Raw genomic sequence first — 57,671 nt, 5'->3', positions numbered from 1 at the left:
AGTGGTTTTCGTCGACCAGCTCAACATTGTATGGAGGGTAGCCGTTGCTCTGGCTTTGGTTATTTTCTAAATGGTTAAACAGACGGTCAAAACCAATTGCAGAACGGTATAGCGGAGAAAGATCGAAGTTACGCATAAATAAAACTCCTGAAATCAGCGAGAAGTTGAAGCCTTCCACCATGGACAGGCCTTTGCGCCCCCGAACACCCATCAGGCGAGTTCGTTATCGGGCCACATCATTAAAATGGGTCTGCAATCGGCCTTTTCAAGAACGACACCTGCACTTTTTTTTGCACTTTCCTGCATCTCGCTTAGACTGGGACAACAGCACAAAGGGTTAAATTGCGATGGCTGCCACAGTGCGGGGTTATCGGGCTATCCATTTTGGATAAGGCTCGCTATAACCCTGAGTTGAAGGTCTATGCAGTGCCATTAACGATGACTGAGTGATGATGAAAAATGTTCTGATAAAGCTGACGACGTTCAGCGGGGTTGTTTTACTTTGCGGGTGTTCGAGCGTGATGTCTCACACCGGCGGTAAAGAAGGAACATATCCGGGGACGCGAGCCAGCGCGACGATGCTCTCCGATGACGATACAAACTGGGGCACAAAATCCCTGGTAATCCTCGATATGCCGTTTACGGCCGTGGCGGATACGCTTCTGCTGCCGTGGGATATGTTTCGTAAGGACAACTCCGTACGCTCACGGGTAGAAAAAAGCGAGCAGGAGAATCTGGCGACAAACGCCGTCATCCCGCCCGCTGACATGCCTCCACGCTAGCGCTGCGCGGTTTCCGTTACCCAAAGCTGACGGAAACCGGCTGTCTCTTCCATCCATGCAATAACGCGCCCGTCCGGAGAAAACACGACCGCATCAGCAGATGGCGGATTGCCGTGATCGGACGTCAAAAACGTCACCTCTCCGGTCTGTGCGTCGCAGCACGCGATCCTATTTTCGAGCACAAACCCCAAACGATCGCCGGAAGGATGCCAGTTAAATGCAGACTGGATATCGCTTCCGTTTCGCGTCAACTGGCGCGGCTCGCCGCCCTCCGGCGAGATCAGCCACAGCTGCACAATGCCGTTATCATCCCGCATCAGAAACGCAATCTGTGTCCCCTGCGGATTACTGCGAACCCAGTGACGCGGCACGTTTACCAGACCCGGATACGCCCTCTGATGCGTAAAGGTTAAACGACGCTGTTCTACTCCCGCTGGCGGCGCTGGCAGGGTATCCGTCGTGCCCTGTAGCGGCGCATCGCCCGCACGCTTCCAGCCCTGCTCGTCTTCGGGCAGATTAACAATAAAAAGTTCAGGCACTTTCTCGCCGGTTGCAGACAGGGTATCGCCGATAAACGCCAGCCTGTCGTTGCCCACCCAGCCCTCTTCGTAAGCGCGGTTAATCTCGTCGCTGCCCGGCTGCGGATTGGGCGTCGTGCGGCTGACCAGCACGCTCCAGTAAGCGCCCGGGTATTCACGGGGATGGTTCCCCTGCGGGTTTACCGGACCGAAAGGCGCCGCCACGCCGACGTTGCGTAAATCAAGTTTAGGATCGCGCTCGTGGAGCACGTGGTCGTTATAGGTAAAGCTGACGAGCAGGCCGTTCGGGCTGAAGACATGGACGTGGCTTCCGCCGCGCAGCGCGCCAGGAGTGTACGGCGAAGTGATATCCATCGCGTCCAGGTTGCTCAACTGGCCGTGATGCGCAATCACCCCCTGACGATGATGAAAATCGTAGTGCCAGTCTGCATCCGGGTTTTTCGGACCGTGGATAAACACGTATTTTTCCTGCGTGGGATGAACGGTCACCACGCCGACGTGCGCGCCGTCAGTGGCGCGATAAACCACCTCCACCTCACCCGTGCCGACGTTGACCCGCTCGATGGTTTCACCGGTGAACGACGCACCTGACGGGCGCACGTCATAGACCAGCCACTGGCTGTCCGGCGTCCAGGTATTGATGTTGGTCAGCTGGTGGTTGCGGGAAGCGAAGGTGATTTGTTTCATGAGGATACCCTGATGCACAGTTATCGCATCAGGGTATAGCAAGCGGGTGTTTAGTTCAGCACAAACTTCTCAATCGCGTAGGCAACGCCGTCTTCCAGGTTGGATTTGGTGACAAAATTAGCCACTTCTTTCACCGACGGAATAGCGTTTTCCATCGCCACGCCCATGCCCGCGTATTCAATCATCGCGATGTCGTTTTCCTGATCGCCCAGAGCCATGATTTCATCCGGCTTAATGCCCAGCGCGTCAGCCAGCGATTTAACGCCGGTGCCTTTATTGACGCGTTTATCGAGTATTTCGAGGAAGTACGGCGCACTTTTCAGCACGGTGTATTTCTCTTTCACCTCGGCCGGAATGCGTGCAATCGCCTTATCCAGGATCTCCGGCTCGTCGATCATCATCACTTTCAGGAACTGGGTCGCCGGATCCATTTTCTCGGCTTCACAGAACACCAGCGGAATGGTCGCAACGTAGGATTCATGTACCGTGTAGTAGCTGATATCACGGTTGGCGGTGTAAAGCGTATTGCGATCGAGGGCGTGGAAGTGGGAACCCACCTCACGGGACAGTTTTTCCAGGAACCGGTAGTCGTCATAGTTCAGCGCGGTTTGCGCAACCGTACTGCCATCTGCGGCTTTCTGCACCAGCGCGCCGTTATAGGTGATGCAGTAATCACCCGGCTGATTCATGTGCAGCTCTTTCAGGTAGCTGTGCACGCCAGCATACGGACGCCCCGTGGTCAGAACCACATTCACGCCCTTTGCGCGCGCCGCGGCGATCGCGTTTTTAACAGCTGGAGAGATGGTGTGGTCCGGCAACAGCAGCGTGCCGTCCATATCGATTGCAATGAGTTTGATAGCCATGAGTTCCCCGGAATAAATGAGTGCTGCCTCATGCTAACGCGATTAAACACACAAAAATAGAGCTACATTGCGCAACAGGAACACCCCTTTTACGTTTATCCCGGGGAACAAAGGCTTACTCGCGGGTGAGAACGATTTTACCAAACGCGCCGCGATCCAGATGTTCAAGTGCCTGTTCAAGCTCGTTAAAGCGGTAGCGATGCTCAATCACCGGCTTCAGTCCCGTGACGTCAACAGCGCGAACGAAATCTTCCAGCGCCCTGCGGTGTCCTACGCCGATCCCCTGAATGACGGGAGATTTCAGCAACAGTTCGCCAGCAGAGAGTGAAATGTCAGTTCCGGCCAGCACGCCAATGACCGATATGCGTCCATGAACGGCAACGGCGCGCAGGGAATGCTTCAGGTTCTCGCCCCCCACGGTTTCAATAATATGGTCAATGCCGCGATCCTGAGTCAGCGCCAGCGCCTCTTCAGCCCAGTCGCCTTTCAGGCGGTTGATGCCCTGGCTGGCCCCCAGCGTTTTGGCCAGCGCCAGCTTTTCATCGCTCCCGGACGTAACAATGACCTCTGCGCCGTGCGCTTTGGCAATTTGCAGGGCGAAAATCGCCACGCCGCCCGTCCCCTGTACCAGCACCGATTGCCCGGCGCGCAGCTGGCCGCGTTCCACCAGCGCGAACCAGGCGGTAAGCCCTGCACAGGGTAAGGTGCTGGCCTCTGCGTCATCCAGGGTTTCCGGCGATACCGCCAGCGCGTCTTCCTTCACAATCACATATTCGGCCAGCATTCCCTGGAAGTATCCGCCGGACGTTCTATAGGGCAAATTGCGCGCGTCCGCCTGCGGTTTACCGTCGATCCACTCCGGGAAAAAGGTTGAGATAACGCGAGCGCCAGGCTGGAAACGCGTGACGCCTTCACCAACGCTGTCTACGACGCCCGCCATGTCAGACGCCGGGGTAAACGGGAAGGAGAGCGGAATCGGCATCGTGCCTTCAATCACCATTTTATCGCGATAGTTGAGCGCAACGGCATTCACCCGCACGCGTACTTCACCCGGGCCTGGCTGTGGAATGGGCTCCTGAGTGAGTGTGAGGCTCTCGCGCCCGAGGGCGTTCATCGTCCAGCGTTGCATTGTCTCTGTCATTTTTCTCTCCTGCGATCAAATAAGCTTCAGTACCGACAGTCTAGCGTTGACTCTTCGTCACCAGTGGCGATAAGTTTTCTCTTTATTGATGCCTGAATGGATACAATCCATGACCGATACGCTGAAAGATATTCCTGTTTTTGTCGCTGCCGTGGAGGCAGGAAGCTTTGCACAGGCCGCAGTTCGCCTGCACCTGTCGCGCTCGGCGGTGGGAAAAAGCATTGCTCGCCTTGAGGAACGCCTGGGAGTACGGCTCTTTCAGCGCACCACCCGCAGCCAGAGGCTGACCGATAACGGCGCCCTTTTTTATGAACGCTGCCTGCGCGCGCTGGAGGAGATTCGGGGCGCAGAGTCGCTGCTTGAAACGGGGAAACAGCAGGTCAGCGGCCGCCTGCGCGTTGCCATGCCGGTACTCTTTGGCCGCCAGTGCGTCGCGCCGCTGTTGATTGAACTGGCGCAGGAACACCCCGGGCTTGAGCTTGAAATGTCGTTCAGCGACCGCGTGGTGGATCTGGTGGAGGAAGGGTTTGATATGGCGGTGCGTAACGGCACGCTTCAGGACAGCAGCGTGCTGGTCGCCAGAAAGCTGGGAGAACACCGCATGGTGCTGTGCGCCACGCCGGAGTATCTGCTGAAGAAAGGCCAGCCACAAAGCGTTAATGATTTATCCCAGCATACGGCCATCAACTATTTGAGCGCAGGCAGAGTGTTGTCCTGGCAGCTGATGGATAACGAAGGAACGTCGCACACCTTTACACCCCGGTCATCACTCAATATGGATGATTTGCAGGCGATCTGCGACGCTGCGCTGGCCGGACACGGCATTGCATGGCTGCCCTGCTGGATGGTCGTTAAAGAAATCCATCAGGGTAAACTCGTCCCGCTCCTGAAGCAGGCACCGGATGTGCATTTCAACGTTCATGCCGTGTGGCAGCAGACGCCGCATCTGCCGCTAAGGGTAAGAATTGCGATCGATACGCTGGCGAGCCGTTTACCTTCCGTGATGTCGCTGGATATGCCTGCGCCCACAAAAAAGCCGCGCTAAACGCGCGGCCAGTTATCGTGCGGTATCACGTCGATTAAATATCGATATTTGCCGCTTTCAGGGCGTTCTCTTCGATGAAGGCACGACGTGGTTCAACCGCATCGCCCATCAGGGTGGTGAACAGCTGGTCTGCAGCAATCGCGTCCTTAACGGTAACGCGCAGCATGCGGCGGCTTTCCGGATCCATGGTGGTTTCCCACAGCTGCTCCGGGTTCATTTCGCCCAGACCTTTATAGCGCTGGATCGCGAGGCCGCGACGGGACTCTTTCACCAGCCAGTCCAGCGCCTGCTCGAAGCTGGCTACCGGCTGACGACGTTCGCCACGTTCGATGAACGCATCGTCTTCGATCAGGCCGCGCAGCTTCTCGCCGAGCGTGCAGATACGACGGTATTCCGGACCGGTCACAAATTCGTGCTCCAGCGGGTAGTCGGTGTCGACGCCGTGGGTACGCACGCGAACGATCGGCTCGAACTGCTGATCGGCATTCTGCTGAACATCGCATTTCCACTGGCTGCCGTGCTGCTCTTTTTCGTTCAGATCGGTCACCAGGGCGTTCACCCAGCGGGTGACGGTCTGCTCGTCGCTCAGATCGGCTTCGGTCAGGGTTGGCTGATAAACCAGTTCCTTCAGCAGCGTTTTCGGATAACGGCGTTCCATACGCGTGATCATTTTCTGTGTGGCGTTGAACTCGGATACCAGACGCTCCAGCGGCTCACCGGCCAGTGCAGGGGCGTGCGAGTTCGCGTGCAGGGTCGCACCATCAAGGGCGATCGCGATTTGGTACTGATCCATCGCTTCGTCGTCTTTAATGTACTGTTCCTGCTTGCCTTTTTTCACCTTGTACAGCGGCGGCTGTGCAATGTAGACGTGGCCACGCTCAACGATTTCAGGCATCTGACGATAGAAGAAGGTCAACAGCAGCGTACGAATGTGCGAGCCGTCGACGTCCGCATCGGTCATGATGATGATGCTGTGGTAGCGCAGTTTGTCCGGGTTGTACTCGTCACGGCCAATGCCGCAGCCCAGCGCGGTGATGAGGGTCGCCACTTCCTGTGAAGAGAGCATCTTGTCGAAGCGCGCCTTCTCAACGTTGAGGATTTTACCCTTCAGCGGCAGGATAGCCTGGTTCTTACGGTTACGGCCCTGCTTCGCAGAGCCGCCCGCGGAGTCCCCTTCCACGAGGTACAGTTCGGACAATGCCGGGTCGCGTTCCTGACAGTCAGCAAGTTTGCCCGGCAGGCCTGCCAGGTCCAGCGCGCCTTTACGACGGGTCATTTCACGCGCTTTACGCGCCGCTTCACGGGCACGCGCCGCATCGATAATTTTGCCCACCACGATTTTCGCGTCGGACGGGTTTTCCAGCAGGTATTCGCTCAGCAGTTCGTTCATCTGCTGCTCAACCGCCGATTTCACCTCAGAAGAGACCAGCTTATCTTTGGTCTGTGAGGAGAACTTCGGATCCGGCACCTTCACGGAAACCACGGCAATCAGGCCTTCACGGGCATCGTCACCGGTGGCGCTGACTTTCGCTTTCTTGCTGTAGCCTTCTTTGTCCATGTAGGCGTTCAGGGTACGGGTCATCGCCGCACGGAAGCCGGCAAGGTGAGTACCACCGTCACGCTGTGGAATGTTGTTGGTAAAGCAGTAGATGTTTTCCTGGAAACCATCGTTCCACTGCAGCGCCACTTCCACGCCGATACCGTCTTTTTCGGTGGAGAAGTAGAAGATATTCGGGTGAATAGGCGTTTTGTTCTTGTTCAGATACTCAACGAACGCCTTGATACCGCCTTCGTAGTGGAAGTGGTCTTCTTTGTTATCACGCTTGTCGCGCAGGCGAATCGAGACGCCGGAGTTCAGGAACGACAGTTCACGCAGGCGTTTCGCCAGGATGTCGTACTCGAACTCGGTGACGTTGGTGAAGGTTTCGAGGCTCGGCCAGAAACGCACCATGGTACCGGTTTTGTCGGTGTCGCCCGTAACGGCCAGCGGTGCCTGCGGCACGCCGTGCGTATAAAGCTGACGGTGGATTTTGCCTTCGCGCTGGATAACCAGCTCCAGCTTCTGCGACAGGGCGTTTACTACCGAAACACCTACGCCGTGCAGGCCGCCGGAAACTTTATAGGAGTTATCGTCGAACTTACCGCCTGCGTGCAGGACGGTCATGATCACTTCCGCTGCAGAGACGCCCTCTTCCGGGTGAATACCGGTTGGGATGCCACGACCGTCATCGGTGACGGAGACGGAGTTGTCCGCATGGATGGTGACCACGATGTCTTTACAGTGACCCGCGAGCGCTTCGTCGATAGCGTTATCTACCACCTCGAATACCATGTGGTGCAGACCGGTGCCGTCATCCGTGTCGCCGATATACATACCCGGGCGCTTACGCACCGCATCCAGCCCTTTCAGGACTTTGATACTGGAGGAGTCATAAGAATTCGACATCAACGTTTCTCGCTCATTTCAACTTGGGTTAATCCGTTATTTTACCCTTTTCCACGGTAAACATCTTCGAATTTTCGTCCGACATGTCTATAACGTGTTCAGCGCTTATCGCGCTAACGAAAACCTGCGACTGCGTGGCTTTTAAGCGGCTGGCAAGCAGCCCGCGCCGCGCGTCGTCAAGTTCCGAGGCAAAATCATCTATCAGGTACAGGCAGCGTCTTCCGCTCTCGCGGGTGAGAAACTCTCCCTGTGCCAGGCGCAGCGCACACATCAGGAGCTTGAGCTGCCCGCGCGACAGCGTGTCTTCCACCGGCGCACCGTCAGCACGAATGCGGAAATCCGCCTTGTGCGGGCCGTGCGCGGTATAGGTCAACATGCGGTCGCGCTCGAAGTTTCTCTCTAACACCTCGGCATAGTCCGTCTCTTTTTCCCAGCCGCGCTGGAAGGAGAAGGTGAGAGAGAATTCAGGTAAAAACTGTTTGCAGGTGTCGGCCATGTCTTCGGCGATACCAGCGCTGTATTCGGCACGCCAGCGGCTGATCTGTTCCGCGAGAGGGATTAACTCCATGTCCCACGGACGCAGCTGGGGGTAGCGCGTCACCTGGCGCAGCGCGGCGTTACGCTGCTTGAGCAGACGCTTCAGGTTGCTCCAGGCGTTAAAGAATCCGGCTTCGTTGTGAAAGCATCCCCAGTCGAGGAACGCTCTTCTGTATTTGGGGCCGCCGTTGAGTAAAGTAAACCCCTCGGGCGTTATCAGCTGCATCGGCATCAGCAGCGCAAGCTCCGCCACTTTATGGCCGTCAGTGCCGTCGATGCGCACCTTGCTGTCGCCCTGCTTGTCTTTGGTCAGGCCGATGGCGGTCTCCCGCTCCGTACCCTGCAAACGCCCGTGCAGAACAAAGGATTCCTGCTCGTGGCGAATAACGCGACCAATCTGCAAACTGCGAAACGCCCGACCGTGGCCGAGCGTATAGATGGCCTCAAGCACGCTGGTTTTGCCGCTGCCGTTTGCGCCAACCAGGAAGTTAAAGCCAGGGGATAAAGCGAGATCCGCGCTTTCGATATTGCGAAAGTCGCGGATCAACAGACGGGTGAGCGACATTACAGTCTCATTGGCATGACAACATAGGCAGCCGACTGTGATGCGGCATCTTCAATCTGTACGCTTGAAACGGAGTCGGTCAGCAGAATGCGCACGTTTTCGCATTTCAGCGCATTCAGCACATCCAGTACGTAGCTGACGTTAAAGCCGATTTCCATCTCAGCCCCGGCGTAGGTGACGTCCAGAATCTCTTCTGCCTCTTCCTGCTCCGGGTTGTTAGCGGTGATTTTGATCTGGTTTTCACTCACGTACAGGCGCACGCCGCGGAATTTCTCGTTAGAGAGGATGGCGGCACGGGCAAAGGCCTGCTTGAGGCTGTCGCAGCCTGCTTCCAGCGTTTTGTCCGGATTCTTCGGCAATACGCGGCGATAATCCGGGAAACGACCGTCAACCAGCTTAGACGTGAAGACAAAATCACCCACGTGTGCACGGATGTTGTTGCTGCCGATCTGCACGCGCAGCGGCGTGTCGCCACCGTCGAGCATACGCATCAGCTCAATCACCCCTTTACGCGGCACGATCACCGAATGGTTTGGCAGTGAGTCGCCAATCGGCATAGAACAGACCGCCAGACGGTGGCCGTCGGTTGCCACGGTACGCAGCTCTTCACCTTCGGTTTCGAACAGCATGCCGTTTAAGTAGTAACGAACGTCCTGATGCGCCATGGAAAACTGCGTGGCTTCAATCAGACGCTTCATCGTCGCCTGAGGCAGGGTGAATTCAACTTCGCTCTGCCAGTCGTCCAGGTTCGGGAAGTCCGCTGCTGGCAGCGTGGAGAGCGAGAAACGGCTGCGGCCAGAACGCACCAGCATACGGTCGCCTTCCAGCTGCACGGCGATTTCAGCGCCTTCCGGCAGCCCGCGGCAGATATCAAAGAATTTACGTGCCGGAACCGTGGTCGCGCCCGCGTCGTGCGGCTGCGTCAGCGTAACGCGCGCGATCATTTCCATTTCCAGATCTGTACCGGTCAGCGACAGCGTACCGTCCGCGACCTGAAGCAGCAGGTTTCCGAGAATAGGCAGCGTTGGGCGACCGCCTAATGGGCCACTCACCTGTTGCAGCGGTTTTAATAAATGTTCACGTTCAACGGTAAATTTCATAGCGTCACGATGATAATGTTCTGATTAGATTGGAAAAATCTTCTTTTATGTCGTGGCTTTCTTCGCGTAACTGCTCAATCTTGCGACAAGCGTGCAGTACGGTCGTATGGTCACGGCCACCAAACGCATCCCCGATTTCCGGCAGACTGTGGTTGGTTAACTCCTTTGCCAGCGCCATCGCCATCTGACGCGGACGCGCCACCGAGCGGGAACGACGTTTAGACAGTAAATCTGCCACTTTGATCTTGTAGTACTCAGCCACCGTCTTTTGAATATTGTCGATAGTGACCAGTTTTTCCTGCAATGCCAGCAAATCGCGCAGCGCTTCACGCACAAAATCGATGGTGATCGCACGACCGGTGAAGTTGGCATTGGCGATAACGCGGTTCAGTGCCCCCTCCAGCTCACGGACGTTGGAGCGCAGACGCTTGGCAATGAAGAACGCCACTTCACCCGGCAGGCGAATGTCATTTTCATCGGCTTTCTTCATCAGGATCGCGACGCGGGTTTCCAGCTCCGGTGGCTCGATCGCCACGGTCAGGCCCCAGCCGAAGCGGGATTTCAGACGATCTTCAACGCCGTTGATCTCTTTTGGGTAACGATCCGAGGTCAAAATGATCTGCTGATTGCCTTCCAGCAGGGCATTGAAGGTGTGGAAAAACTCTTCCTGCGATCGTTCTTTATTGGCAAAGAACTGGATGTCATCGATCAGCAGCGCGTCAACGGAACGATAGTAGCGTTTAAACTCTTCGATCGCATTGTTTTGCAGGGCTTTTACCATGTCCTGAACGAAGCGTTCGGAGTGCATATACACCACTTTGGCATTGGGCTTGCGCGCCATGATGCCGTTGCCCACCGCATGCAGCAGGTGCGTTTTACCCAGACCCGTGCCGCCATAAAGGAACAGCGGGTTGTAGGCTCCACCGGGATTATCAGCAACCTGACGAGCCGCCGCGCGCGCCAGCTGGTTCGATTTACCTTCAACGAAGTTATCGAACGTGTGTTTCACGTTAACGTTAGAGCGGTAGGTTGGCTCAGCCGGTGCAGGGACATTATCCCAGCCCTGACGAGCGGGTGCGACGCGAGGGGCCGGAGCAGGAGCGGCCTGAGCAGGCGCTGCGACGTTCACGGTTTCACGTACGGTTTGGGTGACCGGCTTTGTGCCCACTTCAAAGCGCAGCTGCGGGGCATCTGACCCACAGAAATCGTTCAGCAGTCCATTGATGTTATTAAGGTACTTGTCCCTTACCCAATCGAGCACAAAACGGTTTGGCGCATACAAAGCCAGCGTGTTATCGCTCAGTTCCGCCTGCAACGGGCGGATCCACATACTGAATTCTGTGGCTGGTAACTCATCCTGCAATCGGGCAAGACACTGCTGCCAAAGCGAAAGTGACACGGCGGACTCCACTCGAACAATAAAAGAAAACTATTGAATATTCATGATTGTTGGCGCACATCGACATGACCCTGTGTAAAGGGGGACGTGCGAATTGCTATCTGCAATTTATCCTGACCAGGATCCTGGGATCCCGATCGGGACCGCGGATCATAGCCTAAACTGAGCCAGAGATCTTCTGTTTCTCACAGATTCTTCCCGATTTATCCACAGGAAGATCCAGAACCGGGTAAGTGTAAACGATCCTGGCGCGAGTGCCCCGCGATTTAGTCCGCATATTGGAAAAATTAATGAGCACAGACAATTTATTGCTTAAATGATCTAACGAAGATCCGGGACGATCCTTGCGCTTTGTCGGTGAGCCCGTATAATCCTCGACCCGGCGCGTGATGCTCATCTTCCTGCGTCGTCCGTTGCTCATTTTCCACGCGAAAACGTGCGGAAATACGCGGGAAATAAGGAAAGAGAATTGACTCCGGAGTGTACAATTATTACAATCCGGCCTCTTTAATCACCCACGCTGAGGCGTTAGTCGTTCGAAACTCGTTCGGGTATACGCAAAAGTCAGTGAATTTATTCAAGTTTAGGTAGAAATCGCCATGAAACGCACTTTTCAACCGTCTGTACTGAAGCGCAACCGTTCTCACGGCTTCCGTGCTCGTATGGCTACTAAAAATGGTCGTCAGGTTCTGGCACGTCGTCGTGCTAAAGGCCGCGCTCGTCTGACCGTTTCCAAGTAATAAAGCTAACCCCTGAGTGGTTAAGCTAGCATTTCCCAGGGAGTTACGTTTGTTAACTCCCGCTCATTTCACTTTCGTCTTCCAGCAGCCACTACGGGCTGGCACGCCGCAAATCACCATCCTCGGCCGCCAAAATTCGCTGGGGCATCCCCGCATCGGTCTCACAGTCGCCAAGAAAAATGTTAAGCGTGCGCATGAACGCAATCGGATTAAACGTCTGACGCGTGAAAGCTTCCGTTTACGTCAGCACGAACTGCCTTCAATGGATTTCGTGGTGGTGGCTAAAAAGGGGGTTGCCGACCTCGATAACCGTGCTCTCTCGGAAGCGTTGGAAAAATTATGGCGCCGCCACTGTCGCCTGGCTCACGGGTCCTGATAGCCCTCATTCGGGTCTATCAACGCCTGATTAGTCCGCTACTCGGGCCGCACTGCCGTTTCACACCAACATGCTCAAGCTACGGAATTGAGGCATTGCGCAGGTTTGGAGTGATAAAAGGCAGTTGGTTGACGGTGAAACGCGTATTAAAATGCCACCCTTTACACCCCGGTGGAGACGACCCCGTCCCTCCAGGACCCTTTGATACCAGAGAACACTAACGATGGATTCGCAACGCAATCTTCTTATCATCGCTTTGTTGTTCGTGTCTTTCATGATCTGGCAGGCATGGGAGCAGGATAAAAATCCTCAACCCCAGCAGCAGACCACGCAGACTACGACCACCGCAGCGGGTAGCGCCGCCGACCAGGGCGTACCGGCCAGTGGCCAGGGGAAACAGATTACGGTTAAGACCGATGTGCTTGAGCTGACAATCAACACCCGTGGTGGTGATGTTGAGCAGGCGCTGCTGTTGACCTACCCGAAAGAGCTGAAGTCTAACGAACCGTTCCAGTTACTGGAAACCACGCCTGAGTTTATCTACCAGGCGCAGAGCGGCCTGACCGGTCGTGATGGCCCGGATAACCCGGCTAACGGTGCGCGTCCACTGTATACCGTCGAGAATGACACCTTTGTGCTGGCTGATGGCCAGAACGAACTCGTTATCCCGATGACCTATACCGACGCCGCAGGCAACACCTTCACCAAAACCTTCACCCTGAAACGCGGTGAGTATGCGGTGAACGTGGGCTACAGCGTACAGAACACCAGTGCGAAACCGCTGGAACTGTCCACCTTTGGCCAGCTGAAGCAGTCCATCAATCTGCCGTCTCACCGTGACACCGGAAGCAGCAACTTTGCGCTGCATACCTTCCGTGGCGCGGCGTACTCCACGCCAGACGCGAAGTATGAGAAATACAAATTCGACACCATTGCCGATAACGAAAACCTGAACGTCAGCGCTAAAGGCGGTTGGGTGGCAATGCTGCAGCAGTATTTCGCCACTGCGTGGGTGCCAAATAACGACGGTACCAACAACTTCTATACCGCGAACCTGGGCAACGGTATTGCAGCCATCGGCTACAAATCTCAGCCGGTTCTGGTACAGCCGGGTCAAACCGGTAAGCTAGCAAGCACCCTGTGGGTCGGCCCGGAAATTCAGGACAAAATGGCCGCTGTTGCGCCGCACCTGGATCTGACCGTGGATTACGGTTGGTTGTGGTTCATCTCTCAGCCGCTGTTTAAGCTGCTGAAGTTCATCCACAGCTTCCTGGGTAACTGGGGCTTCTCCATCATCGTTATCACCTTCATCGTTCGTGGCATCATGTACCCGCTGACTAAAGCGCAGTACACCTCCATGGCGAAGATGCGCATGCTGCAGCCGAAGATTCAGGCAATGCGTGAGCGTCTGGGCGATGACAAACAGCGCCAGAGCCAGGAAATGATGGCCCTGTACAAAGCAGAGAAAGTGAACCCACTGGGCGGCTGCTTCCCGCTGCTGATTCAGATGCCAATCTTCCTTGCGCTGTATTACATGCTGATGGGTTCCGTTGAGCTGCGCCACGCGCCGTTCGCCCTGTGGATCCATGACCTGTCCGCACAGGACCCGTACTACATCCTGCCGATCCTGATGGGCGTGACGATGTTCTTCATCCAGAAGATGTCGCCGACCACCGTGACCGACCCGATGCAGCAGAAGATCATGACCTTTATGCCGGTCATCTTCACCGTGTTCTTCCTGTGGTTCCCGTCAGGTCTGGTGCTGTACTATATCGTCAGCAACCTGGTGACCATCATCCAGCAGCAGCTGATTTACCGTGGTCTGGAAAAACGTGGCCTGCATAGCCGCGAAAAGAAAAAGTCCTGATTCGGTAAGTTAACGCTAAAATAAGGGCGGTCGATTGACCGCCTTTTTTATTTGTATTGAACGAGACCAACCATGAGCCATAACGACACTATCGTCGCCCAGGCAACCCCACCGGGACGCGGTGGTGTAGGCATTCTGCGCATCTCCGGCCTGAAGGCGCGCGAGGTGGCCGAAGCGGTGCTGGGTAAACTGCCAAAGCCGCGCTACGCTGATTACCTGCCGTTTAAAGATACCGACGGCACGCCGCTGGACCAGGGCATTGCGCTGTGGTTCCCCGGCCCTAACTCCTTCACCGGCGAAGACGTGCTCGAGCTTCAAGGCCACGGCGGCCCGGTTATCCTCGACCTGCTGTTAAAACGTATCCTGACCCTGCCGGGCCTGCGCATTGCCAAGCCGGGCGAGTTCTCCGAACGTGCCTTCCTCAACGACAAGCTCGACCTGGCGCAGGCTGAGGCCATTGCTGACCTGATCGACGCCAGTTCTGAACAGGCGGCCCGCTCCGCCCTGAACTCGCTGCAGGGGGCATTCTCCGCGCGTGTGAATCACCTTGTGGAAGCACTTACTCACCTGCGCATCTACGTGGAAGCGGCTATCGACTTCCCTGATGAGGAGATCGACTTCCTCTCTGACGGTAAAATCGAAGCCCAGCTCAACCAGGTGATGAGCGATCTCGACGCCGTTCGCGCCGAAGCGCGCCAGGGCAGCCTGCTGCGCGAAGGGATGAAGGTGGTGATTGCCGGACGTCCTAACGCCGGCAAATCGAGCCTGCTGAACGCCCTGGCGGGCCGTGAAGCGGCAATCGTGACCGACATTGCCGGTACCACTCGCGACGTGCTGCGCGAGCATATCCACATCGACGGCATGCCGCTGCACATCATCGACACCGCCGGTCTGCGCGATGCCAGCGACGAGGTTGAGCGCATCGGTATCGAACGCGCCTGGCAGGAGATCGAGCAGGCCGACCGCGTGCTGTTTATGGTGGACGGCACCACGACCGACGCCGTTGACCCGGCAGAGATCTGGCCGGACTTTATTGCCCGCCTGCCTGCCAAACTGCCGATCACCGTGGTACGTAATAAGGCAGACGTGACAGGCGAAACGCTGGGCATCAGCGATGTGAATGGTCACTCACTAATCCGCCTGTCGGCGCGTACCGGTGAAGGCGTGGACGACCTGCGTAACCATCTCAAGCAGAGCATGGGCTTTGATACCAGCATGGAAGGCGGCTTCCTGGCGCGTCGCCGTCACCTGCAGGCGCTGGAAGAGGCGGCTAACCACCTTGTCCAGGGTAAAGCGCAGCTGATCGGCGCGTGGGCGGGTGAACTGCTGGCGGAAGAGCTGCGTCTGGCGCAGCAGAATCTGAGCGAGATCACCGGGGAGTTTACCTCGGACGATTTGTTGGGACGGATCTTCTCAAGCTTTTGTATTGGTAAATAATTCCCGCTAATCTATGGTGATTTCCTCCTGGGAAATCACCATTGTCCAAATGGCAACTCGCCTAATCCCTTTTCACCCCCTATCCTGCATGCCTGCATCTATGGGGGGTTTATGGCGCGTTTTCTGTTTTGTAGTTTCGCTTTAGTTCTGCTTTATCCGTCAGGCATTGATATGTATCTGGTGGGATTACCGCATATCGCCCGCGATCTGGGCGCCAGCGAAGCGCAGCTGCACATCGCGTTTTCGGCCTACCTCGCGGGGATGGCGTCGTCGATGGTGTTTGCGGGGAAGATCGCGGATAAGGCAGGCCGTCAGCCTGTCGCTATCTCCGGTGCCATCGTTTTTGCCCTGGCGTCCCTTCTATGCTCACAGGCGCAAAACAGCACCGTGTTTCTGACCGGGCGCTTTATCCAGGGCATCGGGGCGGGCGGTTGCTACGTGGTGGCGTTTGCCATTTTACGCGACACCTTAAGCGCCCAGCGTCGCGCCAAAGTGCTGTCGATGCTGAACGGCATTACCTGCATCATCCCGGTGCTGGCCCCGGTTGTGGGCTATCTCATCATGCTGAAATTCCCCTGGCAGAGCCTGTTCTGGACCATGGCGGCGATGGGCGTGCTGGTGTTTGTCCTGTCAATTGCCGTGCTGAAAGAGACCCACCCGGGCTCGCAGAATACCGGCCATACCGCAACCATTCACCCGGCAGAGAAGCTCCTCAACCGCTTTTTCCTCAGTCGTCTGGCCGTGACCACGTTAAGCGTGGCGGTGATCCTGACCTATGTAAACGTTTCCCCGGTTTTGCTGATGGAGACTATGGGCTTCGATCGCGGTCAGTATTCAACGGTGATGGCATTAACCGCGATGGTCAGTATGGCCGTTTCTTTTTCGACGCCGTTTGCGCTAAATGTTTTCAGCCAGCGCACATTGATGCTGACCTCACAGGTTTTATTCCTCGCCGCCGGCGCGATCCTGGCGACCACCAGCTCACATGCGGTCATGCTGGCGGGTATTACGCTGATTTGTGCCGGGTTCTCGGTTGGCTTTGGCGTAGCGATGAGCCAGGCGCTTGGCCCATTTTCGCTGCGGGCAGGCGTGGCAAGCTCGGTACTGGGGATCGCGCAGGTCTGCGGCTCGTCGCTGTGGATTTGGCTGGCGGCGGTCATCGGGCTTAACGCGCTGAATATGCTGATCGGGGTTCTGATTGGCTGTAGCATACTCTGCATTACCTTACTTATGGTCATCCAGCCCGCGGCGCACTATGAAGAAGCCCATCAGCAGTCTCGATCTTAACCTGTTGCTGTGCCTGCAGCTTTTGCTGCAGGAGCGCAGCGTCACCAAAGCGGCAAAGCGGATGAACGTGACGCCGTCTGCGGTGAGCAAATCGCTGGCCAAGCTGCGCGACTGGTTCGAAGACCCGCTGTTTGTTAAAACTCCGCTAGGGCTGCTGCCGACGCCGCTGACGGTGAGTCTTGAGCAGGATCTGGCTGACTGGATGCAAATCGGCAACCAGATCCTCGATAAATTTCACCATGATTCTCCGGGCGGGCTGACGTTCGTGCTGGCCGCGGAAACGCCGTTGATGCTGATCCGCTTCAATGCTCTACTGGAGCAGGTGAACCAGCGCTATCCGCAGGCTACGGTGAAAATGCGCCACTGGGATTACGACTCTCTGGACGCCATTACGCGTGGAGAGGTAGATCTGGGATTCACCGGACGCGAAACGCACCCGCGATCGCGTGAATTGCTGAAGCTAATGCCGTGGTTCATCGACTATGAGATCCTGTTCAGCGACCGTCCGTGCGTGTATCTGCGTGAGGATCACCCCGCGCTACAGGATGAATGGAACCTCGAGACCTTTCTGCGCTACCCTCACATCAGCATCTTCTGGGAACGCAGCGACACCTGGGCACTGGACGAAGTGCTAAAGGAGATGGGTCGGGAAAGAAACATTGCCATGAGCGTGCCGGGCTTTGAGCAGTCGATGTTTATGGCAGCGCAGCCCGGTCATAACTATATAGCCACGGCTCCGCATTACTGCCATCACTACAATGAACTCCACCAGCGGAAGCTGATCGCGCTTCCTATTCCCATTGACGAAGCGCAGGCTGAAAAGCTCACCGTTCCCTTCACGTTGATCTGGCATAAACGGAACAGCCATAATCCGAAAATTCTATGGTTGCGGGAAACCATCAAGGCGCTGTACGGTGCGAGCGATCCAATTTTTGCCTAAGAAAATGTAAAGTTCGGTCCCAAGGCTTCTCTTACTCCCATTTACTGATTAAAACAGGAGTCAAGTTAAGCGATAATCATGTAACCGTTTAACCGATTACGACCATTATCAAGGAGCGAAAAATGGCTACGCACTTTGCAAGAGGGATACTTACGGAAGGACGTCTCGTATCGGCAAGAATTTCTTCAGTCTGTCACCGTGAAGCACTCGCTCTCCCGGAACACCGGAGGACGCGGTTTTTAGCGTCCAGAGCACTTCTCGCAGAACTGCTGTTTATGCTGTACGGCACCAGCGAGCTGCCGGACATCATTACCCAACCCGAAGGCCGCCCGGTCTTTGTCGACCCGGATCTCCCTCGTTTTTCGATTGCCTACGCGGGCAATATCATTGGCGTCGCGCTGACCACCGAAGGGGATTGTGGGCTCGATATGGAACTTCAGCGCGCAACGCGCAGCTTCCATGGCGGTAATGCACATGAAGACTATCCGCTCTCCAGCAATGAGAAGCTGTGGGTACGCAACCAGAACGATCCTGTCGAAGCCCGAGCCCAGCTCATTACCCTGCGCCAGAGCATTCGTAAGCTCTGCGGATGCGCCTCAGACGACGCCAGCCTGCTGCAGCTGTTGCCTGGCTCCGGACGTCTGCGTGCCGCCCAGGCCACGCTGGTGGAGGCACTCAGTGACGCAGAGGATGTGCTCATTTGGTCCATTGCGGTTACCCCTGCCATCGAACGCATGAAAATCTGGGAATTTGACAGTCAACAGGGATGGCGTAGCCTTCCTGATGTGCCCGAGCGCGCCAACGAGCCCGCCGCACGCCTGATGCGTTTAACCAGTTTACCGACAGAAAAAGCATTCACCCTTAGCTGATCCAATCAGGGTCATCATGATGAAACAGGAGTAATCATGTCTGATACGTTGAAAGTAGTTACGTTACTGGGAAGCCTGCGCAAAGGTTCATTTAACGGGATGGTTGCCCGCACGCTGCCACAGCTGGCACCGGCAGGTATGGAAATTAGCGCCCTGCCGTCTATTGGCGATATTCCGCTGTATGATGCGGACGTCCAGCAGGAAGAAGGGTTCCCGCAGAGCGTCGAGGCGCTGGCAGAGCAGATCCGCCAGGCTGACGGCGTGGTCATCGTCACGCCGGAATATAACTACTCGGTTCCGGGTGGCCTGAAGAATGCCATCGACTGGCTGTCCCGTTTACCTGAACAGCCTCTGTCAGGCAAACCTGTGCTGATCCAGACCAGCTCAATGGGCGCGATTGGCGGCGCTCGCTGCCAGTATCATCTGCGTCAGATCCTGGTATTCCTGGATGCGATGGTGATGAACAAGCCGGAATTTATGGGCGGTGTGATTCAGAACAAAGTCGACCCGCAAACGGGTGAAGTGGTGGATCAGAGCACGCGCGACCATCTCTCTGGCCAGCTGACGGCGTTCGGGGATTATATTAAGCGGGTGAAGGCGTAAGATCATCGCGGCCTGATACCCTCACCCTGGCCCTCTCCCACGGGGAGAGGGAACAAACACTAAAGCCCTTTTCGAAGAAAAGGGCTTGCTGTTTATTTGGCGTCGATGAACACAATCTTCAGCACAAACAGCAGCGCCACAATGATGACGCAAGGGCTGAGATCGCGGAAGCGGCCGGTACCGATCTTCATTACGCAGTAAGAGATAAAGCCCAGCGCGATACCTTCGGTAATCGAGAAGCTGAACGGCATCATCACGGCGGTAATAAACGCCGGCACCGCTTCGGTTAAATCATCCCACTTCACGCGAGACAGGCTGGAGGTCATCAGCACACCCACATAGATCAGCGCGCCGGCCGCCGCGTACGGAGGCACCATGCCCGCCAGTGGCGAGAGGAAGATCACCAGCAGGAACAGAATACCCACCACAACCGCCGTCAGGCCGGTACGGCCGCCCACGGACACGCCGGAAGAGGATTCAATGTAAGCGGTAACAGACGAGGTCCCGATAAATGAGCCGGTCACTGAGGAGATACTGTCCACAAACAGCGCCTGCTTCATGCGCGGGAATTTGCCTTTCTCATCTGCCAGACCCGCTTTGTCGGTCACGCCGATCAGCGTACCGGAGGAGTCGAACAGGTTCACCAGCATGAAGGAGAAAATCACGCCCGCCAGGCCCAGGTTCAGGGAACCCGCCAGATCAACATGACCAATAACGGTAGAAACGCTCGGTGGCGCGGAAACGATGCCGTTATAGTGAACGTCGCCCAGCATCCAGCCCAGCAGCGTGGTCACCACGATGGATACCAGCACTGCCGCGTGAATATTGCGGGAAGCGAGGATCGCGATGATAAAGAAGCCCAGCACGCCCAGCAGCACATTATGCGAGGTCAGGTGACCGATGCTCACCAGCGTATCCGGGTTCGCCACGATAACGCCGGCGTTTTTCAGCCCCATCATACCGATGAACAGACCGATACCGCTGGTAATGCCCACGCGCAGGCTCACGGGAATGTTTGCAATCATCCAGTAACGTACGCGGAAAATGGTCAGCAGCAGCAGGCCAACCGCGCCCCAGAAGATTGCGCCCATGCCCACCTGCCAAGGCAGACCCATCGCCTGAACAACCACGAACGCGAAGAACGCATTCAGGCCCATCGCCGGTGCCAATGCAACTGGCAGGTTAGCGAATACACCCATCAGAATGCTGCCAAGGGCGGCGATCAGGCAGGTGGTTACAAAGACGGCGCTGGTATCCATGCCAGCAACGCCCAGAATTTGTGGGTTCACAAAAACGATATAGACCATCGTCAGGAAGGTGGTGAAACCAGCGATCACTTCGGTGCGTGCCGTTGTGCCGTGCTCGCGCAGTTTAAAAACGCGCTCAAGCAGACCCTGACCAGATGTCTGGGTAGTGTGTTGTTGACTCATCATCAATTTCCGAACAAGGAGGGAAAATTCGTCGCTATCCTATACCAAAATGCGACAATAGTGGCAGTTACGTGATACTTTTTTCATTGATTTTGCTTATACGGCAACGATTGCGTCCCGGTGAACTGCCGTACGTAAACGTTAAACTTGTTAAAAGGGAAAGGCATGTCCGGAATTGAAGCGGTATTTTTCGACTGCGACGGTACGCTGGTCGACAGTGAGGTCATTTGTTCCCGCGCGTATGTCACCATGTTCCAGGAATTTGGCATTACTCTGGAACTCGAAGAGGTGTTTAAACGCTTTAAGGGCGTGAAGCTCTACGAGATCATCGACATCATTAACGAAGAACACGGCGTCGTTCTTGAGAAGGCGGCTCTGGAACCGGTGTACCGCGCCGAGGTTGCACGCCTGTTCGATTCGGAGCTGGAGGTGATTCCGGGCGCAAACGCGCTGCTGGATGCCATGACGGTGCCGATCTGCGTGGTCTCCAACGGTCCGGTCAGCAAAATGCAGCACTCGCTGGGCAAGCTTGAGATGCTGCACCACTTCCCGGAAAAACTGTTCAGCGGCTACGATATCCAGCGCTGGAAGCCGGACCCGGCGCTGATGTTCCATGCGGCAAAAGCGATGAACGTTAACGTAGAGAACTGCATTCTGGTGGATGACTCGTCTGCGGGGGCGCAGTCGGGGATTGATGCGGGAATGGAGGTGTTTTACTTCTGCGCCGATCCGCACAACAAGCCGATCGATCATCCAAAAGTCACGACCTTCACCGATCTGGCGCAGTTGCCTGAATTGTGGAAGACGCGCGGGTGGGATATTACGCGCTAAGCCGCCCCTCCCTTCAGGGAGGGCGACAGGTTTATCTGAAGAGCTTTTGAACAAACTCTGCATAGGCCGGACGCCAGACGTCCATTTCGTGATTCAGACCAGGGTACATTTTATAGTCGAATTTGATGCCCTGTTTTTCCAGCTCCGCTTTCAGACCGGCGATATCTTTGCCGGTCACCGAATCGCGCTCTCCCACAACGACGGTGAAGTTATGCAGCTGCCGATTAATGGCCTCAGGCTGCTTAAAGCGTGCGGCCACGCCTTCGTCAGGCACGGTTGTCGTGGTAACGCCGCTGAACGTTCCCAGCCAGCCGAAGCTCTCCAGATGATTCATCCCGGAGACCAGCGCCTGATAACCGCCCTGTGACAACCCCGCCAGCGCCCGGCCGTCAGCATCTTTACGCACGTTGAAGCGTGTATCCACCAGAGGAATAATTTCGCTCATCAGTTCACGGTCTGCGGCTTTCGCATTAAGCGGGTAGAAAGACTTCCGTCGTTCTGCCGGTGGGAAGTTCTCGGGGATGGCCTCAGCGCTCTCCGTCTCGGTGTCGGGTACCACCACCAGCATCGGTTTGATTTTCCCCTCGGCCATCAGGTTATCCATGATTTGAGGCAGACGACCCTGGTCGATGGCCGAGAGCCCGGTATCCCCAAAACCATGGTAGAAGTAGAGAACCGGTAAGGGTTCCCCTGTGCCGTTGTAGCCAGGGGGAGTCCATACATAGACGCGGCGCTCTGACTTGAGCGACGGCGAGTGCCAGGTCAGGGTGGTGAGATCGCCATGCGGTACGGCGCGATCGTCGAGAATACTGCCCGGAACCAGAATCAGGCTGGTGTTCACCTGCCGCTGAGGTTTTTGATAGCGGCTTCCCGTGTCGACTGAACGGAAACCATCGATGTCGAAATAATATTCGTAGAGATTCGGGGCCATCGGCTCGCTTTTCCATGACCAGACGCCATTTTTCTCTTTCGTCATATCATGGGAAACCTGGCTTTCAGGCATTGACCCCGTCACCACGGAGACTCGCGTTGCGCCGGGTGCAAACAGGCGAAACGTAATGCTTTTATCCGCATTAACCTGGGTCACATAGTGGCTGACCGGGGTAGTCTGGTCAGGTGTGACCGGCAACGGTGCGGCAATAACGTCTGTTCCAGTACCGATCCCGATGCTGATGGCCATCGCCAGGCACGCTAATGAATTTTTCATATCCCATCCTTTGCTGTTTTTTTCGTCTCACGTTAGCGCGTTTCGAACGTCAGGCAACGGATGAAGGGGAAAATTGTGATTACACTAGAAATAACAACGCCGGTGAGTACCGGCGTTGTTATCAGATGACAGGATTACTCTTTCGGATCTTTACCCGCCAGCAGCTTGTCCAGCTCGTCGCCGCCCACGTGACGGAAGTCCTGACCTTTCACGAAGTAGAAAATGTATTCGCAAATGTTCTGGCAGCGGTCGCCGATACGCTCGATGGAGCGCGCGCAGAACAGGGCGGTCAGTACGCTTGGGATCGTACGGGAATCTTCCATCATGTAGGTCATCAGCTGACGCACGATGCCTTCATACTCCTGATCGACCTTTTTGTCTTCACGGTAGATACGCACCGCTTCGTCAAGATCCATTCGCGCAAAGGCATCCAGTACGTCGTGAAGCATCTGCACGGTGTGGCGGCCCAGCGACTCCAGGCTCACCAGCAGCGGCTGGTGCTGCTGAGAGAACTTCTCCAGCGCGGTGCGGCAGATTTTATCCGCAACGTCGCCAATACGTTCCAGCTCGGCGATGGTTTTGATAATGGCCATCACCAGACGCAGGTCGCTCGCCGTCGGCTGACGTTTCGCGATAATGCGCACGCAGGCCTCGTCGATAGCGACTTCCATCATGTTGACGTTTTTGTCGCCTTCAATGACGCGTTTCGCCAGCTCGCTGTCCTGGTTGTGCATCGCCGTAATCGCATCAGAAAGCTGCTGCTCGACCATACCGCCCATGGTCATCACCTGGGTGCGAATGCTTTCCAGCTCTGCGTTGAACTGGCCGGAAATGTGTTTATTAAGATTGAGGTTGTCCATGGTTTCTCCACATGCACTAAGGCAAATCAACCGTAGCGGCCAGTAATATAATCTTCGGTTTGTTTCTTCGCGGGCTTAGTGAAGAGATCGTCCGTGTTGCTGAACTCAATCAATTCACCCAGGTACATAAACGCCGTGTGATCGGAGCAACGTGCAGCCTGCTGCATGTTATGGGTCACGATAACCACGGTGTAATCCTGCTTCAGCTCGGTGATCAGTTCTTCAATACGACCGGTTGAGATCGGGTCCAGCGCTGAACACGGCTCATCCAGCAGCAACACTTCCGGGCGAATCGCAATACCGCGCGCAATGCACAGACGCTGCTGCTGACCACCGGAGAGAGAGTAACCGCTCTGGTGCAACTTATCTTTGGTTTCGTTCCATAATGCGGCCTTGGTCAAAGCCCACTGCACGCGCTCGTCCATATCGGCGCGGGAGAGCTTTTCAAACAGGCGAACGCCAAAGGCGATGTTGTCATAAATGGACATCGGGAACGGCGTGGGTTTCTGGAACACCATCCCCACTTTGGCGCGCAGCAGGGCGATATCCTGAGCCTGGGTCAGAATATTTTCGCCATCGAGGATGATTTCCCCTTCAGCGCGCTGCTCCGGATAGAGCGAATACATTTTGTTAAAGGTACGCAGCAGCGTGGATTTCCCACAGCCGGACGGACCGATAAATGCCGTGACCTGGTTCTTCGCGATATCCAGGTTGATGTTCTTCAGGGCATGGAATTTGCCGTAGTAGAAGTTCAAATCACGAACCTGAATCTTACCCGGGGCAGTATCAACCATACTCATTGACTCATTTCCTCATTCGGCGCCGCGAGCTGCCGCGCCGTAAAAAATTAACCGTGTTTCTTCTTCGCGAAAATGACGCGCGCCAGAATGTTCAGCAACAGTACGCAAAGGGTAATGATCAGCACCCCGGCCCAGGCCAGCTGCTGCCATTCCGCGAATGGGCTCATCGCAAATTTAAAGATCGTCACCGGCAGGTTGGCGATCGGCTGCATCATGTCCGTGCTCCAGAACTGGTTGGAGAGGGACGTAAACAGCAGCGGCGCCGTTTCACCCGCGATACGCGCAACCGCCAGCAGGATACCGGTCATGATCCCGGATACGGACGCCTTCAGCGTAATTGCAGAGATCATCTTCCATTTCGGCGTACCCAGTGCATAAGCCGCTTCACGCAGGCTGTCCGGCACCAGTTTCAGCATGTTCTCGGTGGTTCGAATCACAATCGGCACCTGCAGCAGCGCCAGGGCAATCACACCCGCCCAGCCGGAGAAGTGTTCCATCTGCGCTACAACAACGGTGTAAACGAACAGGCCCACCACGATAGACGGGGCTGACAGCAAAATATCGTTAATGAAGCGAATCACTTCCGCCAGCCAGGATTTACGACCGTATTCTGCCAGGTAAATGCCCGCCATGATGCCCAGCGGCGTGCCGAAGACCGTCGCCCAGAGGATCAGCAACCCGCTGCCGGCCAGCGCATTCGCCAGGCCACCGCCCGCCGTGTTCGGCGGCGGCGTCATTTCGGTGAACAGCGAGAGTGACATTCCGTCAATCCCACGAACGATTGTCGAGAAGAGGATCCAGACCAGCCAGAACAGGCCGAATGCCATCGTCGCCATTGAGAGCGTCAGGGCAATGCGGTTTTTCATGCGGCGTCTGGCCTGCATCTTGCGGCGGGATTCCGCCAGTTCAGCGGTAGCTTGCATTTCGAGAGTAGCCATTAGCGTGCTCCCTCATTTTTAGCGAGGCGCATAATCATCAGCTTGGAAATCGCCAGAACAATGAAGGTAATAACGAACAGAATCAGACCCAGCTCCATCAGCGCCGCCACGTGCAGCCCGGATTCCGCTTCCGCAAATTCATTCGCCAGCGCCGAGGTAATACTGTTACCCGGCATATAGAGCGACGCGCTGTCGAGCTGGTAGGTGTTACCGATGATAAAGGTGACCGCCATGGTTTCACCCAGCGCACGACCTAAGCCCAGCATCACGCCCCCGATCACCCCATTTTTGGTGAACGGAAGGACAATGCGCCAGATTACTTCCCAGGTGGTGCAGCCGATGCCGTAGGCCGACTCTTTCATCATCACCGGCGTTTGTTCGAACACATCACGCATGACCGCCGCAATGTACGGAATTATCATGATGGCGAGGATCACACCTGCCGCCAGAATGCCGATACCGAAAGCCGGGCCAGAGAACAGGGCCCCCACAAACGGAATGGCAGAAAGGACATTACCCACCGGTTCCTGGAAATATGTAGCGAACAGCGGGGCAAAGATGAACAGGCCCCACATGCCGTAGACGATACTCGGAATAGCTGCCAGCAGTTCGATGGCAATACCCAGTGGACGACGCAGCCAGCCTGGCGCCAGCTCCGTCAGGAACAGGGCAATACCAAAGCTTACCGGAACCGCAATCAGCAGGGCGATGAACGAGGTTACCAGCGTGCCGTAAATCGGCACCAGAGCACCGTAGATGTCGTTCGGCGCGTCCCACTCTTTGGTCCACAGGAAGGAGAAACCGAATTTCTGGATGCTCGGCCATGAGGAGAAAATCAGAGACACGATAATGCCGCCCAGCAGCAATAGCACAATCAGCGCAGCCAGTTTGACCAGCGCGCTGAAAATCATGTCACCTTTTTTACCCGGAGGGTTAAATGCAGGCTTGGTTGCAGCCATAAATTACTCTTCTGTTTGAGACGTTTTTACGAATATGCCCGGTGGCGCTGACGCTTACCGGGCCTACAGCCTAAACCGTAGGGCGGGTAAGCGCAGCGCCACCCGCCATCTTCGTTAAATATATCCTGTTAGTACAGCGCTTTACCGCTGCTGTCTTTCACGTTGGTTTTCCATGCAGCACGAATCTGCTCAACCACGTTGTCCGGCAGGGTGGCGTAATCCAGAGCGTTAGCCTGTTTGCCGCCGTTTTTGTATGCCCAGTCGAAGAACTTCAGCACTTCAGCGCCCTGCTCAGGTTTCTTCTGCTCTTTGTGCACCAGGATGAAGGTGGTAGAGGTGATTGGCCATGCACCTTCGCCCTTCTGGTTAGTCAGATCCTGAGCGAAGGATTTGCTCCAGTCAGCGCCTTTGGCAGCGTTAGCAAAGTTCTCTTCGGTCGGGCTAACCGGTTTGCCGTCGGCAGAAACCAGTTTGGTGTAGGACAGGTTATTCTGCTTCGCGTACGCATACTCTACGTAGCCGATGGAGCCAGGCAGACGCTGTACGAACGCGGCGATACCGTCGTTACCTTTACCACCCAGACCGGTAGGCCAGTTAACGGTAGAGCCGGAGCCGACTTTAGATTTCCACTCTTCGTTCACTTTTGCCAGGTAGCTGGTGAACACGAAAGAGGTGCCGGAACCATCCGCGCGGCGAACCACGGCGATGTTCTGAGAAGGCAGCTTCAGGCCTGGGTTGAGTTTGGCGATCGCTTCGTCATCCCATTTTTTGATTTTGCCCAGGTAGATGTCACCCAGCGTTTTGCCGTCCAGCACCAGCTCGCCCGACTTCACGCCCGGCAGGTTGATGGCCAGGACCACGCCACCGATCACGGTAGGGAACTGGAACAGGCCTTCCTGAGCCAGCTTATCATCAGACAGCGGAGCGTCAGACGCGCCGAAATCAACCGTGTTCGCGGTAATTTGTTTCACGCCACCGGAGGAGCCGATACCCTGATAGTTAACCTTGTTACCGGTTTCTTTCTGGTAGGTATCCGCCCATTTGGCATACACCGGCGCAGGGAAGGTTGCACCAGCGCCAGTCAGGCTTGCTTCTGCAAATACAGAGAACGCGCTCAGAGATAAGGTCGCGGCGACAACAGTTGCGACAGTGGTACGCATAACTTTCATAATGTCTCCTGCAAGATTTTCGTAAATCGTTGTTTAGTGGCTACGATGAGCAAAATAGGACAAACAGGTGACAGATAAATGTACGAATTATGACAGTTTTATGACAATGAAAATTTCACTTAAAATACCGCACAATAAAGCTTAATTTTCATCGTGTTAGCCACTTTTATGACAATACGTTTTCAGAAATATTTTCTTTATGTGACACTGAAAAAAGTAGCTGAAGATGACAAATTGTCATTATTAAAAACGAGACAGGATTGATTAAAAACAAACCGGGCGGGATAAAAAAGCTCCACCCGAGGGTGGAGCCTGAAGGGATTATTCTACGGTAACTGATTTCGCCAGGTTACGCGGCTGGTCAACGTCGGTGCCTTTGATCAGCGCCACATGGTAAGCCAGCAGCTGCAGCGGAACGGTATAGAAGATCGGTGCAATCACCTCTTCCACATGCGGCATCTCGATGATGTGCATGTTGTCGTTGCTGACAAAACCGGCATCTTTGTCGGCGAAGACGTACAGAACACCGCCACGGGCACGCACTTCTTCGATGTTAGACTTCAGTTTTTCCAGCAGTTCGTTGTTTGGTGCCACAACTATGACCGGCATATCCGCGTCAATCAGCGCCAGCGGGCCGTGTTTCAGCTCGCCTGCCGCATAGGCTTCAGCGTGAATGTAGGAGATCTCTTTCAGCTTCAGTGCGCCTTCAAGCGCAATCGGATACTGATCGCCACGACCCAGGAACAGGGCGTGATGTTTGTCAGAGAAATCTTCCGCCAGCGCTTCGATGCGTTTGTCCTGAGACAGCATCTGCTCAATACGGCTTGGCAGCGCCTGCAGACCATGAACGATGTCATGCTCAACGGACGCATCTTCGCCTTTCAGGCGCGCCAGCTTCGCCACCAGCATCAGCAGAACGGTCAGCTGCGTGGTAAACGCTTTGGTTGAAGCCACGCCGATTTCGGTGCCCGCTTTAGTCATCAGCGCCAGATCGGATTCACGCACCAGCGAGGAGCCCGGGACGTTACAGATGGCCAGAGAGCCCAGGTAACCCAGCTCTTTAGACAGACGCAGCGCTGCGAGCGTATCCGCCGTTTCGCCGGACTGGGAAAGGGTGATCATCAGGCTGTTACGACGTACCGCAGATTTGCGATAGCGGAATTCAGACGCGATTTCCACATCGCACGGCACGCCCGCCAGGGATTCAAACCAGTAGCGAGAAACCATACCGGAGTTGTAGGAGGTGCCGCAGGCCACGATCTGAATATGCTCGACCTTGCTTAGCAGTTCGTTCGCGTTTGCGCCCAGCTCGCTCAGATCCACTTCACCGTGGCTAATGCGCCCGGTCAGGGTGTTTTTGATGGCGTTTGGCTGCTCGTAAATCTCTTTCTGCATGTAGTGACGGTAAGCGCCTTTGTCGCCCGCGTCGTACTGCAGATTCGATTCGATCTCCTGACGCTTCACCTGCTCGCCTTTAGTATCGAAGACGGTCACGCTGCGACGGGTCACTTCCGCAATATCACCCTCTTCGAGGAAGATAAAGCGACGGGTAACCGGCAGGAGTGCCAGCTGGTCAGAGGCGATAAAGTTTTCACCCATGCCCAGACCGATAACCATCGGGCTACCGGAACGCGCGGCCAGAAGCGTTGACGGATCGCGGGAATCCATGATCACCGTACCGTACGCACCGCGCAGCTGAGGGATAGCACGGAGCACCGCATCACGCAGTGTACCGCCCTGCTCCAGCTCCCAGTGCACCAGGTGAGCAATCACTTCGGTGTCAGTTTCAGAGACGAAGGTGTAGCCGCGCGCTTTCAGTTCTTCGCGCAGCGGTTCGTGGTTTTCGATAATGCCGTTGTGCACAACCACGATGTGTTCAGACACATGCGGGTGCGCGTTACCTTCAGACGGTTCGCCGTGCGTCGCCCAGCGGGTGTGCGCAATCCCGGTTCCCCCGTGCAGCGGATGTTCTTCCGCGGCCAGGGCCAGCATCTGCACTTTACCAAGACGACGCAGACGGGTCATATGACCTTCTGCATCCACGACAGCCAGACCGGCAGAGTCGTAACCACGGTATTCCAGACGACGTAAACCTTCGAGAAGGATTTCAGCAATATCACGCTGCGCAACTGCGCCAACAATTCCACACATAATTTATATTCCGAATTTAGGCATTATGCCTGCGTTGTCGCTGACCTGTATTTGCCCTTTCCGGGCGCCCCGAGCCTTGTAGAGAGTGGGGTTATTTTTATGGGTACTGCTTGTGGGGGGAGGATTATATTATCCCCTCACCCCAGCCCTCTTCCCAAAGGGGCGAGGGAGAAAAACACTGCACCGAACGATCCCCTCTCTCCTTTGGGGAGAGGGGTAAATCCATTACTTTTTCTTCACCGGGCGTTGCCAGCCCTGCTTGCTAATCTGCGGAACGCGGCTTAACACCAGCTCGTTCTCGGCCACATCGCGCGTTACGGTTGTTCCGGCTGCAATGGTCACCCCGTTACCCACGGTAACAGGTGCCACCAGCTGCGTATCGGAGCCAACGAACACATCATCACCGATGATGGTTTTAAATTTATTCGCGCCGTCATAGTTACAGGTAATGGTCCCTGCACCAATATTCACGTTATTGCCAATTTCCGCGTCGCCCAGATAGGTCAGATGACCGGCTTTCGAGCCTTTACCCAGACGCGCTTTTTTCATTTCCACGAAGTTACCCACGTGAGCGCCTTCCAGCAGCTCTGCGCCCGGGCGCAGGCGCGCAAACGGGCCGATGGTACAGGCCACGTCCAGACGGGCATCTTCCACCACGCTGTACGGGCTGATTTCGCAGTCGTCACCGATAATGCTGTTTTTAATCACGCAGCCGGCACCGATTTTGACGCGGTTGCCCAGCGTCACATTACCCTCGAGGATAACGTTAGTATCAATTTCAACGTCACGACCGTGAGATAACGAACCACGCAGATCGAAACGCGCCGGATCGCGCAGCATCACACCTGCCAGAAGCAGTTTTTCAGCCTGCTCGGACTGATAAACACGCTCCAGACGGGAAAGCTGAAGGCGGTTATTCACCCCTTCGGTTTCGCTAATACGCGCCGGATGAACCGCCGCAATCTCACGTCCTTCCTGATACGCCATCGCAATGATGTCGGTGATGTAGAATTCACCCTGCGCGTTGTTGTTGTCGAGTCTGGACAGCCAGCGCTTCATATCCGCGCCATTGGCAATCAGGATACCGGTGTTGATCTCCTGAATCTGGCGCTGTTCATCGCTGGCATCTTTGTGCTCAACAATACCCGTGACGTTACCGTTTTCACGGGTGATACGGCCATAACCGGTTGGATCGTCCAGCACGACGGTTAATAAACCGATGCCGCCCTGCGGTTTGGCTTCACGCAGGCGAGTCAGGGTTTCAACGGAGATCAGCGGGACATCGCCGTAGAGCATCAAAATGTCTTCGTCATCCGCAAAGAACGGTGCTGCCTGCTGCATCGCATGACCTGTGCCCAGCTGTTCGGCCTGAAGCACCCAGTTGAGCTTGTCGTCGCTCAGCGTCTTTTTAAGAAGATCGCCGCCGTGGCCGTAGACCAGGTGGACCTGATTGGCACCCAGTTCATTCGCTGCATCAATGACATGCTGCACCATTGGCTTTCCAGCAAGCGTGTGAAGCACTTTAGGCAGATCGGAATACATGCGGGTCCCTTTGCCTGCGGCAAGGATCACCACGCTCATCGCACTGTTTGACATACGCATCCTGACGGTAGTTTGAGTGTGAAGTAAAAACGTTTGATGCTTAAAATTCTACATCTTTTTCATCATGAATTAAGGCCGAAAAAAAAAGCCAGCCTGGTATCCAGACTGGCTTTTGTGCTTTTCAAGCCGGTGTTACATCGCTTTTTTGGTCAACTCGATAACGCGCAGTTTCGCGATCGCTTTGGCCAGCTCCGCAGACGCCTGAGCGTAATCCACGTCACCATGAGAGCTGTTAATGTGCTCTTCAGCCTTACGCTTCGACTCCAGGGCTCGCGCTTCGTCGAGATCCTGGCCACGAATAGCGGTATCGGCCAGAACGGTCACACTGCCAGGCTGCACTTCAAGAATGCCGCCGGACAGATAGATAAACTCTTCGTGACCGAACTGTTTAACGATGCGGATCATACCAGGCTTAATGGCGGTGAGCAGCGGTGCGTGACCCGGGAAAATACCCAGTTCACCTTCACTACCCGTTACCTGGATTTTCTCGACCAGACCAGAGAACATTTGTTGCTCTGCGCTGACGACGTCCAGGTGGTAAGTCATTGCCATATCACCCTCCGATTAAGGCGTTAAAGTTTTTTGGCTTTTTCCACAGCTTCTTCGATGGAACCAACCATGTAGAACGCCTGCTCTGGCAGGTGATCGTATTCGCCTTCCATGATGCCTTTAAAGCCACGGATGGTGTCTTTCAGGGAAACGTATTTACCTGGAGAACCGGTGAATACTTCCGCAACGAAGAACGGCTGGGACAGGAAGCGCTGGATCTTACGCGCACGTGCTACCACCAGTTTGTCTTCTTCAGACAGTTCATCCATACCCAGGATGGCGATGATGTCTTTCAGTTCCTGGTAACGCTGCAGAAGAGACTGTACGCCACGCGCGGTGTCGTAGTGCTCCTGACCAACAACCAGTGGATCCAGCTGACGGCTGGTGGAGTCCAGCGGGTCAACGGCCGGGTAGATACCCAGAGACGCGATCTGACGGCTCAGTACCACGGTTGCATCTAAGTGCGCAAAGGTGGTTGCTGGAGATGGGTCAGTCAAGTCATCCGCAGGTACGTATACCGCCTGAACGGAGGTGATAGAACCGGTTTTGGTAGAGGTGATACGTTCCTGAAGAACACCCATCTCTTCCGCCAGCGTAGGCTGGTAGCCTACCGCTGAAGGCATACGACCCAGCAGTGCAGATACTTCCGTACCGGCCAGGGTGTAACGATAGATGTTATCAACGAACAGCAGAACGTCACGGCCTTCGTCACGGAACTTCTCAGCCATTGTCAGGCCGGTCAGCGCAACGCGCAGACGGTTTCCAGGTGGCTCGTTCATCTGGCCGTAAACCAGGGATACTTTGTCCAGAACGTTGGAGTCGGTCATTTCGTGGTAGAAGTCGTTACCCTCACGAGTACGTTCACCTACACCCGCAAACACAGAGTAACCGGAGTGCTCGATTGCGATGTTACGGATCAGCTCCATCATGTTTACGGTTTTACCTACACCCGCACCACCGAACAGACCAACTTTACCGCCCTTCGCAAATGGACACATCAGGTCGATAACTTTGATACCGGTTTCCAGCAGTTCCTGAGAGCTGGACAGCTCTTCGTAGGAAGGTGCCGCGCGGTGGATAGCCCAACGCTCTTCTTCACCGATGTCGCCTTTCATGTCGATTGGCTGACCCAATACGTTCATGATACGACCCAGTGTTGCTTTACCTACCGGGACTTCGATCGGGTGCTCAAGGTCTTTTACTTCCAGACCACGACGCAGACCGTCGGAAGAACCCATCGCGATGGTACGCACGATACCGCCGCCGAGCTGCTGCTGAACTTCCAGCACCAGGCTCTCGTTACCATTCTGTACCTCAAGCGCGTCGTACACGCGTGGTACGGCGTCCTGAGGGAACTCGACGTCCACCACGGCGCCGATTACCTGGACAATCTTTCCAGTAGCCATCTTGAATCCTCTACGTAATTCGTAAACCTGGTTAAACCGCGGCGGCCCCCGAGACGATCTCGGTGAGTTCCTGAGTAATGCTGGCCTGACGAGCTTTGTTGTAAACCAACTGCAGCTCTTTAATCAGGCTGCCGCCATTATCGGTCGCGGCTTTCATCGCCACCATTCGTGCGGCCTGCTCGCTGGCCAGGTTTTCTACAACGCCCTGATAAACCTGAGATTCAACGTAACGACGCAGCAGGGTATCCAGCAGCGGTTTCGGATCGGGTTCATACAGGTAATCCCAGGTTTTTTGCTTCAGCTCGCCATCTTCTGATGCCGGTAACGGCAGCATCTGAGTGAGCGTTGGAACCTGAGACATGGTGTTAATGAATTTGTTGCTGACAACGTACAGTCTGTCCAGACGGCCTTCATCATAAGCCTGCAACATCACTTTAACCGGGCCGATCAGTTCGGACAGGGACGGGTTATCACCCATACCGGTCACCTGAGCGACAATGTTGCCACCAACGGAGTTAAAGAAAGAGACGCCTTTAGAGCCGATCATTGCGATATCGCACTGAACGCCTTTTTCAGACCATGCTTTCATATCCGCCAGCAGTTTTTTGAACAGGTTAATGTTCAAGCCGCCACACAGACCACGGTCGGTCGACACCACCAGGTAGCCCACGCGCTTAACGTCGCGTTCTTCCAGGTAAGGGTGCTTATATTCCAGATTACCGTTTGCAAGGTGACCAATCACTTTGCGCATGGTTTCTGCATAAGGACGGCTGGCCGCCATGCGATCCTGCGATTTACGCATTTTGGAAGCGGCGACCATCTCCATCGCTTTAGTGATCTTTTGCGTGTTCTGGACGCTTGCGATCTTACTACGTATCTCTTTTGCGCCGGCCATGAGCTTCTCCTCAATGCCAGGCGGCTTGTCCTGAGACAAGCCGCCGGACGATTACCAGGATTGGGTTGCTTTGAAGGAATCGAGGATAGCTTTCAGCTTGCCTTCGATTTCGTCGTTATAGCCACCGGTCTGGTTGATCTCTTGCATCAGCGGAGCGTGATCACGGTCGACGTAAGCCAGCAGAGCGGCTTCGAAGCTACCGATTTTCGCCAGTTCCACATCTTCGAGGTAACCGCGTTCAGCCGCGAACAGTACCAGGCCCTGCTGAGCAACAGACATTGGTGCGTACTGTTTTTGCTTCAGCAGCTCGGTCACTTTCTGACCGTGGCTCAGCTGTTTACGGGTTGCTTCGTCCAGATCGGATGCGAACTGAGAGAACGCAGCCAGTTCACGATACTGTGCCAGCGCGGTACGGATACCACCGGACAGTTTCTTGATGATCTTGGTCTGAGCAGCACCACCAACACGGGATACGGAGATACCCGGGTTAACTGCCGGACGAATACCGGAGTTAAACAGGTTGGTTTCCAGGAAGATCTGACCATCGGTAATAGAGATTACGTTGGTCGGAACGAACGCAGAAACGTCACCCGCCTGGGTTTCAATGATCGGCAGAGCGGTCAGAGAGCCCGTTTTACCCTTCACTTCACCTTTGGTGAAGTTCTCGACGTATTCCGCGTTAACGCGGGAAGCACGCTCCAGCAGACGAGAGTGGAGGTAGAATACGTCGCCAGGGAACGCTTCACGTCCAGGTGGACGACGGAGCAGCAGGGAAACCTGACGATAAGCAACAGCCTGTTTAGACAGGTCATCGTATACGATCAGCGCATCTTCACCGCGGTCACGGAAGTATTCGCCCATTGCGCAACCGGCGTATGGCGCCAGGTATTGCAGTGCAGCAGATTCAGACGCGGTCGCTACCACAACGATGGTGTTAGACAGTGCGCCATGCTCTTCCAGTTTACGAACCACGTTAGAAATGGTGGACGCTTTCTGGCCGATGGCCACGTACACGCATTTGATGCCGGAGTCACGCTGGTTGATGATGGCGTCGATAGCCATCGCGGTTTTACCGGTCTGACGGTCACCGATGATCAGTTCACGCTGACCACGACCGATTGGGATCATGGCATCAACGGACTTATAGCCTGTCTGAACAGGCTGATCTACGGACTGACGGTCGATAACACCTGGTGCGATAACTTCGATTGGAGAGAAGCCATCGTGCTCAACCGGACCTTTACCGTCGATTGGCGCACCCAGGGTGTTAACAACGCGACCCAGCAGGCCACGGCCAACCGGCACTTCCAGAATACGGCCAGTACACTTAACCTTCATGCCTTCGGCGAGGTCAGCGTATGGACCCATCACAACTGCACCTACGGAGTCGCGCTCCAGGTTCAGTGCGATAGCGTAACGGTTACCCGGCAGGGAAATCATCTCACCCTGCATACAATCGGCCAGGCCGTGGATGCGGATAACACCGTCACTTACAGAAACAATAGTACCTTCGTTGTGAGCTTCACTCACAACACTGAACTGAGCAATGCGCTGCTTGATCAGTTCGCTGATTTCGGTGGAATTCAGTTGCATGCTCCAGTCCCCTTAAGACTGCAAGACGTCTGCAAGGCGTTCAAGACGGCCGCGTACGCTGCCATCAATGACCATATCACCCGAACGGATGATTACGCCTGCCATTACAGACTTATCGATTTTGCAATTCAGCTTAACTTTGCGTGACAGACGTTTTTCCATCGCGGCGGTGATTTTCGCAAGCTGTTCATTACTCAGTTCAGTCGCAGAAGTCACTTCGACTTCAGCGGTTGCTTCACTAAGGGCACGTAAGTGCTCAAACTGCTCGAGAACATCCGGGAGCACACGGAGACGACCATTTTCTGCCATCACCTTAATCAGGTTCTGGCCGTTGGCATCCAGTTGCTCTCCGCACACGGCGATAAACGACGCGGCGAGAGTTTCAGGTGCTAACGCACCGGAAAGCAACTCAGCCATTTGTTCGTTTTTCGTCACCTCAGCGGCAAACGCCAGCATATCCTGCCAGCGATCGACATTTTGGTGTTCGACAGCAAAGTCAAAAGCTGCTTTGGCGTAGGGGCGAGCTACCGTAACAAATTCAGACATCAGCCCCTCCCTCCTTACAGTTCAGCGACAAGTTTGTCCACGATGTCGCTGTTAGCAGCTTCATCCACGGAACGTTCGATGATCTTCTCGGCGCCAGCAACAGCCAGAATCGCAACCTGCTTACGCAGTTCTTCACGAGCACGTTTACGCTCAGCATCAATTTCTGCCTGAGCCTGTGTCACGATCTTAGTACGTTCCTGTTCTGCTTCAGCTTTGGCTTCGTCCAGGATCTGCGAACGGCGTTTGTTAGCCTGTTCGATGATAACCTGAGCTTCCGCTTTCGCTTTTTTCAGCTGGTCTGTCGCGTTGGCCTGTGCAAGGTCCAAATCTTTCTTAGCGCGTTCTGCAGAAGCCAGACCGTCAGCAATTTCTTTCTGACGTTTTTCGATGGCAGCCATTAAAGGCGGCCATACATACTTCATGCAGAACCAGACAAAGAGAATAAACGCGATGGCCTGGCCGAGGATTGTTGCGTTCATGTTCACAGCACAATACCTCTTTAATATCTGTGGCTTAGGGTTTTAAAACTACTACTACGCGACAGCAAACATCACGTACAGACCCAGACCTACAGCGATCATTGGGATAGCATCCACCAGACCCATAACGATAAAGAACTGAGTACGCAGCAGAGGAATCAGATCAGGTTGACGCGCTGCGCCTTCCAGGAATTTGCCCCCGAGGATGCCGATACCGATCGCAGCACCGATAGCCGCCAGACCCATCATCACAGCGGCAGCCATGTACAGCAGATCCATATTCAGGTTTTCCATGACAGTCTCCAGTTTGTTTCAATTAAAACGTAGTAGTGTTGGTAAAAAATCAGTGCTCTTCAGACGCCATCGACAGATAGACGATCGTCAGAACCATGAAGATAAAGGCTTGCAGCGTAATGATCAGGATGTGGAAAATGGCCCACGGCACATTCAGAACCCACTGTGACCACCACGGCAGAAGACCCGCGATCAGAATGAAAATCAGCTCACCCGCATACATGTTGCCGAACAGTCGCAGACCCAGTGAAACAGGTTTGGACAGCAGGCTAACGCCTTCCAGGATCAGGTTGACCGGAATAAACGCCCAGTGGTTGAACGGCTGCAAGGTAAGCTCTTTCACAAAGCCGCTTACGCCTTTCATTTTGATGCTGTAGAAAAGAATCAGGATAAATACGCCCAGCGCCATCGACAGGGTGATGTTCACGTCCGCAGACGGTACAACACGCAGCGCTGGCAGGCCGAAAATGTGCTCACCGATAAACGGCAGCAGATCGATTGGCAGCAGGTCCATCAGGTTCATCAGGAAGACCCAAACGAACACGGTCAGGGCCAGCGGAGCAATCAGCTTGCTCTTGCCATGGTACATGTCTTTGACGCTGCCATGGACGAAGCCGATGATCATTTCGATGAAGGTCTGGAATTTCCCTGGTACACCGCTGGTCGCTCGTTTAGCAACACCGCGGAACATGGCCAGGAACAGAAGACCCAAAACCACCGAGAAGAACATGGAGTCGATGTTGATCGTCCAGAAGGTGACCGGGGGGTTATGTGGATCCACCAGCGAGAATGTACGCAGGTCCAACTGAAGGTTATTCAGATGGTGACCTATGTAATCCTGCGGCGTCATATTTTCTGAAGCCATGATGCCTTTTACCCTTTGTTATTGATTACAGCTGGAGCCAGAACTTGTACCACCAGCACCAAAACCCACGTTGCTATCAGCGGCATGAAGACCACTTTCAAAACCGCCAGCGCCATCACCAGTAGAGCAAAGGTCAGCAACACCTTACACACTTCGCCGAGAGCGAAGGACCAGGCCACGCGGCCTTTGGCGGGTGTATGCGCCTGATGACGCCAGGCAAAAATCATAAACAACACGTTTGGCAGCACAACCGCCAAACCCCCGCACACGGCGGAGATGCCCCAGAAGGGGTCTTTGAGGCTAAACAGCAGTCCACTTGCTATCACAGCCAGAAACTGAATGAACAGAAGCTTACGAGCAACGTTTCTACTCAAGAGCGACACAGACATCACGTTTTTACTCCTGCTCCCTTCGAGGTATGCCGCGTGTCGTATAAAACGTCCTTTAAGGCTCAGAGTCAAGCATCAAAAAGCGGTCAAATTATACGGTGCGCACCCGTGATTTCAAACATTAAGTAGCGAAAAGGTGAATAAATGTTTAAATATTTTTCCCCACCGCTATTTTTTAACTTTCGAGCAAAGCACCAACCTTCGACCAAAACTGCAAACAGCGCGAAAACGTTGTCGATAAAGCGTGCACGAGATCACAAAACACACATTTGCGATAAGGTTGTATTTATCAAAGGCGCAAATCGCAGAAATTTATCTTTATGAAATTAAAAGCAAAATGTCGCAACTATTTTCAAAACAGCCCGGTACACAATAAAAACGTTTTATTGACATTCTTAATAAATAATTAACATTGCGTTCTGGTTACTGCTTTCCACTTTTAGCAGACTTATATTTTCACAGATGACTATCTTCCAAGGGAAGAATAGTCGCCAGGTTAACCAGAAGAAAAACCTTAGTGAAAACGAGGTTAAAAGCTCACCAGTAAATCCCCTGTAGTTGTGCTGCTTTTTAACATGCGAAGAACAGCACAAATTCCACATTTTTTATTAATTTTTTAAAAATTGTTTGGCTTAATTATCACCAGATGACGTTCGCCATCGAGCTGAGGAATGTTTAATTTCTCGATGGATTCAACAGCAAAACCGTCCGGAATCTGTTCAATCTCATCGCCTGGCAACTGCCCTTTTAGCGCATAAAAGCGACCATTCTCAGCAGGTAAGTGCTTGCACCAGCTCACCATATCATTGAGCGACGCAAATGCGCGGCTGATAACCCCGTCAAACGGCGGCTCTGCCGGGAACGCCTCTACCCTGCTCTGCACGGGCGTAATATTTTCAAGCTTCAGCTCATGCTGTACCTGACGTAAAAAGCGCACACGCTTGCCAAGACTGTCCAGAAGCGTGAAATGGCTCTCAGGGCGAACAATCGACAGCGGAATGCCCGGCAGACCAGGGCCCGTCCCCACGTCGATAAAACGCTCACCTTTCAGATAAGGGGCAACCACGATGCTGTCGAGAATGTGGCGAACGAGCATCTCGTTGGGGTCGCGAACAGACGTCAGGTTGTACGCTTTATTCCATTTGTTCAGCATATCGACATAGGCCACCAGCTGATTTTTCTGGTGATCGGTGAGCGAAATACCTGCCTGATCCAGCAGACGAGAGAGTTTGTTGAGCACGGTGAATACCTGTTGGAAAACTTAGGTGGCGGGTGGCACTTGGCTTACCCGCCCTACGGGTTCAGTAGGCCCGGTAAGCGCTGCGCCACCGGGCAATATTCCGGGCCTTACGCGCTACGGCGCAGCATGCCCTGCTTTTTCAGCCACACCAGCAGAATGGAAATCGCTGCAGGCGTGACGCCGGAGATACGTGAGGCTTGGCCGATCGAGACCGGTTTGTGATCGTTCAGCTTGGCGATCACTTCGTTGGAAAGGCCAGTCACCTGGCGGTAGTCCAGCATTTCCGGCAGCAGCGTGTTTTCGTTACGCTGCTGTTTTTCGATCTCATCCTGCTGACGCGCGATGTAACCTTCGTACTTAACCTGGATCTCAACCTGCTCTGCCGCTTCAGCATCTTCCAGGCCCGGCGCGAACGCAGTCAGTTTGACCAGGTTCTCGTAGGTGACTTCAGGACGGCGCAACAAATCTTCACCGCTGGCCTCGCGCGACAGCGGCGCGGTTAAGTGAGCGTTTACTTCGGCAGCGGTTTCCGCCTGCGGATTCACCCAGGTGGTTTTCAGGCGCTGACGTTCCTGTTCAATGCGCTCCAGCTTCTCGTTAAAGCGCGCCCAGCGTTCGTCATCGACCAGACCCAGCTCGCGGCCGATTTCGGTCAAACGCAGGTCGGCGTTATCTTCACGCAGCATCAGGCGATATTCCGCGCGAGAGGTAAACATACGGTACGGTTCTTTGGTACCCAGCGTGCAGAGATCGTCAACCAGCACGCCCAGATACGCCTGAGAACGGCCGGGTGCCCAGCCCTCTTTCTCAGCAGAGAAGCGCGCGGCGTTCAGACCGGCAAGCAGGCCCTGCGCAGCCGCTTCTTCGTAGCCGGTGGTGCCGTTAATCTGACCCGCAAAGAACAGACCGTGGACGAATTTGCTCTCCAGGGTTGGCTTCAGGTCACGCGGATCGAAGAAATCGTACTCAATAGCGTAGCCAGGGCGAACGATTTTTGCGTTCTCCATGCCCTGCATTGAGCGAACAATTTGCATCTGCACGTCAAACGGCAGGCTGGTGGAGATGCCGTTCGGGTAAATTTCGTTCGAGGTCAGCCCTTCCGGCTCCAGGAAGATCTGGTGCTGGTTGCGATCGGCGAAGCGCATCACTTTGTCCTCGATCGACGGGCAGTAGCGCGGACCGATCCCTTCGATCACGCCGGCGTACATGGGGCTGCGATCGAGGTTATTGCGGATCACGTCGTGGGTTTTCTCGTTGGTATGCGTGATATAGCACGGCACCTGCTGCGGATGCTGTGCCGCATTGCCCATGAACGAGAAGACCGGCATTGGGTTATCACCGTGCTGTTGCGCCAGCACGCTGAAATCAATGGTGCGCGCATCAATACGCGGCGGCGTACCGGTTTTCAGGCGGCTAACGCGCAGCGGCAGTTCTCGCAGACGGCGAGACAATGGTATAGACGGCGGATCGCCAGCACGGCCGCCGCTGTAGTTATCCAGACCGATATGAATTTTACCGTCAAGGAATGTACCCACGGTCAGCACCACTGCTTTGGCGCGGAATTTGAGGCCCATCTGAGTCACGGCACCCACGACGCGATCGTTCTCAACGATTAGATCTTCAACCGCCTGCTGGAAGATCATCAGGTTCGGCTGATTCTCCAGGGCGGTACGCACCGCCTGACGGTAAAGTACGCGGTCTGCCTGAGCACGGGTCGCACGCACAGCGGGACCTTTACTCGCGTTTAGTATCCTAAACTGGATGCCGGCCCGATCGATCGCTTTCGCCATCAGGCCGCCAAGTGCATCCACTTCTTTTACCAGGTGTCCTTTCCCAATGCCGCCAATCGCCGGATTACAGGACATTTGTCCCAGCGTGTCGATATTGTGTGTCAAAAGCAGGGTCTGCTGACCCATTCGCGCTGCGGCCATTGCGGCCTCAGTGCCTGCGTGACCCCCGCCAATGATGATGACGTCAAAAGGATCCTGATAAAACATGGTGGTCTGCCTCGCGTAAAGCGGTATGAAAATGGATTGAAGCCCGGGCCGTGGATTCTACTCAACTTTAGTCTTTCGAGAAAGCATTGGGATCCTGGGCTATTAAAAAGAAGATCTTTTTATTTAGAGATCTGTTCTATTGTGATCTCTTATTAGGATCGCGAACCTGTGTGGATAAGTCCGATCTCATAAAGAAGATCATGCAGTTAGAAAGGATCGTTTGCTGTGAATGATCGGTGATCCTGGACCGTATAAGCTGGGATCAGATCGCGACTTTATACACAGGCCAAAAACTGCGCTACGGTTGTTATTTGGATAACTACGGGTTAATACGAGCTTTTAACCAGAGTTATCCACATCTGTTCGCGCGATCTTTAATCATTTTTGAGTAAATTTTTCCATTCCGCGAGCCAGATCTCGGCTGGATCCTCCGGAATGTCATGATCGAGGATGTTGATCTTGAGCGTTTCACCCAGCTGTTTTGCTCCGCAGGAGGTCACAGCGGCTTCGACTTTCTCTATTGCCCCGCAAAAGGTGTCATATTCACGACTGCCGATCCCCACTGCGCCAAAACGGACGTTTGACAGGTCGGGCTGCTGTTCCAGCAGTTCGTCATATAAAGGTTGCAGATTATCCGGCAGATCCCCCGCGCCGTGCGTGGAGGTGATCAGCAGCCAGACCCCGTCAGTCGGGAGATCTTCAAGCAACGGGCCGTGCAGGGTTTCCGTGGAAAAGCCCGCCTCTTCCAGCTTTTCAGCCAGATGTTCCGCTACGTATTCCGCACCACCAAGGGTGCTGCCGCTGATAAGGGTAATGTCCGCCATTGATCGCTCGCTCAGATAAAGAGAGGGCCATTGTACGCTGTGAACGAGCTGGGATCTACCTGTGGAAAATGTGGGAATGAATTTGCCCGATCACGGGCGGATGGTACGCATGATCGGGTTTTGCAAGGAGATCAGGGTCTCGGTGGACTGAATTTCATCTATTGTTTGGATCTTGTTGATAAGTACCTGCTGGAGCGCGTCGATGGATCGGCACATAACTTTAATAAAGATGCTGTAGTGCCCGGTGGTGTAGTACGCCTCGGTGACTTCATCCAGCGCGTTCAGTTTCGCCAGGGCAGAAGGGTAGTCTTTGGCGCTTTTAAGAATGATGCCGATGAAGCAGCAGACGTCGTAACCCAGCTGCTTAGGGCTGACGTCAATGCGCGCACCGGTAATGATCCCTGCCTGTTTCATCTTTTCTACGCGAACGTGAATGGTTCCCGGGCTGACGCCAAACTGTTTTGCCAGTTCGGCATAGGCGGTGCGGGCATTAGCCATTAAGGCCTCCAGAATGCCGCGGTCGAGATTGTCGATCTGATAATTTTCCATAGCTTTTTCTTATGAAGATTAATGAATCACTCTATTCTAGCGCCATATTTTATCGAATCAAAAATGAAGGTGGCTTTTTGTTGATGGGTTATTGAATAAGGCGCCGTTTCTGTTGCTTAATCAATATCAACAGGACGCAGGAGTATAAATAATGAAAACCGCTTACATCGCAAAACAACGCCAGATCAGTTTCGTAAAATCCCATTTTTCCCGCCAGCTGGAAGAGAAGCTTGGGCTGATTGAAGTCCAGGCACCTATCCTCAGCCGCGTGGGTGACGGGACGCAGGATAACCTTTCTGGATGCGAAAAAGCGGTACAGGTGAAAGTGAAAACACTGCCAGACGCCCAGTTCGAAGTGGTTCATTCACTGGCGAAGTGGAAGCGTCAGACCCTGGGACAACACGACTTCAGCGCGGGCGAAGGGCTCTACACGCACATGAAAGCCCTTCGCCCCGATGAAGATCGCCTTTCACCGATTCATTCCGTTTACGTTGACCAGTGGGACTGGGAGCGCGTAATGGGTGATGGTGAACGTCATATCGGTACGCTGAAATCCACCGTTGAGGCGATCTACGCCGGGATCAAAGCAACCGAAGCGGCAGTGAGCAAAGAGTTTGGTCTGGCAACGTTCCTGCCGGATACGATCCACTTTGTCCACAGCCAGGAACTGCTGACCCGTTTCCCGGATCTGGATGCCAAAGGCCGCGAGCGTGCGATCGCCAAAGAATTAGGTGCTGTGTTCCTGATCGGTATCGGCGGCAAGCTGTCTGACGGTAAGCGCCACGACGTTCGTGCGCCTGATTATGATGACTGGAGTACTGTGGGTGATGGCGAATTTGCCGGGCTGAACGGCGATATTCTTGTCTGGAACCCGATACTGGAAGACGCATTCGAGCTCTCTTCTATGGGGATCCGCGTGGATGCTGACGCGCTGAAGCGCCAACTGGCGGTCACCGGTGATGAAGACCGTCTCAAACTCGAGTGGCACCAGGCGCTGCTGCGCGGCGAAATGCCACAGACGATTGGCGGCGGTATCGGCCAGTCCCGTCTGACCATGCTGCTGCTGCAATTACCTCATATCGGTCAGGTTCAGTGTGGCGTCTGGCCGCAGCAGGTACGTGAAAGCGTTGGCTCTCTTCTGTAATTAACGCTGCCAGCGTCTGAGCAGGCGGCTACGCAGCCCGGTATCAAAGCGCCAGATATGATCGAAGATGCGCATGATGCCGGGTTTTCCATGGGCGGACATCGCCACCGCATGAAAACGGTGTTGATGCACCCGCTGTAATTCCTTCACCTTATTGACCACATCATCCGGCAGCCGCTGGGCGATAAAATCGGAAATCACCACTGCGTCAGCGTCGTACCAGTCGCCGCCCTGCATACGCTCCACTATGCTGCGAAAACAGCTTGCCAGATCGGTTCCACCGCGAAAACGCTGGCTCAGGAAGCGGATTGCCTGCTCGATCCCCTGCTGGTTCGTCAGCTCATAGCCCACGACTTCGCTGGAGAACAGCATGATGAAGCAGCGACGGCGATCGGCGAGCGCCACGCGCATCAGTGCCAGACAGAACGCCTTCGCACACTGCTCGTTAAACCCACCCATCGAGCCGGACGTATCCACGCAAACTATGAATGGCCCGCGCGGCTGTTCATCAAAATCCTGATGAACCACAGGACGCTGGCTTACCTTCTCGCGCCAGGCTTCGCCGTGCAGCCGGTAGGTGAGGAGCTGTTTTTCCACCAGCCGACGGTAAAACTCATACTCCAGCTCGGTCATCCCGAGCGTGCTCAGTTCCGTGGGCAGCAGGCGTAAAATGTCATCACTCTGCTGGAGCCCGTCGACCTGCTCCGGCACGGTAGCCGGTTCGCGCACCAGGGTGCGGAAAGTCTCCATGGGGGCATCTTTCTTTGGGACCGACTTTGCCTCCCTTGAGCGACCCAGCTGTTCTGCAAGCTTCATCAGCTCGGGCTGCTGCGTCAGAAAATCGCCGTACTTGACGATCAACTGATAGTCCCCGCGCCGGAGCTGGCCTGCGCTCATATCCCAGAGACGCCCTGCGGCGTTTTCATTCTCCACCAGCACCTGCTCAAGCTGGCCGCTTAAGGTCATGCGCTCCTGAACTTCACTGAGCAGCTGTTCGCGCTCTTCGTCCAGCAGCTGCTGGTTTAGCGTCGTGGCCTGCACCACCAGGCTGAGGCGCCAGCGCTGTAAGAAGAGGGTGTGCAGTGCGGGAGTGAACGTGGCGTTATCCGTGACCAGCGCCCGGGCCTGGCTGGCAAACGGAGAGTGGACCTTGTCGAGCAGCGTGAGGGTTTGCGGAAGCTGAACGATAAACTGCGATGTGGAGAGCCGCTGGCACTGCTGATAACAGGCCACCTCTTCCGTTAGCTCAGGCGGAACTTCGGTCTCCCTGAACCGCTGACGCAAATTTTCCCGCCAGCGCGGAAGATCGTCCGTCATCGCTTTTTTGAGCTTCGGAAATTTTTCAAAGAAGGCTGCCAGCTGCGGCGAAGCCAGAAGGGTTATGACCACTTCTTCGATCAACCCTTCCTCGCTGACGGCCAGCATGACGTTAAGCGTATCCAGAGTTAGCATTGACGCGCCTGTTTAATCTGCGCGCTGACGTCCTGCAGGCTGGCTTCGATGCGACCTAGCCAGTCACTATGAATAAAGAGGCATTTTTGCTGCTCGCTAAAGCGGGTGTGCTGCTGGTGCCATTCCGTATCCAGCGCGTCCAGCTGCTGCTTAATCTCCTCGGGGACGCTGTCAGAGGCGGTTCCCGGCAGCGCGAGACGCGAGCCCTGCAGGCTGACGTCGCGGATCACCAGGTGCTGGCTGCTGTCCACTTCCATATTCAGCGGCTGCGCGAAACCGATGCCGTTGAGCTTTCCACGGATCTCTCCGCCCTTATCCAGCCACTGTGCCAGCGCCTCACGCTCAATCGTCACGTGCACCACCTGCATATCATGCAGCTTAAGCGGCTGCTGGAGCAGCAGGGTCAGCGTCGGGGTGGTTAGTTCGGTGGGTAATTCATAGTGCGGTTTGCGTGCGAACATCCCCCCCAGGCGATTCACTTTCAGCGCGGTTTTATCACTTTGCTGCTGCTGGAGCTGGATGCGCCGCTGGGCAATCGCCCCCAACTGATTGAGCATCGCCTGCTGTCCCCAGGCGTGTCCGGTCATCAAAACGTCAAGCTGCTGCTGCATCAGGTTCATGCCTTCCGCGTCGTGCCAGAGGCAGTCTTTCAGCAGGATCAGATCGATGGGCGCCACGGCATCGCGGCCGCTGAACAGGGCGCTGGCCTGCAGCAGACGGATCGCTTTTTTCCAGCGGCGATCGGAGACATAGGGCGCCGAGGGAAGGTGATCAAGCTGCTGACGCAGCAGATAGATCAGCTCGAATACCGCGTCCGGCAATTTGATTTTGCCAATATCCTGCTGCCACTGGTGGTACTCCTCATCCGTCACCTGTAGCGAAGCGGGTACCGGATTTTCGCTCTCGTCCTGCTGGCTGACCAGCATGGAGCGGAAGTTGGATTTATCCTGTACTTTGTCCAGCCACAGGCGGATCAGCATACGGTCATACAGCGCTTCCAGGCTGCTGTCGGCTTCAGGCAGTTCGTTTGAGGCGGCCACCAGCAGGCGCATTGGGATTTTTTCTTCACTGGCGCCGTTGCGGAACCGACGTTCGTTTATCGCCGTGAGCAGGGTGTTCAGAATGGCCGGTCCCGCTTTCCAGATCTCATCAAGAAAGACAATTTCAGCCTCCGGAAGATACCCTTCTGTCAGACGCTGATAGCGCCCCTCATCTTTCAGTGCCTGAATGGAAAGCGGGCCAAAAACTTCTTCTGGGGTGGAAAACCGGGTCATGAGATATTCGAAGGCGCGGGCGTTCTGAAAAGCAAATTTTAGCCTGCGGGCAATCAGGCTTTTGGCAATGCCCGGCGGACCCAGCAAAAACACGCTCTCGCCGCTCAACGCCGCCAGTAAACAGAGGCGAATGGCGTGGCTACGCTCGAAAAGGCCTTTCTCCAGCGCGCTGCTAAGGCGGGAAATTCTTTCTGCTAATAAATGTGAGTGAGCCATAATAGTTTTGCATCCTTTCGCCGTCGTGGCGGCCAATTGAAGCGAGTATAGACGTTTCAGTCAGGGCTGGTAATAGACTGAAGTGCGGCGCAATTTTCTTTGCGCTACATTAATGCGGTTGCATTTAGGGGTACGATTTTGCAATGAATCGTGCATACTGTGCGCTTTTTGTGGGCCAAGGGACCAGGAACACATTTGTTATTTAAACGAAAAGACTAGTCTATGAGCACTGATAATAAGCAATCATTACCCGCAATAACGCTTGCGGCGATCGGGGTTGTCTACGGTGATATTGGCACCAGCCCGCTTTATACGCTTCGTGAATGTCTGTCCGGCCAGTTTGGCTTTGGTGTTGAGCGCGATGCCGTATTTGGCTTCCTGTCCCTCATCTTCTGGCTGCTGATCCTGGTGGTTTCCGTTAAATATCTCTCCTTCGTTATGCGTGCTGATAACGCAGGTGAAGGCGGGATCCTGACCCTGATGTCCCTTGCAGGGCGCAACACCTCAGCCAGAATGACCTCCGTTCTGGTGATTATCGGCCTGATTGGCGGCAGCTTCTTCTACGGAGAGGTGGTTATCACGCCCGCGATTTCGGTCCTCTCGGCGATAGAGGGGCTGGAAATTATTGCCCCGCAGCTCGATTCATGGGTTGTTCCTCTGGCCATTATTGTCCTGACGCTGCTGTTTATGATCCAGAAGCACGGTACCGGGCTGGTGGGCAAACTGTTTGCGCCGATTATGCTGGCCTGGTTCCTGATCCTGGCCGCGCTTGGTTTGCGCAGCATTATCGCGAATCCGGAAGTGCTGCATGCGCTAAACCCTTACTGGGCCGTGCATTTCTTCCTTGAATACAAAGTGGTTTCCTTCGTGGCGCTGGGTGCCGTCGTGCTCTCCATTACCGGCGTTGAAGCGCTATATGCTGACATGGGTCACTTCGGGAAACTGCCTATCCGCGTGGCCTGGTTTATTGTGGTACTGCCGTCGCTGGTGCTGAACTACTTTGGCCAGGGCGCGCTGTTACTTAAAAATCCGGAAGCGATCAAGAACCCGTTCTTCCTGCTGGCGCCTGACTGGGCGCTGGTGCCGATGCTGATTCTGGCGACGCTGGCGACCGTCATTGCCTCCCAGGCGGTGATTTCCGGCGTGTTTTCTCTGACGCGCCAGGCCGTGCGTCTGGGGTATCTCTCACCGATGCGCATCATCCATACCTCTGAGATGGAGTCGGGCCAGATCTATATCCCGTTCGTTAACTGGCTGCTCTATTTCGCGGTTGTGATTGTTATCGTCAGCTTCGAGCACTCCAGCAACCTGGCGGCGGCGTACGGTATTGCGGTAACCGGTACGATGGTGCTGACATCGCTTCTCTCTACCACGGTGGCGTACCGAAACTGGCACTGGAATAAATTCCTCGTGGCGATGATTCTGGTGGGCTTCCTGTGCATTGACGTGCCGCTGTTCTCCGCAAACCTCGACAAGATTGTCTCCGGCGGCTGGCTGCCGCTGACGCTGGGTCTGGTGATGTTTATCGTCATGACCACCTGGAAAAGCGAGCGCTTCCGCCTGCTGCGCCGCATGCACGAGCACGGGAACTCTCTTGAGGCGATGATCGCTTCTCTGGAGAAATCCCCGCCGGTCCGCGTGCCTGGCACAGCGGTGTACATGTCTCGCGCCCTGAACGTCATTCCCTTCGCGCTGATGCATAACCTCAAGCACAACAAAGTGCTGCACGAGCGCGTGATCCTGCTGACGCTGCGCACTGAAGATGCGCCTTACGTTCACAACGTGCGTCGCGTGCAAATCGAGCAGCTCTCCCCGACATTCTGGCGCGTGGTGGCGAGCTACGGCTGGCGTGAAACGCCAAACGTGGAAGAGGTGTTCCACCGCTGCGGTCTTGAAGGGCTGAGCTGCCGGATGATGGAGACGTCGTTCTTTATGTCTCACGAATCGCTTATCATCGGCAAGCGCCCTTGGTATTTGCGCCTGCGCGGCAAGCTGTACCTGATCCTGCAGCGTAACGCCCTGCGCGCGCCTGACCAGTTTGAGATCCCGCCTAACCGCGTGATAGAGCTGGGTACGCAGGTCGAGATTTAAGTCCTTTCGAAAATGCCGGGTGGCGCTGCGCTTACCCGGCCTACCAAACCCGTAGGCCCGTGCAAGTGAAGCGCCGTCGGGCTATTTCTCCCATCAATATTTCACTTAGCGAAACGTTTCGACGTCGATCACAAATCTGTTACGTCATGATGGTTTTCTGAACATTTCTGGCGCTACACTACTTTTAGCGAAACGTTTCGCTAGTGGAGCAAGAAAATGAAGAAAGGCACGGTACTCAACTCAGAAATCTCATCGGTTATTTCCCGTCTTGGGCATACCGATACGCTGGTGGTTTGCGATGCAGGCTTACCGGTTCCGCGCAGCACAACCCGTATTGATATGGCGTTAACGCAGGGTGTTCCTTCGTTTATGCAGGTACTGGAAGTCGTGACGGCGGAGATGCAGGTTGAGGCAGCCATTCTCGCGGCGGAAATCAAACAACATAATCCGCAACTCCACGAAACGTTGCTCAGCCATATTGAGCAACTGCAACAACACCAGGGAAACACCATAGAAATTCGTTACACAACGCACGAGCAGTTCAAACAACAAACCGCAGACAGTCAGGCGGTAATTCGCAGCGGGGAGTGTTCCCCGTATGCGAATATCATTCTCTGTGCTGGCGTCACCTTCTGAGGCCATCATGGACGCATTACTGCAACTCAAAGGGATCGATAAGTCGTTCCCGGGCGTAAAAGCCCTCTCCGGCGCGGCGCTGAACGTCTACCCCGGGCGCGTAATGGCGCTGGTGGGGGAAAACGGCGCCGGCAAATCCACCATGATGAAAGTGCTGACCGGTATCTATCAACGCGATGCCGGTTCACTCCTCTGGCTGGGTAAAGAAACCACCTTCACTGGCCCGAAATCTTCTCAGGAAGCGGGTATCGGCATTATTCACCAGGAGCTGAACCTGATCCCGCAGCTCACCATTGCGGAAAACATCTTCCTCGGCCGCGAGTTTGTTAACCGGTTCGGCAAAATCGACTGGAAAACTATGTATGCCGAAGCGGACAAGCTGCTGGCGAAGCTGAACCTGCGCTTTAAGAGCGACCGTCTGGTAGGCGATTTGTCGATTGGCGATCAGCAGATGGTGGAAATCGCGAAGGTGCTGAGCTTTGAGTCGAAGGTCATCATTATGGATGAACCGACCGACGCCCTGACCGATACCGAAACCGAATCCCTGTTCCGCGTTATCCGCGAGCTGAAGTCGCAGGGGCGCGGGATTGTCTATATCTCTCACCGCATGAAAGAGATCTTCGAGATCTGCGACGACGTCACCGTTTTCCGTGACGGGCAGTTTATTGCCGAGCGCGAAGTGGCTACGCTGACCGAAGATACGCTCATTGAAATGATGGTGGGACGTAAGCTTGAAGATCAATATCCGCATCTGGATAAAGCGCCGGGAGAGATCCGCCTGAAGGTAGACAACCTCTGCGGTCCGGGTGTGAACGACGTGACCTTTACCCTGCGCCAGGGCGAGATCCTGGGCGTGGCGGGCTTGATGGGTGCCGGACGTACCGAGTTGATGAAAGTATTGTACGGCGCACTGCCGCGCACCAGCGGTTATGTCACCCTTGACGGCCATGAAGTGGTCACCCGCTCTCCGCAGGATGGTCTGGCGAACGGCATCGTCTATATCTCCGAAGACCGCAAACGCGATGGCCTGGTGCTGGGCATGTCGGTAAAAGAGAACATGTCCCTGACCGCGCTGCGCTATTTCAGCCATAGCGGTGGAAGCCTGAAGCATAAAGACGAACAGCAGGCGGTCAGCGATTTTATCCGCCTCTTTAACGTCAAAACCCCGTCGATGGAGCAGGCGATTGGCCTGTTATCCGGCGGGAATCAGCAGAAAGTGGCGATTGCGCGCGGGTTGATGACGCGCCCGAAAGTGCTGATCCTCGACGAGCCAACCCGCGGCGTGGACGTGGGCGCGAAGAAAGAGATCTATCAACTGATTAACCAGTTTAAGGCCGACGGTCTGAGCATCATTCTGGTCTCTTCCGAGATGCCAGAAGTATTAGGCATGAGCGATCGCATTATCGTTATGCATGAAGGGCATCTCGGCGGTGAATTCACTCGCGAGCAGGCCACCCAGGAAGTTCTGATGGCTGCCGCTGTGGGCAAGCTTAATCGCGTGAATCAGGAGTAAGAAGATGACTACCCAGGCTGTTTCTGGTCGCCGCTATTTCACAAAGGCGTGGCTGATGGAACAAAAATCGCTGATTGCCCTGCTGGTGCTGATCGCGATTGTATCGACCATGAGCCCGAACTTTTTCACCGTTAATAACCTGTTCAACATTCTGCAGCAGACGTCGGTGAATGCCATTATGGCGGTCGGCATGACGCTGGTAATTTTGACCTCAGGTATCGATCTGTCCGTCGGTTCCCTGCTGGCCCTTACCGGCGCGATCGCCGCTTCGCTTGTCGGGATTGAAGTCAACGCGCTGGTGGCCGTGGCCGCGGCCCTGGCGGCAGGGGCCGCGATTGGCGCCGTCACCGGCGTGATTGTGGCAAAAGGTCGCGTTCAGGCATTCATCGCCACGCTGGTGATGATGCTGCTGCTGCGCGGGGTGACCATGGTTTATACCAACGGCAGCCCGGTCAATACCGGCTTCACCGATAACGCCGATCTGTTTGGCTGGTTCGGTATCGGTCGCCCGCTGGGTGTTCCGACACCGGTCTGGATCATGGCTATCGTCTTCCTGGCGGCGTGGTACATGCTGCACCATACCCGTCTGGGCCGTTATATTTATGCGCTGGGCGGTAACGAAGCGGCAACGCGCCTGTCCGGTATCAGCGTTAATAAAGTCAAAGTTATCGTGTACTCCCTGTGCGGTCTGCTGGCGTCACTGGCGGGCATTATCGAAGTGGCGCGCCTCTCTTCCGCGCAGCCGACGGCGGGTACGGGGTATGAGCTGGATGCTATCGCGGCAGTGGTTCTGGGCGGTACGAGTCTTGCGGGCGGTAAAGGTCGCATTGTTGGGACATTGATCGGCGCACTGATTCTCGGTTTCCTGAATAATGGTTTGAATTTGTTAGGTGTTTCCTCCTATTACCAGATGATCGTTAAGGCAGTGGTGATTTTGCTGGCGGTACTGGTAGACAACAAAAAACAGTAACTGACGACACTACAGGACATCTTAGATATGAACATGAAAAAACTGGCTACCCTGGTTTCCGCTGTCGCGCTGAGCGCAACCGTAAGTGCTAACGCCATGGCGAAAGATACCATCGCGCTGGTTGTCTCAACCCTGAACAACCCGTTCTTTGTCTCCCTGAAGGACGGTGCGCAGAAAGAAGCGGACAAGCTGGGCTATAACCTGGTGGTGCTGGATTCACAGAACAACCCGGCGAAAGAGCTGGCTAACGTTCAGGACTTAACCGTTCGTGGCACCAAGATTCTGCTGATCAACCCAACCGACTCTGACGCCGTAGGTAACGCCGTTAAAATGGCAAACCAGGCGAAAATTCCGGTGATCACCCTGGACCGTCAGGCAACCAAAGGCGACGTGGTGAGCCACATTGCGTCTGATAACGTGCTGGGCGGCAAAATCGCGGGTGATTACATCGCGAAGAAAGCTGGCGAAGGCGCGAAAGTTATCGAACTGCAGGGGATTGCCGGTACGTCTGCCGCCCGCGAGCGTGGCGAAGGCTTCCAGCAGGCTGTGGCTGCACACAAATTCAACGTGCTGGCGAGCCAGCCAGCAGACTTCGATCGTACCAAAGGTCTGAACGTCATGCAGAACCTGCTGACCGCACACCCTGATGTGCAGGCGGTCTTCGCGCAGAACGACGAAATGGCGCTCGGTGCGCTGCGTGCTCTGCAGACTGCAGGTAAATCTGATGTGATGGTTGTCGGATTTGACGGCACGCCGGATGGTGAAAAAGCAGTAAACGATGGCAAACTGGCTGCGACCATCGCTCAGCTGCCTGAGCAGATTGGCGCCACTGGCGTTGAAACTGCCGACAAAGTGCTGAAGGGCGAAAAAGTTCAGGCTAAATACCCGGTTGACCTGAAGCTGGTCATCAAGCAGTAAAAGGCGAATCAGGCAGTCGCTGGCTGCCTGAGGGACACCAATAAAAGAAAAGTGTGGCATACGCCACCGGGTAACACCGGTGGCGCTCTCAGATGGACAACCCAACCATGAAAACCGCAGGCAACCTCGTCGTCCTTGGCAGTATCAATGCCGATCACATTCTTAACCTTGAATCGTTCCCTGCACCGGGCGAAACCGTCACGGGTAATCATTATCAGGTGGCATTTGGCGGTAAAGGTGCCAACCAGGCCGTGGCCGCGGGTCGCAGTGGGGCGAATATTGCGTTTATCGCCTGCACGGGTGATGACGATACCGGTGAGCGTGTACGCAAGCAGCTGGCGAGCGACAACGTTGATATCGCACCGGTCAGCGTTGTTGCAGGGGAATCTACCGGCGTGGCGCTGATTTTCGTCAACGCTGAAGGTGAGAATGTCATCGGTATTCATGCTGGGGCTAACGCTGCGCTGACGACGGAGCGCGTAGAAGCGCAACGTGCAATCATCGCCGGAGCGGAAGCCCTGCTCATGCAGCTGGAATCACCGGTTGAAAGCGTGCTGGCCGCCGCAAAAATTGCACATGAAAATCATACCACTGTTGTACTGAACCCGGCCCCAGCACGTGTATTATCAGACGAGCTGCTGGCGCTGGTGGACATCATTACGCCGAACGAAACCGAAGCCGAAAAGCTGACGGGCATTCGCGTAGAAAATGATGACGATGCCGCACGAGCCGCGCGTGCACTGCATGATAAGGGCATCGGCACCGTAATTATCACCCTTGGCAGCCGTGGGGTGTGGGCAAGCGTCAATGGCGAAGGCCGTCGTGTGCCGGGCTTTAAGGTGAAGGCGATTGATACCATTGCAGCGGGAGACACCTTCAATGGTGCACTGGTGACCGCGCTGCTGGAAGGCAAGAAAATGGATGACGCTATTCGCTTCGCTCACGCCGCTGCCGCGATTGCGGTGACGCGCAAGGGCGCCCAGCCTTCCGTTCCGTGGCGTAAAGAGATCGATGAATTCTTAAGTCAGCAGGGGTAACGCTTGGCTACAATGAAAGATGTCGCCCGTATGGCGGGCGTTTCTACCTCGACGGTCTCCCACGTCATTAATAAAGATCGCTTCGTCAGCGAGGCGATTCGGGAAAAAGTCGAAGCTGCGGTAAAAGAACTCAACTATGCGCCGTCTGCGCTGGCGCGCAGCCTTAAGCTCAATCAGACGCGTACTATCGGTATGCTGATCACTGCCAGTACCAACCCCTTTTATTCAGAACTGGTTCGCGGCGTGGAGCGCAGCTGCTTCGAGCGCGGCTACAGCCTGGTGCTGTGTAACACCGAAGGTGACGAGCAGCGCATGAATCGTAACCTGGAGACGCTGATGCAAAAACGCGTCGACGGGCTACTGTTGCTCTGCACCGAAACGCACCAGCCCTCGAAAGAGATCATCCAGCGCTATCCTTCTATTCCCACCGTGATGATGGACTGGGCCCCATTCGACGGAACCAGCGATCTCATTCAGGATAACTCCCTGCTGGGTGGTGATATGGCGACTCAGTATCTGATTGATAAAGGCTATACCCGCATCGCCTGTATTACCGGTCCGCTGGATAAAACCCCGGCGCGTTTGCGTCTGGAAGGGTATCTCTCCGCCATGGATCGAGCAGGGCTCGCCATTCCTGATGGCTACCGGATCACTGGTGATTTCGAATTTAACGGTGGCTTCGAGGCAATGCAGAAACTGCTGACGCAAGCGCAGCGCCCGCAGGCGGTCTTTATTGGTAATGATGCGATGGCGTTTGGTGCCTATCAGGCGTTGTACCAGGCGGGGCTACGCGTGCCGGACGATATGGCGGTGATTGGCTACGATGATATTGAACTTGCCCGCTACATGACGCCGCCGCTGACTACTATTCATCAGCCGAAGGATGAACTGGGCGAGCTGGCCATAGATGTGTTGATCCACCGTATGGCGCAGCCCACGCTGCAGCAACAACGCCTGCAGCTTACTCCTGTTCTGATGGAACGCGGTTCGGTTTAGCTTTCTCTTTATGACGCTCTTTAATCAGGTTTCTGCCGTCTTTCGGTTTTAACAGCATAAAGACCAGCGCCGATACCACGGTAAGTGCGCCCATGGTGATAAAGGTATAGTGGAACTGCTCAACGGTATTTGCGTTATCAAAACCCTCATAAAACCTCAGCACCGCTGCACTCACGGCAACCCCTAAACTGATCGACAGCTGTTGCGTTACCGCCAGCACGCTGTTGCCGCTACTGGCGTTCTCGTCAGTCAGATCGGCGAGGGTGATGGTGTTCATCGATGTGAACTGCGTCGACATCGCCATGCCCAACACAAACAGCGGCAGGATCAGCATCCAGACGGGTAACACGGCGGACTGCAGCGAAAACTGCGCAATCATCAAACCGATAAAGACCGTCACGCCAACCAGCGTCTTACGATAGCCAAACCAGCGCAGCACCTGCGTAACGGTTGATTTTGCCAGAATCGAGCCCATTGCCGTGGGCGCCATCATGCAGCCAGCAATCAGGGCCGGGTAGCCGAAACCCACCTGCAGCATTAATGGCATCAGGAACGGCACGCAACCCGTCCCCAGACGAGACGCAATGTTGCCTGCAATCCCTACGGAAAAGGTTCGGGTGTTAAAGAGCCCCAGGGAGATTAACGGTGTCGGGTGGCGGCGCGCGTGACGTATATAAAGAAGAAATAACAGAATACCGCCCAGGATAACGGAGAGCGCTATCCACGTTGCGACGATCTTCTCGCCAAACAGCTCCATCCCGCTGGAGAATAACACCAGGCTCAGGCCGAACAGGAAAAAGCCGCCCATGTCGAAGCTGCGCCTTGGCGTGGTGAAGTTCGGCATATATTTGCGGGCATACAGCAGCCCCGCAACGCCAATTGGGATATTAATCAGGAAGATCCAGTGCCAGCTTGCCCAGGTGACAAACACGCCACCGAGTACCGGTCCAAGTATCGGGCCAACAAGGCCTGGCATGGTAACGAAGTTGAGCACGGGAAGTAATTCGCTGCGCGGGTAGGCTCGCAGTAGGGCAAGGCGCGCCACGGGCATCATCATCGCGCCGCCGATGCCCTGCAATACGCGGAAGATAACCAGCTCTGTTAATGATGAGGAGAGCGCACAGGCCAGCGAACCGAGCGTAAAGAGCGTTACGGCCAGCATGAAAACTCTGCGGGTGCCAAAGCGGTCGGCCAGCCAGCCGCTGACCGGTATTAACATTGCCACCGTCAGGGTGTAGCTGATGATGGCTGACTGCATCGCCAGTGGGGAACGGTTGAGGCTTTGCGCAATAGCGGGAAGCGCGGTGTTGAGGATGGTGGCATCCAGTGCCTGCATAAAAAACGCCATGGCTGCAATCCACGGCAATCCGGCCATGCTGCGCGCTTTTTTCTTTGTCATTTATTTACCTGCTGGTGGGTTGGCGCGGCCAGCAATGCCTGGCACGCACTCAGGGCTCGTTGCCCGTCGCTTTCCTGGATGGCATCCACTATCGCCTGATGCAAATCCAGTTTTACCACTTCGTTTTGTGTAATAGAGGTAAAGTAGGTGTGATACACCGAATGAAATAAAGAGGCAAAAGAGGTAAGGAACGGATTGGCGCTCATCATATAGATGTGTTCATGCCAGGCCATATCGACCTCAACCCAGCGTTCGCGGTTGAAGTGTTTTTTCAGGAACACCATCTCTGCCATCAACGCGTTAAGCTGCGCTTTCTGCTCTGCTGTTCCCAGCGTAGCGGCAAGCAGACATGCCTGAGGTTCAAGGCTGCTGCGCATCACCAGAAAGTGATCGACGACCTGATGAAAGTTATCTTCCGTCATCCACCAGGAGAGCAGCTCCTGATCGAGAAAATTCCAGTTACTCTGTGGCATTACGCGTGTGCCAATGCGAGGACGTGGAAGCACCATACCTTTTGCCGTCAGGGTTTTTACCGCTTCGCGCACGGCGGTACGGCTCACCCCAAACTGCTCACCCAGCTCCATCTCACCCGGCAGGATGCTACCGGGGGCATATTTACCCGCTAAAATCCGCTGCGCCAGCTTTTCTGCCAGCACGTACGACAGGTTTTTTTGGGCGGCCAGCTGTTGTGCGCTTAATGGCATCGCTTTTATTCCTTAAAGATACATGCTGATAATTATGCCACCTCGAATGTGATTGTGGTTGCAGATACATCAAATAGAACAATTTGTAGCTTGATTTCACCTCGGGTGGTGAAAAAAAACGCGGATGAAAACTTTTTTTAAATTTCCTCTTGTCACGTCGGAATAACTCCCTATAATGCGCCTCCACTGACACGGAACAACGGCACACACGCCGCCGGGTCAGCAGAGAATAGTGTAAATAAACGCTTGACTCTGAAGCGGGAAAGCGTAATATGCACACCCCGCGCCGCTGCGAAAAGCGAAGCGGCACTGCTCTTTAACAATTTATCAGACAATCTGTGTGGGCACTCAAAGTGACATGGATTCTTAACGTCCTCGGACGAAAAATGAATACCAAGTCTCTGAGTGAACATACGTAATTCATTACGAAGTTTAATTCACGAGCATCAAACTTAAATTGAAGAGTTTGATCATGGCTCAGATTGAACGCTGGCGGCAGGCCTAACACATGCAAGTCGAGCGGCA

54 protein-coding genes, 1 rRNA gene and 1 other annotated feature (1 of these 56 running past the window's edge) are annotated in these 57,671 nt (G+C 55.0%); of the genes, 21 read left to right on the top strand and 34 right to left on the bottom strand.

The annotated features are described in order from the left end of the window. A protein-coding gene (gene ibpA / locus USH94_RS13200) for a small heat shock chaperone IbpA (protein ID WP_008500162.1) crosses the window boundary here: on the bottom strand, window positions 1-136 show its 5' portion. It extends 275 nt beyond the left edge of the window; the window shows 136 of its 411 coding nt (coding positions 1-136); its start codon is at window positions 134-136; its stop codon lies beyond the left edge, outside the window. Beyond that, window positions 130-201: a sequence feature (ROSE (Repression Of Heat Shock gene Expression) occurs in the 5'-region of heat shock genes and acts as an RNA thermometer to modulate expression.), on the bottom strand. (Overlaps the previous gene by 7 nt.) A 248-nt stretch (window positions 202-449) precedes the next feature. Here ibpA and USH94_RS13195 point away from each other — a divergent pair. Next, window positions 450-782: a YceK/YidQ family lipoprotein gene (locus USH94_RS13195; protein ID WP_096150942.1), complete on the top strand. Its 333-nt coding sequence runs from the start codon at window positions 450-452 to the stop codon at window positions 780-782. On the opposite strand, the gene USH94_RS13190 is transcribed toward USH94_RS13195, so the two are convergent. From USH94_RS13190 to USH94_RS13180, 3 genes are all read right to left on the bottom strand, one after another. Beyond that, complete coding sequence (locus USH94_RS13190; RefSeq protein WP_111964247.1) at window positions 779-2,008, bottom strand: DUF3748 domain-containing protein; 1,230 nt, start codon at window positions 2,006-2,008, stop codon at window positions 779-781. The genes USH94_RS13195 and USH94_RS13190 overlap by 4 nt on opposite strands. A 50-nt stretch (window positions 2,009-2,058) precedes the next feature. After that, a complete protein-coding gene (gene yidA / locus USH94_RS13185; RefSeq protein WP_111964246.1) occupies window positions 2,059-2,871 on the bottom strand; it encodes a sugar-phosphatase in 813 nt (270 codons plus the stop codon). 115 nt (window positions 2,872-2,986) lie between these two features. Further along, window positions 2,987-4,012, bottom strand: a complete 1,026-nt coding sequence (locus USH94_RS13180) for a zinc-dependent alcohol dehydrogenase family protein (RefSeq protein ID WP_111964245.1) — start codon at window positions 4,010-4,012, stop codon at window positions 2,987-2,989. A gap of 109 nt (window positions 4,013-4,121) precedes the next feature. On the opposite strand from USH94_RS13180, the gene USH94_RS13175 reads away from it, so the two are divergent. Further along, the gene (locus tag USH94_RS13175) at window positions 4,122-5,057 is read left to right on the top strand and encodes a LysR family transcriptional regulator (RefSeq protein ID WP_111964244.1); all 936 of its coding nucleotides are present in this window, start codon (window positions 4,122-4,124) and stop codon (window positions 5,055-5,057) included. 34 nt (window positions 5,058-5,091) lie between these two features. Here the strand turns inward: USH94_RS13175 and gyrB are convergent, their stop codons facing one another. The 4 genes from gyrB to dnaA are packed head-to-tail and all read right to left on the bottom strand — an operon-like array spanning window position 5,092 to window position 11,104. Continuing rightward, entirely contained in the window at window positions 5,092-7,503 is a 2,412-nt protein-coding gene (gene gyrB, locus USH94_RS13170; RefSeq protein ID WP_111964243.1) for a DNA topoisomerase (ATP-hydrolyzing) subunit B, read from the bottom strand. Between the two features lie 28 nt (window positions 7,504-7,531). Next, the gene (gene recF, locus USH94_RS13165; RefSeq protein ID WP_111964242.1) at window positions 7,532-8,605 is read right to left on the bottom strand and encodes a DNA replication/repair protein RecF; all 1,074 of its coding nucleotides are present in this window, start codon (window positions 8,603-8,605) and stop codon (window positions 7,532-7,534) included. Next, a complete protein-coding gene (gene dnaN / locus USH94_RS13160; RefSeq protein WP_008500170.1) occupies window positions 8,605-9,705 on the bottom strand; it encodes a DNA polymerase III subunit beta in 1,101 nt (366 codons plus the stop codon). Before dnaN ends, recF begins: the two co-directional genes overlap by 1 nt. Window positions 9,706-9,709: 4 nt before the next feature. Beyond that, window positions 9,710-11,104 (bottom strand): chromosomal replication initiator protein DnaA, encoded by a 1,395-nt coding sequence (dnaA, locus tag USH94_RS13155; RefSeq protein WP_010426558.1) that lies wholly within the window; start codon window positions 11,102-11,104, stop codon window positions 9,710-9,712. 599 nt (window positions 11,105-11,703) lie between these two features. On the opposite strand from dnaA, the gene rpmH reads away from it, so the two are divergent. From rpmH to USH94_RS13110, 9 genes are all read left to right on the top strand, one after another. Continuing rightward, the gene (gene rpmH, locus USH94_RS13150; RefSeq protein WP_000831330.1) at window positions 11,704-11,844 is read left to right on the top strand and encodes a 50S ribosomal protein L34; all 141 of its coding nucleotides are present in this window, start codon (window positions 11,704-11,706) and stop codon (window positions 11,842-11,844) included. Between the two features lie 16 nt (window positions 11,845-11,860). Then, window positions 11,861-12,220 carry a ribonuclease P protein component gene (gene rnpA, locus USH94_RS13145; protein ID WP_032640303.1) on the top strand — a complete coding sequence of 120 codons (360 nt, stop codon included), beginning with the start codon at window positions 11,861-11,863 and terminating at the stop codon, window positions 12,218-12,220. Then, window positions 12,184-12,441, top strand: coding sequence for a membrane protein insertion efficiency factor YidD (gene yidD, locus USH94_RS13140; protein WP_001307474.1), 258 nt, complete (start codon window positions 12,184-12,186; stop codon window positions 12,439-12,441). The genes rnpA and yidD overlap by 37 nt, the downstream gene beginning before the upstream one ends. Window positions 12,442-12,443: 2 nt before the next feature. After that, the gene (gene yidC / locus USH94_RS13135; RefSeq protein ID WP_111964241.1) at window positions 12,444-14,087 is read left to right on the top strand and encodes a membrane protein insertase YidC; all 1,644 of its coding nucleotides are present in this window, start codon (window positions 12,444-12,446) and stop codon (window positions 14,085-14,087) included. A 72-nt stretch (window positions 14,088-14,159) separates the two neighbouring features. Then, window positions 14,160-15,524 (top strand): tRNA uridine-5-carboxymethylaminomethyl(34) synthesis GTPase MnmE, encoded by a 1,365-nt coding sequence (gene mnmE / locus USH94_RS13130; RefSeq protein WP_032644252.1) that lies wholly within the window; start codon window positions 14,160-14,162, stop codon window positions 15,522-15,524. A gap of 111 nt (window positions 15,525-15,635) precedes the next feature. Continuing rightward, complete coding sequence (locus USH94_RS13125) at window positions 15,636-16,811, top strand: MFS transporter (protein ID WP_111964240.1); 1,176 nt, start codon at window positions 15,636-15,638, stop codon at window positions 16,809-16,811. Further along, complete coding sequence (yidZ, locus tag USH94_RS13120) at window positions 16,780-17,751, top strand: HTH-type transcriptional regulator YidZ (protein ID WP_111964239.1); 972 nt, start codon at window positions 16,780-16,782, stop codon at window positions 17,749-17,751. Before USH94_RS13125 ends, yidZ begins: the two co-directional genes overlap by 32 nt. Before the next feature lie 122 nt (window positions 17,752-17,873). Then, window positions 17,874-18,620 carry a 4'-phosphopantetheinyl transferase family protein gene (locus tag USH94_RS13115; RefSeq protein ID WP_111964238.1) on the top strand — a complete coding sequence of 249 codons (747 nt, stop codon included), beginning with the start codon at window positions 17,874-17,876 and terminating at the stop codon, window positions 18,618-18,620. 36 nt (window positions 18,621-18,656) lie between these two features. After that, the gene (locus USH94_RS13110) at window positions 18,657-19,223 is read left to right on the top strand and encodes an NADPH-dependent FMN reductase (RefSeq protein WP_014833835.1); all 567 of its coding nucleotides are present in this window, start codon (window positions 18,657-18,659) and stop codon (window positions 19,221-19,223) included. A 92-nt stretch (window positions 19,224-19,315) separates the two neighbouring features. On the opposite strand, the gene adeP is transcribed toward USH94_RS13110, so the two are convergent. Further along, window positions 19,316-20,653 carry an adenine permease AdeP gene (gene adeP, locus USH94_RS13105; protein ID WP_146749030.1) on the bottom strand — a complete coding sequence of 446 codons (1,338 nt, stop codon included), beginning with the start codon at window positions 20,651-20,653 and terminating at the stop codon, window positions 19,316-19,318. A gap of 165 nt (window positions 20,654-20,818) precedes the next feature. On the opposite strand from adeP, the gene yieH reads away from it, so the two are divergent. Continuing rightward, the gene (yieH, locus tag USH94_RS13100; RefSeq protein ID WP_111964236.1) at window positions 20,819-21,484 is read left to right on the top strand and encodes a 6-phosphogluconate phosphatase; all 666 of its coding nucleotides are present in this window, start codon (window positions 20,819-20,821) and stop codon (window positions 21,482-21,484) included. Window positions 21,485-21,515: 31 nt separating this feature from the next. Here yieH and USH94_RS13095 read toward each other — a convergent pair whose 3' ends face one another. From USH94_RS13095 to asnC, 21 genes are all read right to left on the bottom strand, one after another. Then, window positions 21,516-22,664 carry an esterase gene (locus tag USH94_RS13095; protein WP_111964358.1) on the bottom strand — a complete coding sequence of 383 codons (1,149 nt, stop codon included), beginning with the start codon at window positions 22,662-22,664 and terminating at the stop codon, window positions 21,516-21,518. Window positions 22,665-22,825: 161 nt separating this feature from the next. Further along, window positions 22,826-23,551, bottom strand: coding sequence for a phosphate signaling complex protein PhoU (phoU, locus tag USH94_RS13090; protein ID WP_008500182.1), 726 nt, complete (start codon window positions 23,549-23,551; stop codon window positions 22,826-22,828). Between the two features lie 26 nt (window positions 23,552-23,577). Then, on the bottom strand, window positions 23,578-24,351 hold the full coding sequence (gene pstB / locus USH94_RS13085) for a phosphate ABC transporter ATP-binding protein PstB (protein WP_008500183.1): 774 nt from the start codon (window positions 24,349-24,351) through the stop codon (window positions 23,578-23,580). 47 nt (window positions 24,352-24,398) lie between these two features. Continuing rightward, a complete protein-coding gene (gene pstA, locus USH94_RS13080; protein WP_111964235.1) occupies window positions 24,399-25,289 on the bottom strand; it encodes a phosphate ABC transporter permease PstA in 891 nt (296 codons plus the stop codon). Then, window positions 25,289-26,248, bottom strand: a complete 960-nt coding sequence (gene pstC / locus USH94_RS13075) for a phosphate ABC transporter permease PstC (protein ID WP_023309793.1) — start codon at window positions 26,246-26,248, stop codon at window positions 25,289-25,291. Before pstC ends, pstA begins: the two co-directional genes overlap by 1 nt. Before the next feature lie 128 nt (window positions 26,249-26,376). Then, window positions 26,377-27,417: a phosphate ABC transporter substrate-binding protein PstS gene (gene pstS, locus USH94_RS13070; RefSeq protein WP_008500186.1), complete on the bottom strand. Its 1,041-nt coding sequence runs from the start codon at window positions 27,415-27,417 to the stop codon at window positions 26,377-26,379. 321 nt (window positions 27,418-27,738) lie between these two features. Next, on the bottom strand, window positions 27,739-29,568 hold the full coding sequence (glmS, locus tag USH94_RS13065; protein ID WP_111964234.1) for a glutamine--fructose-6-phosphate transaminase (isomerizing): 1,830 nt from the start codon (window positions 29,566-29,568) through the stop codon (window positions 27,739-27,741). Window positions 29,569-29,793: 225 nt separating this feature from the next. Continuing rightward, window positions 29,794-31,164, bottom strand: a complete 1,371-nt coding sequence (gene glmU, locus USH94_RS13060; protein ID WP_111964233.1) for a bifunctional UDP-N-acetylglucosamine diphosphorylase/glucosamine-1-phosphate N-acetyltransferase GlmU — start codon at window positions 31,162-31,164, stop codon at window positions 29,794-29,796. Between the two features lie 138 nt (window positions 31,165-31,302). Further along, window positions 31,303-31,722, bottom strand: a complete 420-nt coding sequence (locus USH94_RS13055) for a F0F1 ATP synthase subunit epsilon (RefSeq protein WP_003862360.1) — start codon at window positions 31,720-31,722, stop codon at window positions 31,303-31,305. A gap of 20 nt (window positions 31,723-31,742) precedes the next feature. After that, the gene (gene atpD, locus USH94_RS13050) at window positions 31,743-33,125 is read right to left on the bottom strand and encodes a F0F1 ATP synthase subunit beta (RefSeq protein ID WP_003862362.1); all 1,383 of its coding nucleotides are present in this window, start codon (window positions 33,123-33,125) and stop codon (window positions 31,743-31,745) included. A 31-nt stretch (window positions 33,126-33,156) separates the two neighbouring features. After that, on the bottom strand, window positions 33,157-34,020 hold the full coding sequence (gene atpG / locus USH94_RS13045) for a F0F1 ATP synthase subunit gamma (protein ID WP_024907886.1): 864 nt from the start codon (window positions 34,018-34,020) through the stop codon (window positions 33,157-33,159). Window positions 34,021-34,071: 51 nt separating this feature from the next. Further along, window positions 34,072-35,613 (bottom strand): F0F1 ATP synthase subunit alpha, encoded by a 1,542-nt coding sequence (gene atpA, locus USH94_RS13040; protein WP_006808751.1) that lies wholly within the window; start codon window positions 35,611-35,613, stop codon window positions 34,072-34,074. A 12-nt stretch (window positions 35,614-35,625) separates the two neighbouring features. Beyond that, the gene (gene atpH / locus USH94_RS13035) at window positions 35,626-36,159 is read right to left on the bottom strand and encodes a F0F1 ATP synthase subunit delta (protein ID WP_023309790.1); all 534 of its coding nucleotides are present in this window, start codon (window positions 36,157-36,159) and stop codon (window positions 35,626-35,628) included. Window positions 36,160-36,173: 14 nt separating this feature from the next. Beyond that, window positions 36,174-36,644: a F0F1 ATP synthase subunit B gene (atpF, locus tag USH94_RS13030; RefSeq protein WP_014072436.1), complete on the bottom strand. Its 471-nt coding sequence runs from the start codon at window positions 36,642-36,644 to the stop codon at window positions 36,174-36,176. A gap of 48 nt (window positions 36,645-36,692) precedes the next feature. Further along, window positions 36,693-36,932 carry a F0F1 ATP synthase subunit C gene (atpE, locus tag USH94_RS13025; RefSeq protein ID WP_000429386.1) on the bottom strand — a complete coding sequence of 80 codons (240 nt, stop codon included), beginning with the start codon at window positions 36,930-36,932 and terminating at the stop codon, window positions 36,693-36,695. Window positions 36,933-36,981: 49 nt separating this feature from the next. Further along, a complete protein-coding gene (gene atpB / locus USH94_RS13020) occupies window positions 36,982-37,797 on the bottom strand; it encodes a F0F1 ATP synthase subunit A (protein ID WP_111964232.1) in 816 nt (271 codons plus the stop codon). An 8-nt stretch (window positions 37,798-37,805) separates the two neighbouring features. After that, on the bottom strand, window positions 37,806-38,186 hold the full coding sequence (atpI, locus tag USH94_RS13015; protein ID WP_008500194.1) for a F0F1 ATP synthase subunit I: 381 nt from the start codon (window positions 38,184-38,186) through the stop codon (window positions 37,806-37,808). Between the two features lie 616 nt (window positions 38,187-38,802). Next, a complete protein-coding gene (rsmG, locus tag USH94_RS13010) occupies window positions 38,803-39,426 on the bottom strand; it encodes a 16S rRNA (guanine(527)-N(7))-methyltransferase RsmG (protein WP_111964231.1) in 624 nt (207 codons plus the stop codon). Window positions 39,427-39,533: 107 nt separating this feature from the next. After that, window positions 39,534-41,423, bottom strand: coding sequence for a tRNA uridine-5-carboxymethylaminomethyl(34) synthesis enzyme MnmG (gene mnmG / locus USH94_RS13005; protein WP_111964230.1), 1,890 nt, complete (start codon window positions 41,421-41,423; stop codon window positions 39,534-39,536). Window positions 41,424-41,797: 374 nt separating this feature from the next. Next, the gene (mioC, locus tag USH94_RS13000; protein WP_008500197.1) at window positions 41,798-42,247 is read right to left on the bottom strand and encodes an FMN-binding protein MioC; all 450 of its coding nucleotides are present in this window, start codon (window positions 42,245-42,247) and stop codon (window positions 41,798-41,800) included. A 90-nt stretch (window positions 42,248-42,337) separates the two neighbouring features. Continuing rightward, window positions 42,338-42,796: a transcriptional regulator AsnC gene (gene asnC, locus USH94_RS12995; RefSeq protein ID WP_008500198.1), complete on the bottom strand. Its 459-nt coding sequence runs from the start codon at window positions 42,794-42,796 to the stop codon at window positions 42,338-42,340. Window positions 42,797-42,947: 151 nt separating this feature from the next. On the opposite strand from asnC, the gene asnA reads away from it, so the two are divergent. Further along, window positions 42,948-43,940, top strand: coding sequence for an aspartate--ammonia ligase (asnA, locus tag USH94_RS12990; RefSeq protein WP_111964229.1), 993 nt, complete (start codon window positions 42,948-42,950; stop codon window positions 43,938-43,940). On the opposite strand, the gene viaA is transcribed toward asnA, so the two are convergent. Next, the gene (viaA, locus tag USH94_RS12985) at window positions 43,941-45,392 is read right to left on the bottom strand and encodes an ATPase RavA stimulator ViaA (RefSeq protein WP_111964228.1); all 1,452 of its coding nucleotides are present in this window, start codon (window positions 45,390-45,392) and stop codon (window positions 43,941-43,943) included. Beyond that, window positions 45,386-46,882 (bottom strand): ATPase RavA, encoded by a 1,497-nt coding sequence (gene ravA / locus USH94_RS12980; RefSeq protein WP_111964227.1) that lies wholly within the window; start codon window positions 46,880-46,882, stop codon window positions 45,386-45,388. Before ravA ends, viaA begins: the two co-directional genes overlap by 7 nt. 222 nt (window positions 46,883-47,104) lie before the next feature. On the opposite strand from ravA, the gene kup reads away from it, so the two are divergent. From kup to rbsR, 7 genes are all read left to right on the top strand, one after another. Beyond that, a complete protein-coding gene (kup, locus tag USH94_RS12975; protein ID WP_023309781.1) occupies window positions 47,105-48,973 on the top strand; it encodes a low affinity potassium transporter Kup in 1,869 nt (622 codons plus the stop codon). A 216-nt stretch (window positions 48,974-49,189) separates the two neighbouring features. Then, entirely contained in the window at window positions 49,190-49,609 is a 420-nt protein-coding gene (gene rbsD, locus USH94_RS12970; protein ID WP_003862392.1) for a D-ribose pyranase, read from the top strand. 7 nt (window positions 49,610-49,616) lie between these two features. Then, the gene (gene rbsA / locus USH94_RS12965) at window positions 49,617-51,122 is read left to right on the top strand and encodes a ribose ABC transporter ATP-binding protein RbsA (protein WP_021242658.1); all 1,506 of its coding nucleotides are present in this window, start codon (window positions 49,617-49,619) and stop codon (window positions 51,120-51,122) included. Between the two features lie 4 nt (window positions 51,123-51,126). After that, entirely contained in the window at window positions 51,127-52,092 is a 966-nt protein-coding gene (gene rbsC / locus USH94_RS12960) for a ribose ABC transporter permease (protein WP_021242657.1), read from the top strand. A gap of 27 nt (window positions 52,093-52,119) precedes the next feature. Next, window positions 52,120-53,010 carry a ribose ABC transporter substrate-binding protein RbsB gene (gene rbsB / locus USH94_RS12955; RefSeq protein ID WP_008503498.1) on the top strand — a complete coding sequence of 297 codons (891 nt, stop codon included), beginning with the start codon at window positions 52,120-52,122 and terminating at the stop codon, window positions 53,008-53,010. A 107-nt stretch (window positions 53,011-53,117) separates the two neighbouring features. Next, on the top strand, window positions 53,118-54,047 hold the full coding sequence (gene rbsK / locus USH94_RS12950; protein ID WP_111964357.1) for a ribokinase: 930 nt from the start codon (window positions 53,118-53,120) through the stop codon (window positions 54,045-54,047). A 3-nt stretch (window positions 54,048-54,050) separates the two neighbouring features. After that, on the top strand, window positions 54,051-55,043 hold the full coding sequence (gene rbsR / locus USH94_RS12945; RefSeq protein WP_111964226.1) for a ribose operon transcriptional repressor RbsR: 993 nt from the start codon (window positions 54,051-54,053) through the stop codon (window positions 55,041-55,043). Here the strand turns inward: rbsR and mdtD are convergent. Both mdtD and USH94_RS12935 read right to left on the bottom strand, forming a co-directional pair. Next, window positions 55,009-56,442, bottom strand: a complete 1,434-nt coding sequence (gene mdtD / locus USH94_RS12940) for a multidrug transporter subunit MdtD (RefSeq protein WP_111964225.1) — start codon at window positions 56,440-56,442, stop codon at window positions 55,009-55,011. The two genes, rbsR and mdtD, sit on opposite strands and share 35 nt — an antisense overlap. Further along, entirely contained in the window at window positions 56,439-57,146 is a 708-nt protein-coding gene (locus USH94_RS12935) for a FadR/GntR family transcriptional regulator (RefSeq protein ID WP_111964224.1), read from the bottom strand. The genes mdtD and USH94_RS12935 overlap by 4 nt, the downstream gene beginning before the upstream one ends. A gap of 454 nt (window positions 57,147-57,600) precedes the next feature. On the opposite strand from USH94_RS12935, the gene USH94_RS12930 reads away from it, so the two are divergent. Continuing rightward, window positions 57,601-57,671, top strand: a 16S ribosomal RNA gene (locus USH94_RS12930); the annotation flags it as partial.

The organism is Enterobacter sp. 148H3 (genome assembly GCF_034107425.1).
In the GTDB taxonomy this organism is placed as follows: Bacteria; Pseudomonadota; Gammaproteobacteria; order Enterobacterales; family Enterobacteriaceae; genus Enterobacter; species Enterobacter vonholyi.
This window is presented reverse-complemented; position numbering and strand designations above follow the sequence as displayed.

Excerpts from the sequence above, each read along its gene's own strand:
- mnmE (WP_032644252.1), top strand. The coding sequence starts at position 14,160 with ATGAGCCATAACGACACTATCGTCGCCCAGGCAACCCCACCGGGACGC.
- rbsB (WP_008503498.1), top strand. The coding sequence starts at position 52,120 with ATGAACATGAAAAAACTGGCTACCCTGGTTTCCGCTGTCGCGCTGAGC.
- glmS (WP_111964234.1), bottom strand. The coding sequence starts at position 29,568 with ATGTGTGGAATTGTTGGCGCAGTTGCGCAGCGTGATATTGCTGAAATC.
- asnC (WP_008500198.1), bottom strand. The coding sequence starts at position 42,796 with ATGGAAAATTATCAGATCGACAATCTCGACCGCGGCATTCTGGAGGCC.
- pstA (WP_111964235.1), bottom strand. The coding sequence starts at position 25,289 with ATGGCTACTCTCGAAATGCAAGCTACCGCTGAACTGGCGGAATCCCGC.
- gyrB (WP_111964243.1), bottom strand. The coding sequence starts at position 7,503 with ATGTCGAATTCTTATGACTCCTCCAGTATCAAAGTCCTGAAAGGGCTG.
- yieH (WP_111964236.1), top strand. The coding sequence starts at position 20,819 with ATGTCCGGAATTGAAGCGGTATTTTTCGACTGCGACGGTACGCTGGTC.
- atpG (WP_024907886.1), bottom strand. The coding sequence starts at position 34,020 with ATGGCCGGCGCAAAAGAGATACGTAGTAAGATCGCAAGCGTCCAGAAC.
- yidC (WP_111964241.1), top strand. The coding sequence starts at position 12,444 with ATGGATTCGCAACGCAATCTTCTTATCATCGCTTTGTTGTTCGTGTCT.
- yidZ (WP_111964239.1), top strand. The coding sequence starts at position 16,780 with ATGAAGAAGCCCATCAGCAGTCTCGATCTTAACCTGTTGCTGTGCCTG.
- mdtD (WP_111964225.1), bottom strand. The coding sequence starts at position 56,442 with ATGACAAAGAAAAAAGCGCGCAGCATGGCCGGATTGCCGTGGATTGCA.
- viaA (WP_111964228.1), bottom strand. The coding sequence starts at position 45,392 with ATGCTAACTCTGGATACGCTTAACGTCATGCTGGCCGTCAGCGAGGAA.
- phoU (WP_008500182.1), bottom strand. The coding sequence starts at position 23,551 with ATGGACAACCTCAATCTTAATAAACACATTTCCGGCCAGTTCAACGCA.
- pstC (WP_023309793.1), bottom strand. The coding sequence starts at position 26,248 with ATGGCTGCAACCAAGCCTGCATTTAACCCTCCGGGTAAAAAAGGTGAC.
- mnmG (WP_111964230.1), bottom strand. The coding sequence starts at position 41,423 with ATGTTTTATCAGGATCCTTTTGACGTCATCATCATTGGCGGGGGTCAC.
- rbsA (WP_021242658.1), top strand. The coding sequence starts at position 49,617 with ATGGACGCATTACTGCAACTCAAAGGGATCGATAAGTCGTTCCCGGGC.
- USH94_RS13175 (WP_111964244.1), top strand. The coding sequence starts at position 4,122 with ATGACCGATACGCTGAAAGATATTCCTGTTTTTGTCGCTGCCGTGGAG.
- USH94_RS13125 (WP_111964240.1), top strand. The coding sequence starts at position 15,636 with ATGGCGCGTTTTCTGTTTTGTAGTTTCGCTTTAGTTCTGCTTTATCCG.
- rbsK (WP_111964357.1), top strand. The coding sequence starts at position 53,118 with ATGAAAACCGCAGGCAACCTCGTCGTCCTTGGCAGTATCAATGCCGAT.
- rpmH (WP_000831330.1), top strand. The coding sequence starts at position 11,704 with ATGAAACGCACTTTTCAACCGTCTGTACTGAAGCGCAACCGTTCTCAC.
- atpB (WP_111964232.1), bottom strand. The coding sequence starts at position 37,797 with ATGGCTTCAGAAAATATGACGCCGCAGGATTACATAGGTCACCATCTG.
- kup (WP_023309781.1), top strand. The coding sequence starts at position 47,105 with ATGAGCACTGATAATAAGCAATCATTACCCGCAATAACGCTTGCGGCG.
- recF (WP_111964242.1), bottom strand. The coding sequence starts at position 8,605 with ATGTCGCTCACCCGTCTGTTGATCCGCGACTTTCGCAATATCGAAAGC.
- ravA (WP_111964227.1), bottom strand. The coding sequence starts at position 46,882 with ATGGCTCACTCACATTTATTAGCAGAAAGAATTTCCCGCCTTAGCAGC.
- yidA (WP_111964246.1), bottom strand. The coding sequence starts at position 2,871 with ATGGCTATCAAACTCATTGCAATCGATATGGACGGCACGCTGCTGTTG.
- atpH (WP_023309790.1), bottom strand. The coding sequence starts at position 36,159 with ATGTCTGAATTTGTTACGGTAGCTCGCCCCTACGCCAAAGCAGCTTTT.
- atpA (WP_006808751.1), bottom strand. The coding sequence starts at position 35,613 with ATGCAACTGAATTCCACCGAAATCAGCGAACTGATCAAGCAGCGCATT.
- atpI (WP_008500194.1), bottom strand. The coding sequence starts at position 38,186 with ATGTCTGTGTCGCTCTTGAGTAGAAACGTTGCTCGTAAGCTTCTGTTC.
- USH94_RS13195 (WP_096150942.1), top strand. The coding sequence starts at position 450 with ATGATGAAAAATGTTCTGATAAAGCTGACGACGTTCAGCGGGGTTGTT.
- yidD (WP_001307474.1), top strand. The coding sequence starts at position 12,184 with ATGGCGCCGCCACTGTCGCCTGGCTCACGGGTCCTGATAGCCCTCATT.
- rbsD (WP_003862392.1), top strand. The coding sequence starts at position 49,190 with ATGAAGAAAGGCACGGTACTCAACTCAGAAATCTCATCGGTTATTTCC.
- pstB (WP_008500183.1), bottom strand. The coding sequence starts at position 24,351 with ATGAGTATGGTTGATACTGCCCCGGGTAAGATTCAGGTTCGTGATTTG.
- USH94_RS13055 (WP_003862360.1), bottom strand. The coding sequence starts at position 31,722 with ATGGCAATGACTTACCACCTGGACGTCGTCAGCGCAGAGCAACAAATG.
- USH94_RS13115 (WP_111964238.1), top strand. The coding sequence starts at position 17,874 with ATGGCTACGCACTTTGCAAGAGGGATACTTACGGAAGGACGTCTCGTA.
- atpD (WP_003862362.1), bottom strand. The coding sequence starts at position 33,125 with ATGGCTACTGGAAAGATTGTCCAGGTAATCGGCGCCGTGGTGGACGTC.
- mioC (WP_008500197.1), bottom strand. The coding sequence starts at position 42,247 with ATGGCGGACATTACCCTTATCAGCGGCAGCACCCTTGGTGGTGCGGAA.
- USH94_RS13110 (WP_014833835.1), top strand. The coding sequence starts at position 18,657 with ATGTCTGATACGTTGAAAGTAGTTACGTTACTGGGAAGCCTGCGCAAA.
- dnaN (WP_008500170.1), bottom strand. The coding sequence starts at position 9,705 with ATGAAATTTACCGTTGAACGTGAACATTTATTAAAACCGCTGCAACAG.
- USH94_RS13095 (WP_111964358.1), bottom strand. The coding sequence starts at position 22,664 with ATGGCCATCAGCATCGGGATCGGTACTGGAACAGACGTTATTGCCGCA.
- USH94_RS13180 (WP_111964245.1), bottom strand. The coding sequence starts at position 4,012 with ATGACAGAGACAATGCAACGCTGGACGATGAACGCCCTCGGGCGCGAG.
- glmU (WP_111964233.1), bottom strand. The coding sequence starts at position 31,164 with ATGTCAAACAGTGCGATGAGCGTGGTGATCCTTGCCGCAGGCAAAGGG.
- asnA (WP_111964229.1), top strand. The coding sequence starts at position 42,948 with ATGAAAACCGCTTACATCGCAAAACAACGCCAGATCAGTTTCGTAAAA.
- USH94_RS12935 (WP_111964224.1), bottom strand. The coding sequence starts at position 57,146 with ATGCCATTAAGCGCACAACAGCTGGCCGCCCAAAAAAACCTGTCGTAC.
- USH94_RS13190 (WP_111964247.1), bottom strand. The coding sequence starts at position 2,008 with ATGAAACAAATCACCTTCGCTTCCCGCAACCACCAGCTGACCAACATC.
- rbsC (WP_021242657.1), top strand. The coding sequence starts at position 51,127 with ATGACTACCCAGGCTGTTTCTGGTCGCCGCTATTTCACAAAGGCGTGG.
- pstS (WP_008500186.1), bottom strand. The coding sequence starts at position 27,417 with ATGAAAGTTATGCGTACCACTGTCGCAACTGTTGTCGCCGCGACCTTA.
- adeP (WP_146749030.1), bottom strand. The coding sequence starts at position 20,653 with ATGAGTCAACAACACACTACCCAGACATCTGGTCAGGGTCTGCTTGAG.
- atpE (WP_000429386.1), bottom strand. The coding sequence starts at position 36,932 with ATGGAAAACCTGAATATGGATCTGCTGTACATGGCTGCCGCTGTGATG.